Annotated in this window: 53 protein-coding genes and 1 pseudogene (2 of these 54 running past the window's edge); 32 read left to right on the top strand and 22 right to left on the bottom strand. The window is 73.6% G+C overall.

What is annotated here, in order from left to right; all coding sequences use genetic code 11:
• A protein-coding gene (locus tag ACIQBJ_RS21260; RefSeq protein ID WP_400712528.1) for a TetR/AcrR family transcriptional regulator crosses the window boundary here: on the bottom strand, positions 1-268 show its beginning. 365 nt of this gene lie to the left of the window's left edge; the window shows 268 of its 633 coding nt (coding positions 1-268); it begins with the start codon at positions 266-268; the stop codon falls past the left edge of the window.
• 109 nt (positions 269-377) lie between these two features.
• Between ACIQBJ_RS21260 and ACIQBJ_RS21255 the strand changes: the two genes are divergently transcribed.
• Positions 378-1,802, top strand: a complete 1,425-nt coding sequence (locus ACIQBJ_RS21255) for a purine-cytosine permease family protein (RefSeq protein WP_400712525.1) — start codon at positions 378-380, stop codon at positions 1,800-1,802.
• Positions 1,803-1,873: 71 nt separating this feature from the next.
• On the opposite strand, the gene ACIQBJ_RS21250 is transcribed toward ACIQBJ_RS21255, so the two are convergent.
• The 4 genes from ACIQBJ_RS21250 to coxB all read right to left on the bottom strand — a co-directional run bounded on the left by ACIQBJ_RS21250 (position 1,874) and on the right by coxB (position 6,346).
• Positions 1,874-3,139, bottom strand: a complete 1,266-nt coding sequence (locus tag ACIQBJ_RS21250; protein WP_400712522.1) for an Ig-like domain-containing protein — start codon at positions 3,137-3,139, stop codon at positions 1,874-1,876.
• Between the two features lie 161 nt (positions 3,140-3,300).
• Positions 3,301-3,717, bottom strand: coding sequence for a cytochrome c oxidase subunit 4 (locus ACIQBJ_RS21245; protein WP_400712520.1), 417 nt, complete (start codon positions 3,715-3,717; stop codon positions 3,301-3,303).
• Positions 3,714-5,492: a cytochrome c oxidase subunit I gene (gene ctaD / locus ACIQBJ_RS21240; RefSeq protein WP_400712517.1), complete on the bottom strand. Its 1,779-nt coding sequence runs from the start codon at positions 5,490-5,492 to the stop codon at positions 3,714-3,716. The genes ACIQBJ_RS21245 and ctaD overlap by 4 nt, the downstream gene beginning before the upstream one ends.
• Complete coding sequence (gene coxB, locus ACIQBJ_RS21235; protein ID WP_400712514.1) at positions 5,489-6,346, bottom strand: cytochrome c oxidase subunit II; 858 nt, start codon at positions 6,344-6,346, stop codon at positions 5,489-5,491. The genes ctaD and coxB overlap by 4 nt, the downstream gene beginning before the upstream one ends.
• Before the next feature lie 363 nt (positions 6,347-6,709).
• On the opposite strand from coxB, the gene ACIQBJ_RS21230 reads away from it, so the two are divergent.
• Complete coding sequence (locus tag ACIQBJ_RS21230; RefSeq protein WP_400712511.1) at positions 6,710-8,101, top strand: cysteine desulfurase/sulfurtransferase TusA family protein; 1,392 nt, start codon at positions 6,710-6,712, stop codon at positions 8,099-8,101.
• 266 nt (positions 8,102-8,367) lie between these two features.
• On the opposite strand, the gene ACIQBJ_RS21225 is transcribed toward ACIQBJ_RS21230, so the two are convergent.
• On the bottom strand, positions 8,368-9,339 hold the full coding sequence (locus ACIQBJ_RS21225; RefSeq protein WP_400712508.1) for a carbohydrate kinase family protein: 972 nt from the start codon (positions 9,337-9,339) through the stop codon (positions 8,368-8,370).
• A gap of 204 nt (positions 9,340-9,543) precedes the next feature.
• On the opposite strand from ACIQBJ_RS21225, the gene ACIQBJ_RS21220 reads away from it, so the two are divergent.
• Entirely contained in the window at positions 9,544-9,753 is a 210-nt protein-coding gene (locus ACIQBJ_RS21220) for a hypothetical protein (RefSeq protein ID WP_400712505.1), read from the top strand.
• A 95-nt stretch (positions 9,754-9,848) separates the two neighbouring features.
• Complete coding sequence (locus tag ACIQBJ_RS21215) at positions 9,849-10,460, top strand: hypothetical protein (RefSeq protein WP_400712502.1); 612 nt, start codon at positions 9,849-9,851, stop codon at positions 10,458-10,460.
• 70 nt (positions 10,461-10,530) lie between these two features.
• Here ACIQBJ_RS21215 and erpA read toward each other — a convergent pair whose 3' ends face one another.
• On the bottom strand, positions 10,531-10,887 hold the full coding sequence (erpA, locus tag ACIQBJ_RS21210; RefSeq protein ID WP_400712499.1) for an iron-sulfur cluster insertion protein ErpA: 357 nt from the start codon (positions 10,885-10,887) through the stop codon (positions 10,531-10,533).
• Positions 10,888-11,092: 205 nt separating this feature from the next.
• Here erpA and ACIQBJ_RS21205 point away from each other — a divergent pair, with 205 nt between their 5' ends.
• On the top strand, positions 11,093-11,974 hold the full coding sequence (locus ACIQBJ_RS21205) for a GNAT family N-acetyltransferase (protein WP_400712567.1): 882 nt from the start codon (positions 11,093-11,095) through the stop codon (positions 11,972-11,974).
• Between the two features lie 192 nt (positions 11,975-12,166).
• On the opposite strand, the gene ACIQBJ_RS21200 is transcribed toward ACIQBJ_RS21205, so the two are convergent.
• The 3 genes from ACIQBJ_RS21200 to ACIQBJ_RS21190 form a co-directional block, all read right to left on the bottom strand.
• Positions 12,167-13,534 (bottom strand): pyridoxal phosphate-dependent decarboxylase family protein, encoded by a 1,368-nt coding sequence (locus ACIQBJ_RS21200; protein WP_400712496.1) that lies wholly within the window; start codon positions 13,532-13,534, stop codon positions 12,167-12,169.
• A gap of 139 nt (positions 13,535-13,673) precedes the next feature.
• On the bottom strand, positions 13,674-14,132 hold the full coding sequence (locus tag ACIQBJ_RS21195; RefSeq protein WP_400712493.1) for an Lrp/AsnC family transcriptional regulator: 459 nt from the start codon (positions 14,130-14,132) through the stop codon (positions 13,674-13,676).
• A gap of 93 nt (positions 14,133-14,225) precedes the next feature.
• Complete coding sequence (locus ACIQBJ_RS21190) at positions 14,226-15,152, bottom strand: NADP-dependent oxidoreductase (RefSeq protein WP_400712490.1); 927 nt, start codon at positions 15,150-15,152, stop codon at positions 14,226-14,228.
• A gap of 186 nt (positions 15,153-15,338) precedes the next feature.
• Between ACIQBJ_RS21190 and nadA the strand changes: the two genes are divergently transcribed.
• On the top strand, positions 15,339-16,520 hold the full coding sequence (nadA, locus tag ACIQBJ_RS21185; protein ID WP_400712487.1) for a quinolinate synthase NadA: 1,182 nt from the start codon (positions 15,339-15,341) through the stop codon (positions 16,518-16,520).
• Between the two features lie 88 nt (positions 16,521-16,608).
• On the opposite strand, the gene ACIQBJ_RS21180 is transcribed toward nadA, so the two are convergent.
• Entirely contained in the window at positions 16,609-16,902 is a 294-nt protein-coding gene (locus ACIQBJ_RS21180) for a hypothetical protein (RefSeq protein WP_400712484.1), read from the bottom strand.
• A gap of 27 nt (positions 16,903-16,929) precedes the next feature.
• On the bottom strand, positions 16,930-17,718 hold the full coding sequence (locus ACIQBJ_RS21175) for a PspA/IM30 family protein (protein ID WP_084223439.1): 789 nt from the start codon (positions 17,716-17,718) through the stop codon (positions 16,930-16,932).
• A gap of 204 nt (positions 17,719-17,922) precedes the next feature.
• On the opposite strand from ACIQBJ_RS21175, the gene ACIQBJ_RS21170 reads away from it, so the two are divergent.
• Positions 17,923-18,522, top strand: coding sequence for a DUF3043 domain-containing protein (locus ACIQBJ_RS21170; RefSeq protein ID WP_400712480.1), 600 nt, complete (start codon positions 17,923-17,925; stop codon positions 18,520-18,522).
• A gap of 200 nt (positions 18,523-18,722) precedes the next feature.
• Entirely contained in the window at positions 18,723-19,418 is a 696-nt protein-coding gene (locus tag ACIQBJ_RS21165) for a class I SAM-dependent methyltransferase (protein WP_400712477.1), read from the top strand.
• A 39-nt stretch (positions 19,419-19,457) separates the two neighbouring features.
• Here ACIQBJ_RS21165 and ACIQBJ_RS21160 read toward each other — a convergent pair whose 3' ends face one another.
• Complete coding sequence (locus ACIQBJ_RS21160; RefSeq protein ID WP_400712474.1) at positions 19,458-19,658, bottom strand: hypothetical protein; 201 nt, start codon at positions 19,656-19,658, stop codon at positions 19,458-19,460.
• Between the two features lie 87 nt (positions 19,659-19,745).
• Here ACIQBJ_RS21160 and cobU point away from each other — a divergent pair.
• From cobU to ACIQBJ_RS21125, 7 genes and pseudogenes are all read left to right on the top strand, one after another.
• Positions 19,746-20,309, top strand: a pseudogene (cobU, locus tag ACIQBJ_RS21155) (bifunctional adenosylcobinamide kinase/adenosylcobinamide-phosphate guanylyltransferase); the annotation flags it as partial.
• A gap of 11 nt (positions 20,310-20,320) precedes the next feature.
• Entirely contained in the window at positions 20,321-21,439 is a 1,119-nt protein-coding gene (locus ACIQBJ_RS21150) for a nicotinate-nucleotide--dimethylbenzimidazole phosphoribosyltransferase (protein WP_400712471.1), read from the top strand.
• Position 21,440: 1 nt separating this feature from the next.
• Positions 21,441-22,199 carry an adenosylcobinamide-GDP ribazoletransferase gene (locus tag ACIQBJ_RS21145; RefSeq protein ID WP_400712468.1) on the top strand — a complete coding sequence of 253 codons (759 nt, stop codon included), beginning with the start codon at positions 21,441-21,443 and terminating at the stop codon, positions 22,197-22,199.
• A gap of 224 nt (positions 22,200-22,423) precedes the next feature.
• Positions 22,424-23,920, top strand: a complete 1,497-nt coding sequence (locus ACIQBJ_RS21140; RefSeq protein ID WP_400712465.1) for a leucyl aminopeptidase — start codon at positions 22,424-22,426, stop codon at positions 23,918-23,920.
• Positions 23,921-24,287: 367 nt separating this feature from the next.
• Positions 24,288-25,694, top strand: coding sequence for a dihydrolipoyl dehydrogenase (lpdA, locus tag ACIQBJ_RS21135; protein WP_400712462.1), 1,407 nt, complete (start codon positions 24,288-24,290; stop codon positions 25,692-25,694).
• Positions 25,695-25,751: 57 nt separating this feature from the next.
• Positions 25,752-27,539 carry a 2-oxoglutarate dehydrogenase, E2 component, dihydrolipoamide succinyltransferase gene (gene sucB / locus ACIQBJ_RS21130; protein ID WP_400712459.1) on the top strand — a complete coding sequence of 596 codons (1,788 nt, stop codon included), beginning with the start codon at positions 25,752-25,754 and terminating at the stop codon, positions 27,537-27,539.
• Between the two features lie 121 nt (positions 27,540-27,660).
• Positions 27,661-28,176 carry a DUF4240 domain-containing protein gene (locus ACIQBJ_RS21125; RefSeq protein ID WP_400712456.1) on the top strand — a complete coding sequence of 172 codons (516 nt, stop codon included), beginning with the start codon at positions 27,661-27,663 and terminating at the stop codon, positions 28,174-28,176.
• 106 nt (positions 28,177-28,282) lie between these two features.
• On the opposite strand, the gene ACIQBJ_RS21120 is transcribed toward ACIQBJ_RS21125, so the two are convergent.
• Both ACIQBJ_RS21120 and ACIQBJ_RS21115 read right to left on the bottom strand, forming a co-directional pair.
• A complete protein-coding gene (locus tag ACIQBJ_RS21120) occupies positions 28,283-29,182 on the bottom strand; it encodes a DUF2510 domain-containing protein (RefSeq protein WP_400712453.1) in 900 nt (299 codons plus the stop codon).
• A gap of 86 nt (positions 29,183-29,268) precedes the next feature.
• A complete protein-coding gene (locus tag ACIQBJ_RS21115; RefSeq protein ID WP_400712450.1) occupies positions 29,269-29,796 on the bottom strand; it encodes a GNAT family N-acetyltransferase in 528 nt (175 codons plus the stop codon).
• Between the two features lie 96 nt (positions 29,797-29,892).
• On the opposite strand from ACIQBJ_RS21115, the gene ACIQBJ_RS21110 reads away from it, so the two are divergent.
• Together ACIQBJ_RS21110 and ACIQBJ_RS21105 are read left to right on the top strand one after the other, a co-directional pair.
• Positions 29,893-30,813 (top strand): TIGR01777 family oxidoreductase, encoded by a 921-nt coding sequence (locus tag ACIQBJ_RS21110; protein ID WP_400712447.1) that lies wholly within the window; start codon positions 29,893-29,895, stop codon positions 30,811-30,813.
• Positions 30,814-31,164: 351 nt separating this feature from the next.
• Positions 31,165-32,478, top strand: coding sequence for an FAD-dependent oxidoreductase (locus ACIQBJ_RS21105; RefSeq protein ID WP_400712444.1), 1,314 nt, complete (start codon positions 31,165-31,167; stop codon positions 32,476-32,478).
• Positions 32,479-32,752: 274 nt separating this feature from the next.
• On the opposite strand, the gene ACIQBJ_RS21100 is transcribed toward ACIQBJ_RS21105, so the two are convergent.
• Both ACIQBJ_RS21100 and ACIQBJ_RS21095 read right to left on the bottom strand, forming a co-directional pair.
• Positions 32,753-33,193 (bottom strand): hypothetical protein, encoded by a 441-nt coding sequence (locus ACIQBJ_RS21100; protein WP_400712441.1) that lies wholly within the window; start codon positions 33,191-33,193, stop codon positions 32,753-32,755.
• A gap of 79 nt (positions 33,194-33,272) precedes the next feature.
• Positions 33,273-34,886 carry a regulator gene (locus tag ACIQBJ_RS21095; RefSeq protein WP_400712438.1) on the bottom strand — a complete coding sequence of 538 codons (1,614 nt, stop codon included), beginning with the start codon at positions 34,884-34,886 and terminating at the stop codon, positions 33,273-33,275.
• 298 nt (positions 34,887-35,184) lie between these two features.
• On the opposite strand from ACIQBJ_RS21095, the gene ACIQBJ_RS21090 reads away from it, so the two are divergent.
• The 7 genes from ACIQBJ_RS21090 to ACIQBJ_RS21060 all read left to right on the top strand — a co-directional run bounded on the left by ACIQBJ_RS21090 (position 35,185) and on the right by ACIQBJ_RS21060 (position 42,566).
• Positions 35,185-35,958, top strand: coding sequence for a 3-hydroxybutyrate dehydrogenase (locus ACIQBJ_RS21090; RefSeq protein ID WP_400712435.1), 774 nt, complete (start codon positions 35,185-35,187; stop codon positions 35,956-35,958).
• A gap of 61 nt (positions 35,959-36,019) precedes the next feature.
• Positions 36,020-37,375, top strand: coding sequence for an MFS transporter (locus ACIQBJ_RS21085; RefSeq protein ID WP_400712432.1), 1,356 nt, complete (start codon positions 36,020-36,022; stop codon positions 37,373-37,375).
• Positions 37,376-37,499: 124 nt separating this feature from the next.
• Complete coding sequence (locus ACIQBJ_RS21080) at positions 37,500-39,392, top strand: helix-turn-helix domain-containing protein (protein ID WP_400712429.1); 1,893 nt, start codon at positions 37,500-37,502, stop codon at positions 39,390-39,392.
• 117 nt (positions 39,393-39,509) lie between these two features.
• Complete coding sequence (gene lipB, locus ACIQBJ_RS21075) at positions 39,510-40,349, top strand: lipoyl(octanoyl) transferase LipB (RefSeq protein WP_400712426.1); 840 nt, start codon at positions 39,510-39,512, stop codon at positions 40,347-40,349.
• Between the two features lie 133 nt (positions 40,350-40,482).
• Entirely contained in the window at positions 40,483-41,439 is a 957-nt protein-coding gene (lipA, locus tag ACIQBJ_RS21070) for a lipoyl synthase (RefSeq protein ID WP_400712423.1), read from the top strand.
• Between the two features lie 166 nt (positions 41,440-41,605).
• A complete protein-coding gene (locus ACIQBJ_RS21065) occupies positions 41,606-41,770 on the top strand; it encodes a hypothetical protein (protein ID WP_400712420.1) in 165 nt (54 codons plus the stop codon).
• Between the two features lie 109 nt (positions 41,771-41,879).
• On the top strand, positions 41,880-42,566 hold the full coding sequence (locus ACIQBJ_RS21060) for a DUF4191 domain-containing protein (RefSeq protein ID WP_400712417.1): 687 nt from the start codon (positions 41,880-41,882) through the stop codon (positions 42,564-42,566).
• A 141-nt stretch (positions 42,567-42,707) separates the two neighbouring features.
• Here the strand turns inward: ACIQBJ_RS21060 and ACIQBJ_RS21055 are convergent, their stop codons facing one another.
• On the bottom strand, positions 42,708-43,175 hold the full coding sequence (locus ACIQBJ_RS21055; RefSeq protein ID WP_400712414.1) for an RDD family protein: 468 nt from the start codon (positions 43,173-43,175) through the stop codon (positions 42,708-42,710).
• Positions 43,176-43,518: 343 nt separating this feature from the next.
• Between ACIQBJ_RS21055 and glnA the strand changes: the two genes are divergently transcribed.
• Complete coding sequence (gene glnA, locus ACIQBJ_RS21050; protein ID WP_400712411.1) at positions 43,519-44,931, top strand: type I glutamate--ammonia ligase; 1,413 nt, start codon at positions 43,519-43,521, stop codon at positions 44,929-44,931.
• 157 nt (positions 44,932-45,088) lie between these two features.
• Positions 45,089-45,556, top strand: a complete 468-nt coding sequence (locus tag ACIQBJ_RS21045; RefSeq protein WP_400712408.1) for a hypothetical protein — start codon at positions 45,089-45,091, stop codon at positions 45,554-45,556.
• Between the two features lie 13 nt (positions 45,557-45,569).
• Here ACIQBJ_RS21045 and ACIQBJ_RS21040 read toward each other — a convergent pair whose 3' ends face one another.
• Positions 45,570-46,181, bottom strand: coding sequence for a Crp/Fnr family transcriptional regulator (locus ACIQBJ_RS21040; protein WP_400712405.1), 612 nt, complete (start codon positions 46,179-46,181; stop codon positions 45,570-45,572).
• Positions 46,182-46,543: 362 nt separating this feature from the next.
• On the opposite strand from ACIQBJ_RS21040, the gene ACIQBJ_RS21035 reads away from it, so the two are divergent.
• The 3 genes from ACIQBJ_RS21035 to ACIQBJ_RS21025 all read left to right on the top strand — a co-directional run bounded on the left by ACIQBJ_RS21035 (position 46,544) and on the right by ACIQBJ_RS21025 (position 49,809).
• Entirely contained in the window at positions 46,544-47,419 is an 876-nt protein-coding gene (locus ACIQBJ_RS21035) for a hypothetical protein (RefSeq protein ID WP_400712402.1), read from the top strand.
• Between the two features lie 109 nt (positions 47,420-47,528).
• The gene (locus ACIQBJ_RS21030; protein ID WP_400712399.1) at positions 47,529-48,707 is read left to right on the top strand and encodes a hypothetical protein; all 1,179 of its coding nucleotides are present in this window, start codon (positions 47,529-47,531) and stop codon (positions 48,705-48,707) included.
• 172 nt (positions 48,708-48,879) lie between these two features.
• Positions 48,880-49,809: a helix-turn-helix transcriptional regulator gene (locus tag ACIQBJ_RS21025; protein WP_400712396.1), complete on the top strand. Its 930-nt coding sequence runs from the start codon at positions 48,880-48,882 to the stop codon at positions 49,807-49,809.
• A gap of 23 nt (positions 49,810-49,832) precedes the next feature.
• On the opposite strand, the gene ACIQBJ_RS21020 is transcribed toward ACIQBJ_RS21025, so the two are convergent.
• Complete coding sequence (locus tag ACIQBJ_RS21020) at positions 49,833-50,501, bottom strand: response regulator (protein WP_400712393.1); 669 nt, start codon at positions 50,499-50,501, stop codon at positions 49,833-49,835.
• Positions 50,498-51,706 carry a sensor histidine kinase gene (locus ACIQBJ_RS21015; protein ID WP_400712390.1) on the bottom strand — a complete coding sequence of 403 codons (1,209 nt, stop codon included), beginning with the start codon at positions 51,704-51,706 and terminating at the stop codon, positions 50,498-50,500. The genes ACIQBJ_RS21020 and ACIQBJ_RS21015 overlap by 4 nt, the downstream gene beginning before the upstream one ends.
• A 294-nt stretch (positions 51,707-52,000) precedes the next feature.
• On the opposite strand from ACIQBJ_RS21015, the gene ACIQBJ_RS21010 reads away from it, so the two are divergent.
• A complete protein-coding gene (locus tag ACIQBJ_RS21010; RefSeq protein ID WP_400712387.1) occupies positions 52,001-54,226 on the top strand; it encodes an MMPL family transporter in 2,226 nt (741 codons plus the stop codon).
• A 134-nt stretch (positions 54,227-54,360) separates the two neighbouring features.
• Entirely contained in the window at positions 54,361-55,308 is a 948-nt protein-coding gene (locus ACIQBJ_RS21005) for a 5'-nucleotidase (protein ID WP_400712384.1), read from the top strand.
• Between the two features lie 7 nt (positions 55,309-55,315).
• On the opposite strand, the gene ACIQBJ_RS21000 is transcribed toward ACIQBJ_RS21005, so the two are convergent.
• Positions 55,316-55,765 carry a DoxX family protein gene (locus ACIQBJ_RS21000; protein WP_400712381.1) on the bottom strand — a complete coding sequence of 150 codons (450 nt, stop codon included), beginning with the start codon at positions 55,763-55,765 and terminating at the stop codon, positions 55,316-55,318.
• A 194-nt stretch (positions 55,766-55,959) separates the two neighbouring features.
• Here ACIQBJ_RS21000 and ACIQBJ_RS20995 point away from each other — a divergent pair, with 194 nt between their 5' ends.
• Positions 55,960-56,131 carry the start of an FBP domain-containing protein gene (locus ACIQBJ_RS20995; protein ID WP_400712378.1) on the top strand. It continues 332 nt past the right edge of the window, so only the first 172 of its 504 coding nucleotides appear in the window; its start codon is at positions 55,960-55,962; its stop codon lies beyond the right edge, outside the window.

Raw genomic sequence — 56,131 nt, 5'->3', positions numbered from 1 at the left:
CGGCGGGCAGTCCGGCCTCGGACTCCGGCAGCAGCTCGGCCAGTTCGCCGCCGGCCGCGGTGCCGAAGGCTTCGGCCACCAGCTCCTCGGCGACCGGGAAGTAATGGCTGATCAGGCCGGGACGGACGTCCAGTGCCTCGGCGACCCGGCGCATGGTGATGCACTCCAGGCCCTCGGCGAGGGCGATCGCGGCCGCGGTGGCCACGATCTCCGCCCGCCTGGCCTCGGGGTTCTTGCGGACCCGTTTCGGCTGGACGCTTGACGACATGCCCCGCACGCTATTGGATGTGCGACCAATAGACAAGCCGCCTTCCGGATCGGCCGCTCCCGCACCGCCGACCGCGCCGGCACCCGTACTCGAAACCTCGGAGGACTCCATGGAATCCACGATTCCAGACCCCCGCACGGAGCTCCCCGCGCCCCCGCACCCCGCCGACCGGCCCGGCCGGATCGAGGCCCACGGCATCGACCACATCCCCGACTCCGAACGGCACGGCCGGGCCCGCGACCTCTTCGCCGTCTGGGCCGCCCCCAACGTCAGCTACCTCAACCTGGTGGTCGGCGGCACCCTGGTCCTGATCGGCCTCGACCTGTGGCAGTCGCTCGCCGTCGTGGTGGCCGGCAACCTGCTCTGGGCCCTGGTCGGCCTGCTCGCCGTCAGCGGCCCGGCCGCCGGCGCGCCCAGCGAGGTCGTCATGCGCGCCATGTTCGGCGTCCGCGGCAACCGGGTGAACATCGCCGTCACCGGCTGGCTGGTGTCGGTCTGCTACCTCGCCCTGAACTGGGCCGCCGCCTCGCTCGCCGCCTTCGCGCTGGCCGAACGGGCCGGGATCACCCCCGGCACCCCGCTCAAGGTGCTGATCATCGTCCTGGTCGCCGCCGCCACCCTGGCCATCTCGGTCTACGGCCACGCCACCATCGTCCGCCTCTACGGGCCCTTCACGCTGGCCCTCACCGCGGTCTTCCTGCTCCTCACCGGCTACCTGCTGGCCGGGCACACCGACTGGCACTACCGCCCCGCCGAACCCCTGCACGGCACCGCCCTGCTGGCCGCGCTGGCCGGCGGCACCGCGCTGATCGCCTCCGCGCCGCTCTCCTACTCCACCAGCGCCGACTTCTCCCGCTACCTGCCCCGCACCACCTCCCCGCGCGCGGTGGCCGGCTGGACGGCGGTCGGCGCCTTCGTCCCCAGCGTCCTGTTCACCGCCCTGGGCACCCTCGCCGCCACCACCCTGGACATGACCGACCCGCAGTCCGCCCTGAGCGCCGTCCTCCCCGGCTGGGTCCGCCCGCTCTTCCTGCTCGCCGTCGTGCTCAGCGCCGTCGCCAACAACGCGATGACCGCCTACTCCTCCGGCCTCGCCCTGCAGGCCGTCGGCCTGCGCGTGCGCCGCTCCCGCAGCGTCGCCCTGGACGGCGCCCTCGGCATCGCGCTCACCCTCTACGCGCTGCTGGTCTCCAACTTCCTCGACACCGTCAACACCGTCCTGGAGCTGATGGTCGCCCTCACCGGCCCGGTGATGGCCGTCTACGCCACCGACATCCTGCTCCGCCGCAACCGCTACGACGGCCCCGCCCTCACCGACGAGACCCCCGCCTCCCCGCACTGGTACTGGCACGGCGTCAACCGCGCCGGTGCCCTCGCCCTCCTGCTCGGCACCGCGGCCGGCACCCTCTGCCTCGCCACCGACCTCTTCACCGGCCCGCTCGCCGCCGCCCTCGGCGGCATCGACCTCTCCCTCCCGGCCGGGATGCTCACCGCCGCCACGACCTACCGGCTGCTGGCCCGCCGCCCGGCCTGACCCCGCCTCCCGGGCCAACGACCGGGTCCGCCCGGGGAGCATCCCGCTCCCCGGGCGGACCCGGCGGCGCGTCACCGGTTCACGCTCGGCGGCGGCGTCGTGCTCGCGGCCGTCGGCGCGGCCGCCGTCGTCACCGGCTTCCCCAGGGCGCTGTGCTTCACGTAGTCGTCGAAGCCCAGGTTCCAGTCGCCGTAGCCGTTGCCGAACGGCTCCATCCCGTGGCCCTGGCTGTTCACCACCCGCACCACGTCCCCGACCCGGGTGTTGTCGAAGAACCACTTCGCGTCGTCGGTGCTCATCCCGGTGCAGCCGTGGCTCACGTTCTCCTTGCCCTGCGCCCAGGTCGACCACGGTGCCGCGTGCACGTACTCGCCGCTCCAGGTGACCCGGGTGGCCCACTTGACGTCCAGGTCGTAGGACTCGCTGCTGCCCTGCGGGATGCCGATGGTCTCGCCGCTCATCCGGACGTCGGACTCCTGCCCGAGCACCACCTTGGTGCCGTTGCGGGTGTCGAAGCCGGGCTTGCCGGTGGTGACCGGGATGGTCCGCACCACCTGCCCGTTGCGCTGGTACGTCAGCTGGTGGGTGCCCGCGTCGATCAGCGCCTCGACCCGGTCGCCGGTGCGCAGCGCCAGCGTCCGCTGCTCGCCGCCGTAGACGCCGTCGGATATCCGGACGCCCGGCAGGTCGTAGGCGAGCTTGACGGTGGTGTTGGCGGGCCAGTACTCCTGCGGCCGGAAGTGCAGGTTCCGGTCGTCCACCCAGTACCAGGCGCCGGTGACGGCGGGCTGCGAGGTGACGGTCAGTCCGCGTTCGACCTGCTGCCGGGCGGCCGGGTCGGCGACCGGCTCGGAGAGTTCGACGGTGAGCGGCTGGCCGACGCCGTAGACCCCGCTGCCCGAGCTGTCGGGGCCGAGTTCGGCGGTGACCACGTGCTGTGCGGCGGCGGTGCTGAAGGCGGAGTCGCTCTCGCCGTGGCCGCCCTTGCCGTCCTCGGCCGCGACCTTGACGGTGTAGGCCGCGCCGGCCCGGAGCGGGTCGGTGGTCTGCCAGTGCTGCCGGTCGGCGGCGAGCTGCCCGGCGACCGGCTGCCCGTCGGGGCCGGTGACGGTGACGGTGCCGAGCTTCGCGGCGCCGTCCGTGGTGATGCTGAACGCCTTCGCGGGGTCGGCGCCCGCCCCGGTGGCCGAGGTGTGGACCAGGGGGGCCACGTCGACCTGACGGTTCGTCTCCTGCTGTTGCGACGAGTGCCCGGCGGAGCAGGCCGCCGCCGGTGCCAGGACCAGCACGGCGGCCAGCGCGGTCCGGGTGCTGCCGACTATCCGAGAGCCCTTCAACGGAACCTCCCAGGGGTATGAACCTGCCTCAGAGCGTAGGAAGGCGTCACCCGCCCGGCATGCCGGGTAACCCGGTCGGGGGAAAAGCCCGGGAACGCCGACGGGCCGGGCGCCCCCGTGGGGGTGCCCGGCCCGCTGTGCGACCGAGGGGGTTCCGGAACCTACTGGTTCTGGTTCTCGCCGCGGTAGAACTCGAAGACCCAGCCGAACAGGCCGATCAGGATGATCGGGATCGACCAGAACAGCAGCCACCAGCCGAAGATGACGCCCAGGAAGGCGAGCGCGCCACCGATGGCCAGCGAGAGCGGCTGCCAGCTGTGCGGGGCGAAGAAGCCCACCTCGCCGGCGTCGTCCGCGACCTCGGCCTCGGGGTTGTCGCCCGCGCCGGTGTCCACCCGCTTGGCGGTGAACGCCAGGTAGAAGCCGATGAAGGCGCACAGGCCGAAGGCCAGGAACAGTGCGGTGGTGCCGGCGGCCTCCAGGCCGTGGTCCGACTTACCGGTCCACACCATGTAGGTGATGGCGATCGCCAGGATGAAGAGGGCGAAGCCCGCGAAAATCTTGCCCTGTTCCTTCATCGGGCGTCACCCTCGTTCTTTCCCTTGCCCAGCGACGGACGGTCGTACTGCGCGGGGGTCACACCGTCGAAGTGCTTCGCCGGCTCGCCGTGGTTCTCGAGGTAGTCGAGGGCCGCGATCTCCGGGTGGTGCAGGTCGAACGCCGGGGATTCGGAGCGGATCCGCGGCAGGGTGGTGAAGTTGTGCCGCGGCGGCGGGCAGGAGGTCGCCCACTCCAGCGAACGGCCGTAGCCCCACGGGTCGTCGACCTCGACCTTCTCGCCGTACTTGGCCGTCTTCCAGACGTTGTAGAGGAACGGCAGGATCGACAGGCCGAGCAGGAAGGAGCTGATCGTCGAGATGGTGTTCAGCGTGGTGAAGCCGTCCGAGGCCAGGTAGTCCGCGTAACGACGCGGCATGCCCTCGGCGCCCAGCCAGTGCTGCACCAGGAAGGTGCCGTGGAAGCCGATGAACAGCGTCCAGAAGGTGATCTTGCCGAGGCGCTCGTCCAGCATCTTGCCGGTCATCTTCGGCCACCAGAAGTGGAAGCCGGCGAACATCGCGAAGACGACGGTGCCGAAGACCACGTAGTGGAAGTGCGCGACGACGAAGTACGAGTCCGAGACGTGGAAGTCGATCGGCGGGGAGGCCAGCAGGACGCCGGTCAGACCGCCGAACAGGAAGGTGACCAGGAAGCCGATCGTCCAGAGCATCGGGGTCTCGAAGCTCAGCGAGCCCTTCCACATGGTGCCGACCCAGTTGAAGAACTTCACACCGGTCGGGACCGCGATCAGGAAGGTCATGAACGAGAAGAACGGCAGCAGGACCTGGCCGGTCACGTACATGTGGTGCGCCCACACCGTCACCGAGAGGCCGGCGATGGCGATGGTCGCGGCGATCAGGCCGGAGTAGCCGAACATCGGCTTGCGGCTGAACACCGGGATGATCTCGGAGACGATGCCGAAGAACGGCAGCGCGATGATGTAGACCTCGGGGTGGCCGAAGAACCAGAACAGGTGCTGCCAGAGCAGCGCGCCGCCGTTCGTCGGGTCGAAGACGTGCGCCCCGAACTTCCGGTCCGCCTCCAGGGCGAACAGCGCGGCCGCGAGGACCGGGAAGGCCAGCAGGACCAGCACGGCGGTCAGCAGGACGTTCCAGACGAAGATCGACATCCGGAACATCGTCATGCCGGGGGCGCGCATGCAGATGATCGTGGTGATGAAGTTGACCGCGCCGAGGATCGTGCCGAAGCCGGAGAAGGCCAGACCCATGATCCACATGTCGGCGCCGATGCCCGGCGAGCGGACCGCGTCCGACAGCGGCGAGTAGGCGAACCAGCCGAAGTCGGCCGCGCCCTGCGGGGTCAGGAAGCCCGCCACCGCGATGATCGAGCCGAACAGGTACAGCCAGTAGGCGAACATGTTCAGGCGCGGGAACGCGACGTCGGGCGCGCCGATCTGGAGCGGCATGATCCAGTTCGCGAAGCCGGCGAACAGCGGGGTGGCGAACATCAGCAGCATGATCGTGCCATGCATGGTGAACGCCTGGTTGAACTGCTCGTTCGACAGGATCTGGGTGCCCGGGCGGGCCAGCTCGGCACGCATGACCAGGGCGAGGACGCCGCCGATCAGGAAGAAGGCGAACGAGGTCGCCAGGTACATCGTGCCGATCGTCTTGTGGTCGGTGGTGGTGAGCCACTTGATGATCGCGTTGCCCGGCTTGCGCACCCGCGGAGTCCCCGAGGTGACGGCCCCGGCTCCCCCACCGGCCGCGGCGGGCTCGTTGAGGATGGTCACTTCTCTTCACTACTTCCCGTGGGGAGGATGCCTGCGGGAACCGCGCCGGCCTGGCCCTTGTCGCGAAGGTCCTTCAGGTGCTGCGCGTACTCGTCGGCCGAGACGACCTTGACGTTGAACAGCATCCGCGAGTGGTCGACGCCGCAGAGCTCGGCGCACTTGCCGCGGTAGGTGCCGAGCGCGGTCGGGGTGACCTGGAACTCGTTGACCACACCGGGGACCACGTCCATCTTCATCATGAAGTTGACGGGCCAGAAGTCGTGGATGACGTCGTTGGAGGTCAGCCGGAACTTCACGGTCTCGTTGATCGGCAGGTAGAGCGTCGGAGGCTCCTTGGTGCTGCCGACCTCGTACGCGGCGGTGGTGCTCGCCGGGTCCGGGATCTCGGAGTTCTCGTAGTTGAACGCCCAACTCCACTGGAAGCCCACCACGTTGATGGTGTGCTGGGGCTTGGCGTCGACCTTCGTCAGGGTGGCCTCGTCGCGAGCGACGAAGTAGAAGAGCACCGAGACGATGACGAGGGGGACCGCGGTGTACAGCGCCTCGATGGGCACGTTGTACCGGGTCTGAGCGGGGATCTCCACCTTGGTGCGGCTGCGCCGGTGGAAGAACACGCTCCAGAGGATCAGACCCCACATCAGTGCGCCAACAATCAGAGCCGCGATCCACGAGCCCTGCCACATGTGAAGGACCAGCGGGCCTTCCTTGGTGACGGGACTGGGGAGGCCAAGCCTGGGCAGGTCGTTGGCCGAGCAGCCGGTGGCGGTCGCGATGACGAGGCCCAGTGCCAGCGCCTGAGGCAGCTTCCGCCGCATCGTGCGCCGCGGCGAGCGGTCGGAGCCGTTGGGACTCACGTAGCGCCTTCCCGAAGTCTCGCCCGCGAACGCGCCACCGGGAGGAGCCTGTCACCAGGTCCCCTCGGCGGCCCGGTCACGGGCACGGTTTGAATGCTTATGCGGGCCAAACGCTACTCCATCCTTATGCGGCACTCACGGGCAGCCCCCGCTAACGCGCCGCCCGGCTACCCGATCAGCCCCCGTGGAGTGAAGCCCCCGAACGGGACGGACGGAGTCGCAGGTCATGGCGGACATTCGAGCCTCCCACGACCGAACGGGCGACCGTACTGCGACACGCGGGTGACGGACCGTCGGCCGCCCCGCGGGCCGGGAGGAATCACCCCGTAAGGGGCGTCGTCCGGCGTCGTCTACGGTGGCCCCGTGCCCTATTTCGACGCCGCCTCCACCGCTCCGCTGCACCCCGTCGCCCGGCAGGCGCTGCTCGCCGCCCTCGACGAGGGCTGGGCCGACCCGGCCCGCCTGTACCGCTCCGGCCGGCAGGCCCGGATGCTGCTGGACGCCGCCCGGGAGACCGTCGCCGAGGTGCTCGGGGCCCGCCCCGACGAGGTCTCCTTCACCTCTTCCGGCACCCAGGCCGTCCAGTTGGGCGTCCTCGGCGCGCTGCGCGGCCGCCGCCGGCACGGCGCCCACCTGCTGCACTCCGCCGTCGAGCACTCCGCCGTCCTGCACACCGCCGAGCGCTGGGAGGCCGACGGCGGCACCGCCACCGCCGTCCCGGTCGACCGTCACGGCCGGGTCTCCGCCGGGGAGTTCGCCGCCGCGGTCCGCCCCGACACCGCGCTCGCCGTCCTGCAGTCCGCCAACCACGAGGTCGGCACCCTGCAGCCGGTCGCCGACACCGCCGCGCTGCTCGGCGACGTCCCGCTGCTGGTCGACGCCGCGCAGAGCGCCGGGCGGCTGCCCGTCCCCGCGGGCTGGTCCCTGCTCACCGCGAGCGCCCACAAGTGGGGCGGCCCGGCCGGCGTCGGCGTGCTCGTCGTCCGCAAGGGCGTCCGGTACTCCTCGCCGCTGCCCGCCGACGAGCGGGAGGGCGGCCGGGTGCCCGGGTTCGCCAACCTGCCCGCGATCGTCGCCGCGGCGGCCGCGCTGCGCGCCGTCCGGGACGGGGCCGAGGCCGAGAACGCGCGGCTGCGCGCCCTGGTCGACCTGATCCGCCGTCGGGTCCCGCAGCTCGTCCCCGCCGTCGAGGTGGTCGGCCACCCCGAGGAACGGCTCCCCCACCTGGTGACCTTCTCCTGCCTGTACGTCGACGGCGAGGTCCTGCTCACCGCCCTCGACCGGGCCGGCTTCGCGGTCAGCTCCGGCTCCTCCTGCACCTCCAGCACCCTGACGCCCAGTCACGTGCTGGCCGCGATGGGCGTCCTCACCGAGGGCAACGTGCGGGTCTCCCTCCCCGCCGGCACCACCGCCGCCGAGGTCGACGCCTTCCTCGACGTCCTCCCCCGCGCGGTCGCCGGCATCCGCGCCCCGCTCGGCCTCGACCTCCCGCCCGCCGCCGCGGACGCCACCGCCGGGACGCTGGTCCTGGACACCCTGGGCAAGCGCTGCCCGATCCCCGTCATCGAACTCGCCAAGCACATCGGCGAGGTCGCCCCCGGCGGCCGCCTCGCCGTCCTCTCCGACGACGAGGCGGCCCGCCACGACATCCCCGCCTGGTGCGGGATGTGCGGCCACACCTACACGGGCGAGGCCCCGGCCACCGCCTACGGCGCCGACCGGGGCACGGCCTACCTGGTGCAGCGCAACGCCTAGCAATCAGGGACCGGAGAACTTTTGGCAGGCGGTACGGGAACAATCAGGGGCCCGGGGAACGGCGGGGCCGAGAGGCTGAACGCCGGAACCCATCTGGGCGCCCCGGGGCGTCGGCCAAGGACCTTCGACCCGAAACGGGGTAGCGCCCAGCGGCCTGTCGGACGCCCGCCTCTCGGCACCGCCGTTCCCCGGGCCCCTGGAGCTTCGCTCCCCGGACCCAGGACGGAGCTTCGCTCCCAGCGGGCTCGGAAGACCCGAGCGTGTGCCTACAGGTTGGCGCGGAGTTCGTTCGCCGCCTCGGCGCCGTACGCGGCCTCGAAGCGCTGGACGAAGTGTCCGCTGCGGAGCTCGTACTCCTGGGTGCCCACGGTCTCGATGACCAGGGTGGCGAGCATGCAGCCGATCTGGGCGGCGCGCTCCAGGCCGAGGTTCCAGGAGAGGCCGGCCAGGAAGCCCGCGCGGAAGCCGTCGCCGACGCCGGTGGGGTCGGCCTTGCGCTCCTCGGCGGGGCAGCCGACCAGGATGTCGGGCTCGCCCGCGCGCTGGATGCGGACGCCCTTGGGGCCGAGGGTGGTGATCCGGGTGCCGACCCGGCCGAGGATCTCCTCCGCCGACCAGCCGGTCTTCGACTCGATCAGCGCGGCCTCGTACTCGTTGGTGAAGAGGTAGGCCGCGCCGTCCACGATCTCCCGGATGTCCTCGCCGTCGAGGCGGGCCAGCTGCTGGGAGGGGTCGGCGGCGAAGGCGTAGCCGCGGGTCCGGCACTCCTGGGTGTGCCGGACCATCGCCGCCGGGTCGTCCGCGCCGATCAGCACCAGGTCGAGGCCGCCGACCCGGTCGGCGATCGGCTGGAGCTCGATGCTGCGGGCCTCGGCCATCGCGCCGGTGTAGAAGGACGCGATCTGGTTGTGGTCCTCGTCGGTGGTGCACATGAACCGGGCGGTGTGCCGGGTCTCGGAGATGTGCACGGAGTGGGTGTCGACGCCGTGGCGCTCCAGCCAGCTGCGGTACTCGGCGAAGTCCGCGCCGGCCGCGCCGACCAGGACCGGCCGCAGGCCGAGGACGCCCATGCCGAAGGCGATGTTCGGGCCGACGCCGCCGCGGCGGATGTCCAGGGTGTCGACCAGGAAGGACAGCGAGACCGTGTGCAGCTGCTCGGGCACCAGCTGGTCGGAGAAGCGTCCGGGGAAGGTCATCAGGTGGTCGGTGGCGATCGAGCCGGCGACGGCGATGCGCACGGGGGTCTCCTCGGGCGGCCCGGCCTGGGCCGGAGCGGGGGCAACAACCCGCCTACGGTACCCGTCCGAACCGGTACTACCGATTGGTAGGGGTGTCGCGGGGGCCGCGGTCGGCCTAGGGTCGCAGACACGGGGGCCGGTGCACGGCCCCTTTGTCAGTCCGCGGCGGAGCGGCCGCGGCGCGGCGATCGGAGCTGGTACCGCATGGTGATCGAGCACTCCCCCGGGCGAGCGTCGAACAGGTTCGCGGAGGTCGAGTCGCTGGCCGAACTCCTGGACTCCTCGCGCCGGTTGGGCCGGTTCTGGCCGGCGGCGGGCCCGCACCGGGCGGTCGCCGCCCCGGTCGTGCTGGGCGTGCGGGTGCCGCCGGCGGCCCGCCGGGTGGTCGCGGGGATGCCGGAGTTCGGCGAGTAGCCCGGGGCGCGGGAACCGGTTTCCTCCCGGGCACGTCAAATCCGCGCGGCGCCGTTACCGGCGGCACCGCAGGACCCTCGGGAGGAACGCGAATCATGGACGACAGCACCGCAGCCGTCTCCGCCAAGGCCACCACCGTCCGCCGGGCCGCCACCGGACTCGCCGCCGCGGCCCTCGCGGCGGGCCTGCTGACCGCGTGCGGCGGTTCCGGCCCGTCCACCACCTCGGCCTCCGCAAGCGCGAGCGGCAGCCCGTCCGCCGCGGCCTCGCCGTCCGCCTCCGCGCCGACCGCCCCGGCCGCGTCGAGCCCGACCGCGGGCACCGGCACCGCACCCTCGGCCGCGCCGACCACGACCGGGCCGACCACGCCCGGGATCGCGGTCGGCGAGCGCCCGCCGACCGCGGTCAAGATCCCGGCGACCGGCTACCGGCAGGACAGCCCCACCCAGCTGACGGTGTTCTTCGTCGCCGGGGTGTGCGACCGGTACGGCGTGAAGGTCGAGGAGGACAACCCGCCGCTGGTCCGGCTCCGGGTGGTGGTCACCCAGACCGCCGAGCCCGGCAAGGCCTGCCCGATGGTGATGAAGGAGCAGGAGGCCACCGTCAAGCTGTCCAAGCCGATGACGACCGGCGGCGCGGTGGTCGACACCGCGACCGAGCAGCAGGTCCCCCCGCAGAACGGCGTCACGGGCGGCGACCCGCGCTGACCCGCCGCCGAACGCCGCGAGGGCGGTTCCCCGTCTCCGGGGAACCGCCCTCGCCGTGCGTGTTCAGGGATTAGCTGAACGAGTCGCCGCAGGCGCAGGAGCCCGTGGCGTTCGGGTTGTCGATGGTGAAGCCCTGCTTCTCGATGGTGTCCACGAAGTCGACGGTGGCGCCGCCCAGGTACGGGGCGCTCATCCGGTCGGTGACGACCTTGACACCGTTGAAGTCCTTGACGACGTCGCCGTCCAGCGAACGCTCGTCGAAGAACAGCTGGTAGCGCAGGCCCGAGCAACCGCCCGGCTGCACGGCGACGCGCAGCGCGAGGTCGTCGCGGCCTTCCTGCTCCAGCAGGCCCTTGACCTTCCCCGCGGCGGCGTCGGTGAGGAGGATGCCACTCTCGACGGTGGTCTTCTCGTCCTGGACGGTCATGCTTACTCCCGGTCGGTGACGACTGTGATCCGCCAGTGCCAACCGGCGGCCCCCCGGATTCATTTCCGGGAGGTGGTGCGTTCGGGGGACATTTTTCGTCGCCCACTCCCCCACGCACCCCATGCTCGCACACCGCGCCGCGGTGGTCACCGCCCACTTCGGCAAACCGCTACCGCCCGCGGCCGGGGCGCAGCAGGATGTGACGGTGATCATTCGCCAGCTCAGGAACACCGCCGCCGACGCCGAGGCCGTCCACCGGATCTCCCGGGCCGCGTTCCGCGACCTGGACGGCCGACCGCAGGACGACCCCGACCGGCCCGGCGACGAGGCCCACCGGGTGCGGGCGCTGGCCCGGGCCCGGCACCTCGCGGCGACCGACCCGGACGGGTGCTGGATCGCCGAGCGGGACGGCGAGCCGGTCGGGGTGGCGCTGTCGCTGCGCCGGGAGGGCGTCTGGGTGCTCCCGCTGTTCGTCGTGCTGCCCGCGGCGCAGGGGCAGGGGGTGGGCCGGCTGCTGCTGGAGCGGGCCACCGCGTACGGGCGGGGCTGCCTGCGCGGGATGCTCTGCGCCTCCCCGTCGCCGGCCGCGGCCCGCCGCTACCGGGCGGCCGGGTTCACGCTGCACCCCGCGATGCGGCTGGCCGGCCCGGTCGACCGGGACCGGCTGCTCGACCCGGGCGACATCCCGGTGCACCCCGGCAACGCGACGCACCTGCACCTGCTCGACTCGGTCGACCGCCGCCTGCGCGGCGCGGCGCACGGCCCCGACCACCCGTTCATGCTGGCCCACTTCGAGGAACTGCTGATCGCCGACACCCTGGCCGGCACCGGCTACTGCTACCGCGAGGGCGGGACGGTGCAGCTGCTGGCCGCGACCTCGAAGCGGATCGCCGCCCGCCTGCTGCGCGAGGCCCTGGCCCGGGTCCCGGCGGGCCGGGAGGCCACGGTCTCGTTCCTGACCGCCGAACAGGAATGGGCCCTGGACGTCGGCCTCGACCTGGGCCTCTCCGTCACCAACCGCGGCTACCTGGCCCTCCGCGGCATGCGGCCCCCGACCCCGTACATCCCGAACGGCGGCTACCTGTAACGGTTTTCCGGGCCCGGGGAGCGAAGCTCCAGGGGCCCGGAACGGCGGTGCCGAGAGGCTGGTGACCAGCGGGCTGCGGGGCGCCACCCCGTTTCGGGCCTGAGGTCTTCGGCCGACGCCCCGTAGCGCCCCACTGTGCTCGGCGCATCGCCCCTCGGCACCGCCGTTCCCCGGGCCCCTGCTTCCCTCTGCTCAGCTCATCGTGGCAAGGATCTCCTCGACCATCTCCATCGTGGTGCCGGGGTGCAGGAAGGCGAAGCGGGCGACGGTCTCGCCGTCCCAGCCGGTGGGGGTGACGAAGCCGATCTGGTCGGCGAGGAGGCGGCGGGACCAGCGGTAGTAGTCGTCGTGGGTCCAGCCCTTGCGGCGGAAGCAGACGGCGGAGAGCTGCGGGTCGTGGAGGAGTTCGAGGTGCTCGGTGTCGCGGATCAGCTGCGCGGTGTCCCGGGCCAGGCGGAGGCCGGCCTCGATGGCGTCGGTGTAGGCCTGGACGCCGTGGACGGCGAGCGAGAACCAGAGCGGGAGGCCGCGGGCGCGGCGGGTGAGGTGGTAGGCGTAGTCGGTGGGGTTCCACTCGTCGCCCTCGGTGTGCAGGACGTCGAGGTAGGAGGCGTCCTGGGTGTGCACGGCGCGGGCGAGGCGCGGCTCGCGGTAGAGGAGCGCGGCGCAGTCGAAGGGCGCGAAGAGCCACTTGTGCGGGTCGACGACGAAGCTGTCGGCGTGCTCGATGCCGTTGTAGCGCTCGCGGACGGAGGGGGCGAAGAGTCCGGCGCCGCCGTACGCGCCGTCGACGTGGAACCAGAGGTCGTGCTCGCGGGCGACCTCGGCGATGCCGGCCAGGTCGTCGACGATTCCCTCGTTGGTGGTACCGGCGGTGCCGACGACGGCGATCACCGTCCCGGGGTCCGGGTCGGCGGCGAGCGCGGCGCGCAGCGCGGGGCCGGTGAGGCGGCGGTCGACGGCGGGGACCAGGAAGGGCTCGACGCCGATGATGTTGAAGGTGTTCTTGACCGAGGAGTGCACCTGGTCGGCGACGGCGATCCGCAGCCGGGCCTCCGGCCCGACGCCCAAGCGGCGGCGGGCGGTGTCGCGGGCGACGACCAGCGCGGAGAGGTTGCCGGCCGAGCCGCCGGAGACGAAGGTGCCGCCGGCGCTCGCGGGGAGGCCGGCCCGGTCCGCTATCAGGCGCAGGACCTGGTTCTCGGCGGCGATCGCGCCGGCCGCCTCCAACCAGGAGATGCCCTGCAGGGAGGCGCAGGAGACCACCATGTCGAAGAGCAGGGCGGCCTTGGTGGGGGCGCAGGGGATGAAGGAGAGGTAGCGCGGGCTGTCGGCGGAGATGACGGCGCGGGACAGCTCGTGGTCGTAGAGCTTGAGGACGTCGGCGGGGTTGTTGCCGTGGTCGTTCAGCAGGCCGGAGAGCGCCTCGCGGAGGTGGGTGCCGTCGCCGGGGTGGTCGAGCGGGACGGGGTCGTACTGCAGCCGTTCGCGCATGTACTCGAAGACCAGGTCGACCAGGTCGTTGTCCGGCTTGTGCATGCGGTCGGGGGCTGCGTACACGGTGGTCCTCTTCGCTGCGGGCGGCGGTGCGGGGGTCGTGATCAGCGTAGGCAGCGGGGGTGGGCGGGCGCGCGTCGGAACGGGGCCGTCCGGGACCGGTTTCCTGCGTGTTCGGGTGGGGCGGCGCAGCTTTCCTGCGTCAGATGAGCTGGGAGAGGACGACGGAGGAGCGGCTGCGCTGGACGCCGGGTTCCTTGCGGATGCGTTCGATGACGGCTTCCAGGTGGCGGGTGTCGGTGGCGCGCAGGTGGACGAGGGCGTCGGGGTCGCCGGTGACGGTCCAGGCGGCGGCGACCTCGGGGAACTGGCGGAGCGAGGCGAGCAACTCCTCGGGCGAGGTGCGGGGGCGGCAGTAGACCTCGACGAAGGCCTCGGTGTGCCAGCCGAGCAGGCCGGGGTCGAGGACGACGGTGAAGCCGCGGACCACGCCGCGCGCCCGCAGCCGGTCGATCCGGCGGCGGACGGCGGTGGCGGAGAGGTTGGTGAGCAGTCCGATCTCGGCGTAGGAGGCGCGGCCGTCGCGGCCGAGGTGTTCGAGCAGCAGGCGGTCGGTGTCGTCGAGGGCCGACCCGAGCCCGGGCGGCCGGTGGGTACTCATGCGGCGGGGCTCCACGGGTGGTGCGGGTGAGGGTGGCGAGCCGTGGGAGAAACGACTCTGCGGGGCCCATTCTCGCGGACGGCGGGAGTCCGGTCAGTCCACCAGCAGGACGATCTTGCCCCGGGTGCGGCCCTCGGCGTTCAGGGCCTGGGCGGAGGCGGCCTGGGCGAGCGGGAAGGTGGAGGCGACGGGGACGGTGAGCAGGCCCTCGTCGGCGAGCCGGGCGACGGCGGCGAGGTCCTCGGGGTCGGGGCGGGTGAAGACGTAGCGGCCGCCGCGGGCGGTGACGGCCGGGTCGACCGCGGAGGCGATCCGGGTGGGGTCCTTGAGCAGGCCGAGGGAGACCTCGACGGCGTCGCCGCCGATCAGGTCGAGGGCGGCGTCGACGCCGTCGGGGGCCAGCGCGCGGACCCGGTCGGCCAGGCCGGGGCCGTACGGGACGGGTTCGACGCCGAGGCCGCGCAGGAAGGTGTGGTTGTGCTCGCCGGCGGTGCCGATGACCCGGGCGCCGAGGGCGGTGGCGACCTGGACGGCGATCGAGCCGACGCCGCCGGCCGCGGCGTGGATCAGCACGGTCTCGCCGCGGCGCAGCCCGAGCGCCCCGACCAGGGCCTGCCGGGAGGTGAGCCCGGCGAGCGGGAGGCCGCCGGCCTGGGCCCAGTCGAGGGCGGCGGGCCTGCGGGCCAGGGTGCGGACGGGGGCGGCGACGAGTTCGGCGTAGGTGCCGTGCTGGAGGACGTCCTTGCGGACGTAGCCGATCACCTCGTCGCCGGGGGCGTACTCGGTGACGGCGGGGCCGACGGCCCGGACCGTGCCGGCCAGGTCGAAGCCCATGATCAGCGGGAAGTGGGTGTCCACGACGCCGTCCAGGAGCCCCTCGCGGATCTTCCGGTCGACGGGGCTGACGCCGACGGCCCGGGTCCGGACCAGTACCGTGTCGGGGCCGACCACGGGGTCGGGGACCTCGGCGTACTCGATCACGTCGGGGCCGCCGTAGCGGTTGATCACGATTGCCTTCATGGGCCCCAGCCAACCGGACGGCACGGCGGGTCCTCGCGTCGGAAGCGTCCATCCCGGTGAGCGGTTCTCGTCACATCGACAGAACGGCCATCGTCAGGCTGACGACAACGGGTTATCATAGATAGCGTCAGATAGACGAGAAGGCTGGTAGGGAACGATCCGGCCGCACCAGGAGGGCACCCGCCCGTGACCACCACCACCGAGCCCTACGGCACCGACCCCGCCCCCTCGCCGCTCGCCCTGCTGCTGCTCGGCCGCGAGGCCGACCCCAACAGCGAGCGCGGCGTGGAGTGCCCCGGCGACCTGCCCGCCGCCTCCGACCCCGACCTGGTGGCCCGCGCCCGCGCGGCCAAGGAGAAGCTCGGCGACCGGGTCTTCGTCCTGGGCCACCACTACCAGCGCGACGAGGTCATCGAGTTCGCCGACGTCACCGGCGACTCCTTCAAGCTGGCCCGGGACGCCGCGGCCCGCCCCGAGGCCGAGTACATCGTGTTCTGCGGCGTGCACTTCATGGCCGAGTCCGCGGACATCCTCACCTCCGAGCGCCAGCGGGTCGTCCTGCCGGACCTGGCCGCCGGCTGCTCGATGGCCGACATGGCCACCGCCGAGCAGGTCGCCGAGTGCTGGGACGTGCTGACCGACGCCGGGATCGCGGACGCCACCGTGCCGGTGTCGTACATGAACTCCTCGGCCGACATCAAGGCGTTCACCGGTCGGCACGGCGGCACCATCTGCACCTCCTCCAACGCCAAGCGGGCCCTGGAGTGGGCCTTCGAGCAGGGCGAGAAGGTGCTGTTCCTGCCGGACCAGCACCTGGGGCGCAACACCGCGGTGCTGGAGATGGGCATCTCCCTCGACGAGTGCGTGCTCTACAACCCGCACAAGCCGAACGGCGGCCTGACCGCCGAGCAGCTGCGCGACGCGAAGATGATCCTGTGGCGCGGGCACTGCTCGGTGCACGGCCGGTTCAGCGTGCAGTCGGTGGACGAGGTCCGCGAGCGCATCCCGGGCGTGACCGTGCTGGTGCACCCGGAGTGCAAGCACGAGGTGGTCACCGCCGCCGACATGGTGGGCTCGACCGAGTACATCATCAAGGCGCTGGACGCCGCCGAGCCCGGCTCGAAGTGGGCGATCGGCACCGAGCTGAACCTGGTCCGCCGGCTGGCCGGGGCGCACCCGGACAAGGAGGTCGTCTTCCTCGACCGCACGGTGTGCTTCTGCTCGACCATGAACCGGATCGACCTGCCGCACCTGGTCTGGGCGCTGGAGTCGCTGGTCGAGGGCCGGGTGCCGAACGTGATCACGGTGGACGCGGAGACCGAGAAGTACGCCAAGGCGGCGCTGGACCGGATGCTGGCCCTGCCGTAACGATTCGCCGCTCCGGCGGCGACGCCGAGGACGCTGAAGGGCGGGCACCCCGTGGGGTGCCCGCCCTTCGTCACGTACCGCGCCCGAACTACTCGGGGATGCCGGGGATCAGGCCGTCGCCCTCGTCCCGCAGCAGCTCGCGCACCTGGTCCAGGGACGCCTCGGCGTCCGGCAGGATCAGGTCCGAGGGCTCCAAGGACTCCGGCGGCAGCGGCGTGCCGACCTCACGGACCGCCGCGAGCAGGCTCCCGAGCGCGGCCCGGAAGGCCGCCTCGTCGCCCGCCTCGACGGCCTGGAGCAGCTCGTCGTCCAGCTGGTTCAGCCGGTTCAGGTCGCTCTCGGCGACCTCGAACTGCCCCTCACCCAAGACCCGCATGATCATGCTGGTGCTTCTCCCCTGCTCCCGGGACTACTTCTGGTAGTTGATGGTGGGCGGCGGGGTGTCGTTCTTCCCCTGCTCGATGGCCTGCGGCTGGGAGGCGGGGGTGCCGCCCGTCAGCTCGGCCTTCATCCGGGCCAGCTCCAGCTCGACGTCGCTGCCGCCGGCCACCCGCTCCAGCTCGGCCTCGATGTCGTCCTTGCGGCCGAGGCCGCTGGCGTCGTCGAGCGCGCCGGAGGCGAGCAGTTCGTCGATCGCGCCCGCGCGGGCCTGCATCTGCGCGGTCTTGTCCTCCGCGCGCTGGATCGCCAGGCCGACGTCGCCCATCTCCTCGGAGATGCCGGAGAAGGACTCGGCGATCCGGGTCTGCGCCTGGGCGGCGGTGTAGGTGGCCTTGATGGTCTCCTTCTTGGTGCGGAAGGCGTCCACCTTGGCCTGGAGCCGCTGGGAGGCGAGCGTGAGCTTCTCCTCCTCGGCCTGCAGGGCCTGGTACTGCGTCTCCAGGTCGGTGATCTGGGACTGCAGGTTGGCCTTGCGGCTGAGCGCCTCGCGGGCCAGGTCCTCGCGGCCGAGCGACAGCGCCTTGCGGCCCTGGTCCTCGTACTTGGAGGACTGCTGCTGGAGCTGGGTCAGCTGGAGCTCCAGGCGCTTGCGGGAGGTGGCCACGTCGGCGACGCCCCTGCGCACCTTCTGCAGCAGTTCCAGCTGCTTCTGGTAGGAGTAGTCGAGCGTTTCGCGCGGGTCCTCCGCCCGGTCCAAGGCCTTGTTCGCCTTGGAGCGGAAGATCAGCCCCATACGCTTCATGATTCCGTCGCTCATGGGCCTCGATAGCCCCCTTCTTCGGGCCTGGGTCTGCGTCTCGTGACAGGTCGAGTGTATGCGCGCCGGGGTCTCCGGCGCAGTGCACCGACCTGCAACAAGCCTGCTACAACAGGGCGGTCCCCGGCATCGTCCTCACGATCGATATCGGTTCGCGGCCGAGGTCACGGCGGAATGCCGCCGGTCAACCCGTACGCTGGAGGGGTGTTCCGACGCCGCTCTGATGAATCCGCCGCCGCCTCCACCGTCACCATGACCAAGGAGGACGCGCCGCAGCCCCGCGACCCGCAGGCCCCGAAGGGCCGGCCCACGCCCAAGCGCAGTGAGGCCGAGGCCCACCGGAAGACCCGGGTCACCGTCCCCAAGGACCGCAAGGAGGCCGCCAAGCAGGCCCGCGAGCGGGTCCGCGCCGAGCGGGAGAAGCAGCGCACCGCGCTGCTGGAGGGCGACGAGCGCGCCCTGCCGCCGCGCGACAAGGGGCCGGTGCGGCGCTACGTCCGCGACTTCATCGACTCCCGGTGGGCCGCGGCCGAGTTCTTCCTGCCGTACGCCGTCGTGGTGCTGGTGCTCAGCATCACCAAGGTGAACACCCTGCAGCTGCTCTCCACGCTGCTGTTCATGGTGTTCTTCGTGGTGGTGATCCTGGACTTCGTCCGGATCGGCTTCGTGCTGCGCAAGGGCCTCGCCGAGCGCTTCCCCGACCAGGACACCCGCGGTGCCGTGATGTACGGCCTGATGCGCACCCTGCAGATGCGCCGGCTGCGGCTGCCCAAGCCGATGGTCAAGCGGGGCGAGCGGCCCTGACCGCGGAGGCCGTTCCGCCGTACTGGGCCCCGCCGGCGCAGCAGCCGGTCGGGGCCTTCGGCGCGCCCGGGGTCCCCGCGCAGCACGGGCCGCCGACCGGTCGGCACGGGCGGCTGCCGGCCCGCGGCGGGCCGTACCACAGCGGGGCCGGCGAGTGGCTGGAGCGGCACGGCGGCCTGCACAACCTGGTCCGCCAGGAGATGGTGACCCGTCAGCTCGCCGAGCAGCTGACCCGGGGCACCGCCCTGCGGGTGCTGGACGTGGGCTGCGCCGAGGGCGTCCAGGCGCTGCGGCTGGCCCGGGCCGGGCACTTCGTCACCGGGATCGACCCGGACCAGCACAGCCTCGGCGAGGCCCAGCGGGCGCTGGCCGCCGAGCCGCCGGAGGTCCGCGACCGGGTCCAGCTGCTGGTCGGCGACGGCCACCAGGTGGGGCGCTGGTTCGGGCCGCGCAGCTTCGACCTGGTGCTCTGCCACGGCACCCTGATGTACCTGCCCGACCCGGACCCGATGCTGGCCTCGGTGGCCCGCATCCTGGCCCCGGGCGGGCTGCTCTCGCTGCTGGTCCGCAACGGCGACGCGCTGGCCATGCGGGCCGGGCTGACCGGCGACTGGCGGGCCTGCCAGGAGGCCTTCGACTCGACCCGGTACACCAACCGGCTCGGCCTGCCGGCCCGGGCCGACCGCTTCGACGAGCTGTCCGACACCCTGGCCGGGTTCTCCGTCCCGGTCCGGCACTGGTACGGCGTGCGGGTGTTCACCGACACCATGCCGGACGAGGCCGCCCCGGTGGACGGCCGACAGCTCGGCCAGCTGCTGGACGCCGAGGAGCGGGCCGGCAAGCAGGACCCGTACCGGCGGGTGGCCGCGCTGCTGCACGTGTTCGCCCGGAAGTGAGCGGGGGCGGGCGGCGGTCCGCCCGCCGGTGACGGACCGTCAGGACTCGTGCAGGCTCATCGGGTAGACGTCGCGGCCGTCCTCGACCAGCACCACCCGGTCGACGCCGTCCTCCAGCAGGGTCTTCCACTCCTCGCCGATCCAGGACTCGGCGTCGCCCTGGCTGGGGAACTCCTCGACGCCGCCGGCCGGGGCCACCGCGGTGCCGTCGTTCTTCTCGTAGCGCCAGGTCCACACCATGCGGGGCTCCTCCGTGGGTCGTGCCGGTGGTCGTGCCGGTAAGCGTGCCCATCCGGCGGGCGGGCAATGCCCGTCCGGCAGGATGATCGCATGCCTCTTCCCCGCACCCTGCTGCTCGGCGGCGCCCGCTCCGGCAAGTCCACGCACGCCGAGCGGCTGCTGGCCGCCCACGACGACGTGCTGTACGTGGCCACCTCCGGGGCCCGGGACGGCGACGCCGACTGGGCGCACCGGGTCGGCCTGCACCGGGAGCGCCGCCCGGCGGGCTGGCGGACCGCCGAGACCTGCGCGCTGGAGGAGGTGCTGGCGGACGCCGCCGACCCGGCGCCGGTGCTGGTCGACTGCCTGGCGCTCTGGCTGACGGCGGTGATGGACGAGCACCGGGCCTGGACGGACGGGGTGTGGGAGGACGGCGGCCGGGAGGCGGTGGAGGCCCGCTGCGCGGCGCTGGCCGCGGCCTGGGCGGGCACCCGGCGGACCGCGGTCGCGGTCTCCAACGAGGTCGGCCTGGGCGTGGTCCCCGCGACCGCCGCCGGGCGGCGGTTCCGGGACACCCTGGGACGGCTCAACATGGCCGTCGCGGACGCCTCCGAACAGGTGCTGCTGGTGGTCGCCGGACAGGTGCTGACCATCAAAGCGGCGGCCGTGTAGATTGCCGAGCGATGGACACCACCGTGGATCTCGACACTTTCTCCTCGCTCGTCGAACGGCCCGACGAGGGTGCGCGGCGCGGCGCCGAGGAGCGCTGGCAGCAGTTGGCCGTGCCGCGCGGCGGCCTGGGCCGGCTCCAGGAGCTGGGGGCCTGGCTGGCGTCCGTGCAGGGTGAGGCTCCGGTCCGTCCGCTGACCGGGGCCCGGGTGCTGCTGTTCGCCGCCGACCACGGCATCGCCGCGCTCGGCGTCTCCACCCTCGACGCCCGCGGCGGCACCGCCGACCGGGTCCGCGCGGTGCTGGACGGCACCGCCCCGGTCGCCGTGCTGGCCCGCCGCTACGGCGCCGACGTCCGGGTGGTCGACGTCGCGGTGGACGCCGACCCCGCCGAGTTCCCGGAGGAGGTCGTCCGGCACCGGGTGCGGCGCGGCTCCGGCCGGATCGACGTCGAGGACGCGCTGGGTGCCGAGGAGGCCGCGCGGGCCTTCCGGGCCGGCATGGCCGTCGCCGACGAGGAGGCCGACGCCGGGACCGACCTGGTGCTGCTCGGCGACCTCGGGGTGGGCTCGACCACGGTGGCCGCGGTCCTGATCGGCGCGCTGTGCGGCACCGACGCCGCCGCCGTCACCGGGCGCGGCTCCGGCGTCGACGACCGGGTCTGGATGGTCAAGTGCGCGGCGATCCGGGACTCGCTGCGCCGGGCCCGCCCGGTGCTCGGCGACCAGCTCGCGCTGCTCGCCGCGACGGGCGGCGCCGACTTCGCCGCGATCACCGGGTTCCTGCTGCAGGCCGCGGTCCGCAAGCTGCCGGTGGTGCTGGACGGCGTGGTCTCGGCGGCCTGCGCGCTGGTCGCGCAGCGGATCGCGTTCCGCGCCCCGGAGTGGTGGCGGGCCGCCGCCCTCACCGGCGAGCCGGCCCAGGCCAAGGCGTACGACCGGCTGACCCTGACGCCGCTCCAGGAGAACGGCGTGACCATGGGTGAGGGCGTCGCCGCGGTGCTGGCGCTGCCGCTGCTGCAGGCCGCCACCGACACCCTGGCCGAGCCGGTCGCGGTGCCCCGCGCCAAGCCGCTGCCGCCCCGCGCCCCGGCGAAGCTGCCGACGGCCTCGGAGCTGCTGGGCCGCTACTGAGGTGGGCTCGCGGCAGGTGGTGCCGGACGGACTGCGGTTCGCCTTCGGCACGTTGACGGTGTTCCGGGTCCGGGTGGACCGCTGGGACCGGACGGCGGGCGGGGCCGCGATGGTGCTGGCGCCGGTGGTCGGGCTGGTCGTCGGGGCGGTCGCGGGCGCGGTCGGCGCGCTGGCCGCCTGGCGCGGCGGGTCCCTGCTGGGGGCGGTCGCCGCGGTGGCCGCGGGCGCGCTGCTGACCCGTGGCCTGCACCTGGACGGGGTGGCGGACGTCGCGGACGGGCTGGGCAGCGGGAAGCCCGCCGAGGACGCGCTGCGGATCATGAAGCAGTCGGACATCGGCCCGTTCGGCGTACTGACCCTGCTGCTGCTGATGCTGGCTCAGGTCGCCGCGCTGGCCGGGCAGTTCGCGGTCTCGCCGGGGCGCGGGGCACTGGCCGCCTGCGTGGCGGCGGTGGCCGGGCGGACGGCGCTGGCCTGGGGCTGCCTGCGGTCGGTGCCGGCGGCCCGGCCCGGCGGGCTGGGCGCGATGGTGGCGGCCACGGTGCCGCCGGCCGCGGCGGTCGCGGTGACGGTGCTGGCGGCGGGCGCAGCGGGCGCGGCCCGCTGGCAGTGCGGGGCGGCGGTGCTGGTCGGGGTGGCGGCGGCGGCGCTGCTGCTGCGCCGGTGCGTGCGGCGGTTCGGCGGGGTGACCGGCGACGTGCTGGGCGCGCTGGTGGAGACGGCGGCGACCGCGGCCCTGGTGGCCGTGGCGCTGGGGTGAGCGGCCGTCGGCGTCCCTCCGGTGCACGAACTCACGCACCGTCACGCTTCGCGGCGGTTCGTGCACCCGGGCAGGCGGGGCGGCGCGATCCCACCATGCGGACTACCATGCGGTGAGCACCCTGGCCCTGCGCCCCGTTTCGCCGCGGAGTCTGCCTGGGTTTCGCCGGGCGGCAACGGAGCCGTCGCCGGCCGTGGACCGCGAAAGAACAGGACGCATTTGTCGTGACTGCACTGTCTGTGAGCACCTCCTCCGCCGTGAGCCTGCGCGCGGATGCCTTGGTGATCGGCGTGGCGAAGGGCCCGAAGGGCCTGGTCGTGGCGTCCGGTGCCGAGGCGGTCGTCGAGGCGTTCGAGGGCAAGCTGGCCGAGGTCCTCACCACCCTGGGCGCCAGCGGTGCCGAGGGTGAGGCGGTCAAGCTTCCCGCGCCGGCCGGGGCGAAGGCGCCGCTGGTGCTGGCCGTCGGCCTGGGCGAGGCCGTCGACGGCCCGTACGGCGCCGAGGAGCTGCGGAAGGCCGCCGGTGTCGCCGCCCGCACCCTGGCCGGGTCGAAGAAGGTCGTGCTGGCGCTGCCGGCCGGCTCCGCCGACGAGGCCGAGGCGGTCGCGCTGGGCGGCCTGCTCGGCTCGTACGTGTTCGGCGCCTACAAGGGCGAGGCGGGCAAGGCCCCGGTCGCCGAGCTGGTCGTGGCGGTCGAGCGCAAGGGCTCGAAGGAGGCCAAGGCCGCCGTGGAGCGCGCCGCCGCGATCGGCGAGGAGATGAACCGGGCCCGTGACCTGGTCAACACCGCGCCGAACGACCTGAACCCGAAGTCCTTCGCGGCGATCGCGCAGGCGGCGGGCAAGGAGCACGGCCTCAAGGTCGAGGTGCTGGACGAGAAGGCGCTGGCCAAGGGCGGCTTCGGCGGCATCCTGGGCGTCGGCGTCGGCTCGGCGAACCCGCCCCGGCTGGTGAAGGTGGCCTACACCCACCCGAAGGCGAAGGCGTCGCTGGCCTTCGTCGGCAAGGGCATCACCTACGACTCGGGCGGCATCTCGCTGAAGCCGGCCGGCCACAACGAGACCATGAAGTGCGACATGGCCGGCGCGGCCGCCGTGTTCGCCGCCGTGGTCGCCGCCAAGCGGCTGGGCCTGCAGGTCAACGTGACGGCGTGGATGGCGCTGGCGGAGAACATGCCGTCCGGTTCGGCGACCCGTCCGGGCGACGTGCTGCGGATGTACGGCGGCAAGACCGTCGAGGTGCTGAACACCGACGCCGAGGGCCGCCTGGTGCTGGCCGACGCGATCGTGAAGGCCGGCGAGGAGAAGCCGGACGTGATCGTCGACGTGGCGACCCTGACCGGCGCGATGGTGCTGGCGCTGGGCAACCGCACCTTCGGCGTGATGGCCAACGACGACGCGCTGCGCACCCGTCTGCACGAGACCGCGGGCGCGGTGGGCGAGCAGTCCTGGCCGATGCCGCTGCCGGCCGACCTGCGCAAGGGCATGGTCGAGTCGACCGTCGCCGACATGGCGAACATGGGCGAGCGGATGGGCGGCGGCCTGGTGGCCGGCCTGTTCCTGCAGGAGTTCGTCGCCGAGGGCACCGCCTGGGCGCACATCGACATCGCCGGCCCGGCGTTCAACGAGGGCGGCGCGTCCGGCTACACCCCGAAGGGCGGCACCGCGAGCGCGGTGCGCACCCTGGTCCGCTTCGCGGAGGACACCGCCGCGGGCAAGTGATCCGATCCCGCGTGGGGCCCGGCACCGTACGGTGCCGGGCCCCACGCGCATTACCAGCCGGTAGCCCCCCACGCCAGTTCGACGACGTGTTCGCCTCCGGCGAAACTTGATTCCGCAGAGCGGAACCGGGCCGGTGAAGACCCCCGGACGGAGCACCTCCGCTTGCCACTTTCCGGGCTGTGAGCTGCGACGATACCTCCGAGAACGGGTCATACCGCCGCTGTGCGGGTCGCCCCCGGCGCACCTCGGGGCACCCGCCGACGCCACCCGCCGCCAACAAGTGCAAAGATGTATTTCCGGCACGACTGGGCGCTCTTACAAGGGCACTCACCCACCGGACCGCGACCGGCCCGGCGATCCGCACCTTTTGCATGGAGGACGTGACGTGGCGAACGACGCCAGCACCGTTTTCGACGTAGTCATTCTCGGAGGCGGAAGCGGCGGTTACGCCGCGGCGCTCCGTGCCGCACAGCTGGGGCTGAGCGTCGCGCTGATCGAGAAGGGCGAGCTGGGCGGCACCTGCCTGCACCGCGGCTGCATCCCGACCAAGGCGCTGCTGCACGCCGCCGAGGTCGCGGACGAGACCCGCGAGGCCGGCGAGTTCGGTGTCCTCGCCACCTTCCAGGGCATCGACATCAACGGCGTCCACAAGTACAAGGACGACGTCGTCGCAGGCCTGTACAAGGGCCTGCAGGGCCTGGTCGCCTCCCGCAAGGTCACCTTCATCCAGGGCGAGGGCAGGCTCTCCTCGCAGACCTCGGTGGACGTGAACGGCCAGCGCGTCGAGGGCCGCCACATCGTCCTGGCGACCGGCTCCGTGCCGCGGTCGATCCCGGGCCTGGACATCGACGGCAACCGGATCATCTCCTCCGACCACGCGCTGAAGCTCGACTACATCCCGAAGTCGGCGATCATCCTCGGCGGCGGCGTCATCGGCTGCGAGTTCGCCTCGGTCTGGAAGTCCTTCGGCGTCGAGGTCACCATCGTCGAGGGCCTGCCGCACCTGGTCCCGCTGGAGGACGAGAACTCCTCCAAGCTGCTGGAGCGCGCGTTCCGCAAGCGCGGCATCAAGTTCGAGCTGAAGTCCCGCTTCTCCGGCGTGGAGTACACCGAGAACGGCGTCCGGGTCTCCACCGAGAACGGCAAGTCGATCGAGGCCGACGTGCTGCTCGTCGCGATCGGCCGCGGCCCGGTCTCGGCCGGCCTGGGCTACGAGGAGCAGGGCGTCGCGATGGACCGCGGCTACGTCCTGGTCGACGAGTACCTGCGCACCAACGTGCCGACCATCTCCGCCGTCGGCGACCTGGTCCCGACCCTGCAGCTGGCCCACGTCGGCTTCGCCGAGGGCATCCTGGTGGCCGAGCGGATCGCCGGCCTGAAGGTCGTCCCGATCGACTACGACGGCATCCCGCGCGTGACCTACTCCAACCCGGAGGTCGCGTCCGTCGGCCTGACCGAGGCCAAGGCCGTCGAGCAGTACGGCAAGGAGAAGGTCGTCACCCTCAAGTACAACCTGGCCGGCAACGGCAAGAGCAAGATCCTCAAGACCGCCGGCGAGATCAAGCTCGTCCAGGTCAAGGACGGCGCCGTCGTGGGTGTCCACATGGTCGGCGCCCGCATGGGCGAGCAGGTCGGCGAAGCCCAGTTGATCTACAACTGGGAGGCCCTGCCCGCCGAGGTCGCGCAGCTCATCCACGCGCACCCGAGCCAGTCCGAGGCCCTCGGCGAGGCCCACCTCGCGCTGGCCGGCAAGCCGCTGCACGCGCACGACTGATCGCGCCCCGTCCCCGTTCATTCCTGTACGCAAGACTTGATAGGAGTCGCTGGAACCATGGCGGTCTCAGTAACACTGCCCGCGCTGGGCGAGAGCGTGACCGAAGGCACCGTCACCCGTTGGCTCAAGGCCGAGGGTGAGCGCGTGGAGATCGACGAGCCGCTGCTCGAGGTCTCCACCGACAAGGTCGACACCGAGATCCCGGCGCCGGCCTCCGGCATCCTGGCCTCGATCAAGGTCGGCGAGGACGAGACCGTCGAGGTGGGCGCCGAGCTGGCGATCATCGACGACGGCTCCGGCGCCCCCGCCGCCGCCCCGGCCCCCGCGGCCGAGGCCGCTCCGGCCGCCGCCCCGGCCGCCCCGGTGGCGGAGGCCCCCGCCGCCCCCGCGCCGGTCGCCGAGGCTGCCCCGGCCGCCGCTCCGGCCGCCGCCGCTCCGGCGGGCGACGCCACCCCGGTGCTGCTGCCCGCGCTGGGCGAGTCGGTCACCGAGGGCACCGTCACCCGCTGGCTGAAGGCCGAGGGCGACACCGTCGAGGTCGACGAGCCGCTGCTGGAGGTCTCCACCGACAAGGTCGACACCGAGATCCCCTCCCCCGTGGCGGGCACCCTGGTGAAGATCCTGGTCGGCGAGGACGAGACCGCCGAGGTCGGCGCCCAGCTCGCGCTGATCGGCGCCGCGGGCGCGGCTCCGGCCGCTGCCGCCCCGGCCCCGGTGGCCGCTCCGGCTCCCGCTGCCCCGGCCGCTCCCGCTGCCCCGGCCGCTCCGGCCGCTCCGGCTCCGGTCGCCGCCCCGGCGCCGGCCCCCGTGGCCGCCGCCCCGGCTGCCCCCGTCGCCCCGGCCGCTCCGGCCGCGCCGGCCGCGCCGGCCCCGGTGGCTGCTCCGGCCGCCCCGGTCGCCGCCGCTCCGGTCGCGGACTCGGGTGACGCCTACGTCACCCCGCTGGTGCGCAAGCTCGCCGCCGAGCACGGTGTCGCGCTCGCCTCCGTCGCCGGCACCGGCGTCGGCGGCCGCATCCGCAAGCAGGACGTCATCGCCGCCGCCGAGGCCGCCAAGGCCGCGCCGGCCCCGGTCGCCGCCGCTCCGGCCGCCGCCCCCGCGAAGGCGGCCGCCGCGCCGTCCGAGCTGCGCGGCCAGACCGTCAAGATGACCCGGATGCGCAAGGTCATCGGCGACAACATGCTGAAGGCCCTGCACGAGCAGGCCCAGCTGACCAGCGTGGTCGAGGTGGACGTCACCAAGATCATGGCGCTGCGCGGACGGGCGAAGGACTCCTTCCTGGCCCGCGAGGGCGTGAAGCTGTCCCCGATGCCGTTCTTCGTGAAGGCCGCCGCCCAGGCGCTGAAGGCCCACGCGGTCGTCAACGCCCGGATCAACGAGGCCGAGGGCACCATCACCTACTTCGACACCGAGAACATCGGTATCGCGGTGGACTCCGAGAAGGGTCTGATGACCCCGGTCATCAAGGGTGCGGGCGACCTCAACCTGGCCGGCATCTCGAAGAAGACCGCGGAGCTGGCCTCGAAGGTCCGCACCAACAAGATCACCCCGGACGAGCTGTCCGGCGCGACCTTCACCATCTCCAACACCGGTTCGCGCGGTGCGCTGTTCGACACCGTCATCGTCCCGCCGAACCAGGTCGCGATCCTGGGCATCGGCGCGACCGTGAAGCGCCCGGTGGTCATCGAGGCCGACGGCGGCACCGCCATCGGCATCCGCGACATGACCTACCTGTCGCTCTCCTACGACCACCGCCTGGTGGACGGCGCGGACGCCGCCCGCTACCTGGTCGCGGTCAAGGAGATCCTGGAGGCCGGCGAGTTCGAGGTCGAGCTCGGCCTCTGACGGTCCGTCACCGGGAGCCCCGCACCGTCCCCGACGGTGCGGGGCTCCCGTGTGTCGGCGTGTGCCGACCGGGGTCCGCGCGGGTGCGCGGGCGGCGGCGATTGTGGATGCTGGAGCGGTGATGGACGAGACGGCATTCTGGCAGTTGGTCGACGACACCCGGGACACGGCCGCGGGCGACCCGGACGAGCAGGCGGAGGCGCTGGTCGAGCGCCTGCTGCGGCTCACCCCGGACGAGGTGCTGGACTTCGCCCGGCAGTTCGAGGCGCGGTTCCAGCGGGCCTACACGGTGGAGCTGTGGGGCGCCGCGCACCTGCTGCTCGGCGGGGCCTCCGAGGACTCCTTCGACTACTTCCGCTGCTGGCTGATCGGCCAGGGCCGGGAGGTCTTCGAGGGCGCCGTGCACGACCCGGACGCGCTGGCCGGGCTGGTCCCGGACTTCGACGACGAGGAGGACGGCGACGCCGAGGAGCTGGGCTACGCCGCCGACGAGGCGTACGAGCGGCTCACCGGGCTGCCGCTGCCGGACCTCGGGGTGCGGCAGCCGCCGGTCGCGCAGGGCGTCTCCTTCGACTTCGCGGACGACGCGGCGATGGCCTTCCGCTACCCGCGGCTGTGGGAGCTGTACGGGGCCTGACGGCCCGCCGCGCCGTCAGGCCCGCCGTCGCCCCGCCGCCGCCCCGTCGGCCGTCCGGGTGGCGGCCGTCCGGGTGGCGGCCGTCCGGGTGCCCGGCGGCGTCCGCTCAGGACGCCTTGCGGACGCCCTGGACGATGTCGTCGAGGACGGAGGCGTCCGGGGCCTTCGGGTCGTCGTCGACGCCGCCGTGCAGGATCACGAAGCCGTCGTCGACCGGGGCCGCCGCGACCACCACGTAGCCCCCGGGGCCGCTCTTGGGCTCGACGTACCAGCGGATCGCCCAGCCCTTGGCGTCCGCGATGGTGAGCGTGCCGGCCGACTCCTCGCGGTGCGACTTCAGCTCGCCGAAGATGCTCGGCGCGAAGGTCGCCATCTCCTGCTCGGCGGCGGTCTTCGCGTCGGCGGCCCGGACCGGGGCGGTGACCACCGCGAACTGACCGCGCACGCACAGGTCCTGGGATTGGCTGCAGGCGTACTGGCCGTAGATCTCGACCACCGAGGACTTGTCGTTGGCGGACTCGGCGGTCCAGCCGTCCGCCAGCGGGACGCCCCAGCCGTGCGCCTTGTCGGCCAGCGTCACGCCGGCGTCCGGGGCGCTGCTCCGGCTCGGGGTCGGCGAGGGCGCCGGGCGGGCCGAGCGGCTGGGGCTCGCGCTCGGGACGGGGCTGGAGACCGCGACGGTCAGCGTCGGCGCCGGGTCGGCCTTCTTGCCGCCGGTGGGCTGCAGGGCCCACACCGCGGCGGCGACCGCGCCGATCACCACCACCGCGACGGCGGCGGTGGCGCCGAGCACCAGGCCGCGACCGCTGCCGCCGGAGGGGGGCCCGGGCACCGGTCCGGGCGCGGGCTCGGGCGAGCGCAGCGGGGTGCTGTCCCAGGCCTGGGTGACGGCGTCGTTGAGCCGGCCCGCGGGGCGGTACGAGTCCGTCCAGGCGGTGCCGTTCCACCAGCGTTCCTGCCCGGTGCCGGGAACGGGGTACCAGCCGGGCGGCGTCGGGGTGCTCACCGCGCTACCGTACCGCTCCGCGGGGCGGCCCCGGGAGCCGCCCGGTGGTCACGAATCGGCCGCCCCGTCGGTGTGTTGACGAACCTTCACCGGGCGTCCGGGGCGGGCGGGCCGTCGAGGGAGCGGCCCATCCAGACGTCGTCCACGTAGCGGCCCGCCAGCAGGAAGTGCTCGGGCAGCACCCCGAGCACCTGGAAGCCGTTGCGCTCGTAGAGGCGGCGGGCCGGGGTGTTGTGGCCCAGCACCCGGAGGGTCAGCCGGCGGGCCCCGTCCGCGCGGGCGGCCGCGCAGAGCGCGGTGAGCAGCGCGTCGCCGACGCCCAGGCCGCGGGCCTCCGGCAGCACGCCGAGGCCCTGGATCTGCCGGACGTGCGCGTTGGACTCCAGCGGGATCTCCCGGACCAGCCGGCCGTACCCCAGCACCCGGCCGCCGGACTCCGCCAGCAGGTACTGCTCGGGGGTGTGCCGCGGGTCGAAGACCGGGGCGTCCGCGGGCCCGCGCGGGCTCACGTCGCTGAGCGGCGACCAGACGGCGTGGTCGATCGCCCGGATCACCCGCTCGTCGCGGACGGACGCCGGACGGATGATCAGATCGATGAGCGGCATGGCGGTCATGGTAGGCGTTCCTCCGCCGGGCGGAGCCGCAATGTCGCGGGGGCGGGCCGAACTGCCGGGCGGGGCGCGGGCGGTACGGGTGTGAGGACTGCGAGGATGGCCGGTATGCGAATCGCGGTGACAGGCTCCACGGGTTTGATCGGGTCCGCGCTGGTGGACTCCCTGCTGGCGGACGGGCACCAGGTGGTGCGGCTGGTGCGGCAGCGGTCGCGGACCGGTCCGCGGCCGGACGGGACGGTCGGGGTCGGCTGGAACCCGTCCCTGATGCAGATCGACGCCGCCGGGCTGGAGGGTGTCGAGGCGGTGGTCCACCTGGCGGGCGCGGGCGTCGCCGAGCGGCGCTGGAGCGACGCCTACCGGCGGGAGATCCGGGACAGCCGGGTGCTCGGCACCGAGACGCTGGCCGCCGCGCTGGCCCGGCTGGCCGAGCCGCCGCGGGTGCTGGTGAGCGCCTCCGCGATCGGCTACTACGGGCAGACCGGGGACCGGCCGATCGACGAGGGCGACCCGGCGGGCGACGACTTCCTGGCCGAGGTCTGCGTGGAGTGGGAGGCCGCGGCCCGGCCCGCCGAGGCGGCCGGCATCCGCGTGGTGCACCCGCGCACCGGCCTGGTGCTCGACGCCGCGGGCGGCGCCGGGGCCCGGCTGCTGCCGCTGTTCCGGCTCGGGCTCGGCGGCCGGCTCGGCGGGGGCGGGCAGTACTGGAGCCTGATCTCGCTGGCCGACGAGGTCGCCGCGCTGCGCTTCCTGATCGACCACCCGGTGAGCGGCCCGGTCAACCTGACCGGCCCCGAACCGGTCACCAACCGGGAGTTGACCGCGGAGCTGTCCCGGCAGCTGGGCCGGCCCGCCGCGTTCGCGGTCCCGGAGTGGGCGCTGCGCACGGTGCTCGGCGACATGGCGGTGGAGGTGGTGGGCAGCCACCGGGTCCGGCCGCGGGCCCTGCTGGACGCCGGGTTCGCCTTCCGCGACCCGGACGTGTCGGCGATCGTCGCGGCGGCGCTCGGCGAGCGGTAGCGGCACCGGGGCCGCCGCGGGCGGCCGTTGACGGGACGTCAGGGGGCGCACGGGTGCACCGGGGCGGCGCGCGGGGCGCGGGTCGTCACGGTGCGCGCCCGTTCCGCCCGCGCGTGCCCCGACCGGGGCACGCTGGGTGACTGATCCGCACCACTGCGTTGCCACTTCCGCCGGATCGGCCGATTGGGCGTCACCCGCCGGTCTGGAGCGCCGGGTGACGGGGCATCACCAGTGCGGACCATGACCTGGGCCCCCGCTGCCCGCCCCCGGCACCCGCCCGCCCGCACCCGGGCCCGGCACCGCCGCGCGCGGCGGCCGCGGAGGGCTCCACCAGGGAGGGAGCACCCACTCGTGCCTGCACACGACCTGACCGGCCGCGCCCGTACCGCCCACCCCGACGCGGTGGTCGTCGGCGCCGGCGTCGCCGGGCTGACCGCCGCCGCCGCGCTCACCGCCCAGGGCCTGGACGTCCAGGTCCTGGAGGCCACCGAGCGCGTCGGCGGCCGGATGGCCACCCGGGAACTCGACGGCTTCCGGCTCGACCACGGCGGCCACCTGCTCAACACCGCCTACCCCGAACTGGGCCGCCGCCTCGACCTCGACCGGCTGGAGCTGCGCCCGCTCTCCCCCGGCGTCCTGGTACACAGCGGCGGCCGCACCTACCGGGCGGGCGACCCGCAGCTCACCCCGGCCCGGCAGGCCGCCACCCGCGGCCCGCTCGGCACCCCCCTCGACAAGGCGCGGCTCGCCTCCGCGCTGTCCCGGATCGCCGCCACCCCCGCGCACCGGCTGCTGGCCCGCCCCGAGACCACCGCCGCCCGGGCGCTCGCCGACCGCGGCCTGCCCGCCCGCACCGTCGACGGCTTCCTGCGGCCGCTGCTCGCCGCGCTGCTCGCCGACCCGGCCCTCGGCACCTCCAGCCGGGTCGCCGACCTGGTGCTGCGGTCCTACGCGCTCGGCCGGCTCTGTCTGCCGGCGGCCGGCATCGGGGCGGTCCCCGCCCAGCTGGCCGCCCGCCTCCCCGAGGGCACCGTGCGGTTCGGCGTCGAGGTCACCTCGGTCGGCACCGACGGCGTGGAGACCGCCGCGCACGGCCGGGTCCGGGCCCGCGCGGTGGTGGTCGCCACCGACGCCGCGACCGCCTCCACCCTGGTCCCCGGCCTCCGGCAGCCCGGGTTCCACCCCGTCACCACCTACTACCACGCCGCCGGGAGCTCCCCGCTGGGCGAGGCCGTCCTGCTCCTGGACGCCGAACGCGGCGGCGTCTCGCACTCGCTCGTCCTCAGCGACGCCGACCCCTCCTACGCCGCCGACGGCCGCGCCCTGATCGCCACCACCGTCCTCGGCCGCCGCGCCTTCGACTCCGGCGGGCCGGCCGGCGACGAGCCCGCCGTCCGGCGACGGCTGGCCGAGCTGTACGGGACCGACACCTCCGGGTGGGAGTTCCTGACGGTCCGCCACGTCTCCGACGCGGTGGTCGCGATGCCGCCCCCGCACCACTTCCGCCGCTCGGTCCGGCTGCTCGCCGGGCTGTACGTCTGCGGCGACCACCGGGACACCGGGACGGTGCAGGGCGCACTCGTCTCGGGCCGACGGGCCGCGACGGCGGTCCTCAAGGACCTCGGCCTGCGCGCCGTACCGGGGGTGGCGGAAGCCGCGGCGTGAGCAGTCCGGCTTTCGGGGCCCGGGGAATTCTCGGGCGGACGAGGGTGCGACATCAGGGGCCCGGGGAACGGCGGGGCCGAGAGGCGATGCGCCGGGACACAGCGGGGCGCGACGGGGCTTTCGCCGAGGACCTTCGGCCCGAAACGGGGTGGCGCACAGCGGCCCGTCGGTCACCCGCCCCTCGGCACCGCCGTTCCCCGGGCCCCTGGAGCTTCGCTCCCCGGGCCCAGGACGGAGCTTCGCAGGCCCGGCGGAGCCCTGCCCCGGCGGAGCCCTAGGCGTCGCGGCGGAGGTGGGAGCGGAGGCCCCAGTGGGCGGCGAGGGCGAGGAGGAGGGCGGCGGAGAGCGGGAGGGCGGCTGCGCGGCCGGTGAGGAGGGAGAGGGTGCCCTCGTCGGCGCAGTCGCCCGCGCAGACCGTCGTCACGGTCGTGACCAGGCAGGCCGCTCCGGCGACGGCACTGTAGAAGGGGCAGAGCCAGGGGTTGGTGGCGACCCTGCGGGGCAGCAGGACGACCGGGACGGTGATCAGGCCCGCCAGGGCGGTCATGAAGAAGCCGCCCAGGACCGGGCCGATCGTCGGGACGGGGCTGCCCGTGATCGTCATCTCGGCCGCGGCGCCCCAGAGGAGGCCGCCGACGCCGGTCGCCGCGACCACCCGGACGTACATCATGATCCGCCAGGAATGGTCCGTGGCAGGGCTGTTGTCCGAACGCACGCTGTGCTCTCCCCCAGTGTGCGGAAGGAGACTGTACCCGGAGGACCGGTGGGCCCTCCGGGGTGCGGCGGGGTCGGGGTCAGATCACTCCGGCCTGGCGGGTGGCCTCCTCGAAGGCGCGGGCGGCGGGGGTGGTGCGGTAGGGGGCGAGGCGGCGGTGGAAGTCGCGGAGGTACTCGACGGTGCGCGCGGAGCGCATCTCGCCGGCGGCCCGGAGGCCGTCGGTGGCCATCGAGCAGGCCTCGTCCACGTCGCCCATGCCGAGGCGGGCGGAGGCGAGCACCAGGCGGCAGAGGATGCGGCTGCGGGCGTACGCGGGGGCCCGGAGCCGGAGCGACTTCTCGGCGTGCTGGGCGGCGGGCCGCCACTGCTGGAGGTCGCGGTAGCAGTGGGCGAACTCGTCGGCGAGCTGGGCGTCGTCGAAGTAGCGGGCCCAGGACGGGACTTCGTCGGCGGGGCGGGCGGTGGCGAGGGCCCGTTCGCAGCGGACCAGGGCGGTGGTGCAGGCCCGGACGTCGCCGGCCAGGGCGTGGCCGCGGGCCTCGGCGGCGTGCATCAGGGCCTGGACGACGGGGACGGCGGTGGTGCCGACGCCCTGCTGGGCGACCCGGGCGAGCTGGATGGCCTCGCGGGCGTGGCCGAGGTGGACGGCCTGCTGGCTCATGGTGGTGAGGACGAAGCCGCCGAGGACCCGGTCCCCGGCCGCCTGGGAGAGCCGCAGGGCCTGCACGAAGTAGCGCTGGGCGAGGCCGTGCGCGGAGATGTCGAAGGACGTCCAGCCGGCCAGCCGGGTGAGGTCGGCGACGGCGCCGAACAGGGCCCGGCCGATCTGCTCGCCGTACCGGCCGCGGAGCATGGGTTCGGCCTCGCTCTCCAGGTAGCGGACCAGGGCCTGCCGGGCGTGGCCGCCGCCGTAGGCGTGGTCGAGGGCGCGGAACAGGTCGCCGACGGCGCGGATCGCGGCGATGTCGCCGCGGCCGACCCGGACGGGGGGCCGGCTCTCCCGGGCCTCGGGGGCGGGTTCCGCACCGGTGGGGGCGGCGTGCCGGCGCGGGGCCTGCGGGGGGACCCGGGCGCCCGCGGGGGCGGCGCGCAGCTCCTCCGGGGGGAGGGTGCTGCCGTCCCGGGCGACGCGTTCGTCGGTGCGGCCGATCAGCCAGTCCCGGCTGGGGACGACGAGTCCGGCCGGGGTGAAGGCGATCTTGCGGAGTTCGGCGTAGGGGCCGTTGTCCTTGCGCCACATGGAGGCGACGATGTCGACGGCCTCCTGCGGGGTCTCGGCGAACTCCAGCCCGGCGTAGACCGGGGCGCAGGCGTCGAGGCCGACGTCCTGGGCGGTGAGGCGGCGGCCGAGCCGGCGGGTGAACACCTCGGCGATCAGCGCGGGGGTCGCGCCGCGCGGCTGCTGGCCGCGCAGCCAGCGGGTGACCGAGGTCTTGTCGTAGCGCAGGTCGAGGCCGTGCTCCAGGCCGAGTTGGTCGACCCGGCGGGCGAGACCGGCGTGCGAGAAGCCGGACTCCTCGATGAGCGCGGCGAGTTGGGGGTTCTGGGCACGCCCGCTGGGGGCGGTGGAGCCGGTCGGCCCGGTGGCGTGCGGAGGGGTCTCGGCCGCTCCGGTCGGGTGCGGGTCGAGCGGGTCGTGCGGGTCGAGCGATCGGTACGCCGGGCTGTCCATGACGGGCCGTTGGGGCATAGCAGTCCACACCTCTCAGGCGCCGTTCCGGCCCCTCCTGCCCGGGACGGCGCCCCCTGATCGGGAATCGGCGCGAATGTAGCGAGCATTGGGACGCTATGGGTGGATTCGGACCCTCCGTCCACCGAACGGGTGAACCAGCCCCGCCCGTTGTGAGGAAGCACGGGCCCGGCGTGTTTGGCTTCGGGAGCCGCTGCCCGCGTTCCGGGGGCATGGTGGGCGGCACCACTCGTGGGCGGGATGCTGTGGTGCCCGCCCACATCGTTGGCGGGGCCGTGAATTCCTACCGTTCTCGGCCATGGACACCTCTTCTGCCCCGCTCCCCCAGCTCTCGCTGCACGGCCGGACCGCGCTGGTCACCGGGGCCGCCTCCGGCATCGGCCGGGCCTGCGCGGAGGCGTTCGCCGCGGCGGGCGCCCGCGTGTACGTGGTCGACCTGGCGGCCGGTCCCGCCGAGGAGCTGGCGGAGCGGATCGGCGGGGTCGCGCACGTCGCGGACCTGTCCGACCCGGACGCGGTGGAGGCGCTGCCGACCGACGCCGACATCGTGGTCAACAACGCGGGCCTGCAGCACGTCGCGCCGGTGCACGAGTTCCCGGTGGAGCGGTTCACGCTGATCCAGCGGGTGATGGTGGAGGCCCCGTTCCGCATCCTGCGCCGTACCCTGCCGCACATGTACGAGCAGGACTGGGGCCGGGTGGTCAACGTGTCCTCGGTGCACGGCCTGCGGGCCAGCCCCTTCAAGTCGGCGTACGTGACCGCCAAGCACGCCCTGGAGGGCCTGAGCAAGACGGTGGCCCTGGAGGGCGCCCCGTACGGGGTGACCAGCAACTGCATCAACCCGGCCTACGTGCGCACCGCCCTGGTGGAGCGTCAGATCGCCGCGCAGGCGCTGGCGCACGGCATCCACGAGGACGAGGTGGTGGAGCGGATCATGCTCGACCGCACCGCCGTGAAGCGGCTGATCGAGCCGTCGGAGGTGGCGCAGCTCGCCGTCTGGCTGTGCTCGCCGGGTGCCTCGTACATCACCGGCGCGAGCCTGCCCGTGGACGGCGGCTGGACCGCCCACTGACCGTCCGTCCGCCCCGTACCGCCCCCTACGCCCCGCCCCTACGTCCGCAAGGGATTCCCCCATGGCTGCCTCCCCCGACGTCGCGAGAACCGGCTCCCTGCCCAGGGTGGTCGCCGCCTCGCTGATCGGCACCACCGTCGAGTGGTACGACTACTTCCTCTACGGATCGGCCGCGGCGCTGGTCTTCGGGCACGTGTTCTTCCCGAAGGCCGATCCGCTGACCGGCACCCTGCTGTCCTTCCTGACCTACGCCATCGGGTTCGCCGCCCGGCCGCTGGGCGCGCTGGTGTTCGGGCACTTCGGCGACCGGATCGGCCGCAAGCGGCTGCTGGTGCTGAGCCTGCTGCTGATGGGCGGGGCCACCACGCTGATCGGCTGCCTGCCGACGTACGACCAGGCCGGGGTGGCCGCCCCGGTGATGCTGACGGCGCTGCGGCTGGTGCAGGGCTTCGCGCTGGGCGGCGAGTGGGGCGGGGCGGTGCTGCTGGTCTCCGAGCACGGCGACCCGAAGCGGCGCGGCTTCTGGGCGTCCTGGCCGCAGGGCGGCGCGCCGGCCGGGAACCTGCTGGCGGCGGGCGTGCTGTCGCTGATGACGACCGTCCAGTCGGACGCCGCGTTCCTGGACTGGGGCTGGCGGGTGCCGTTCCTGCTGTCCGCGGTGCTGGTGGGGGTCGGCCTGTGGATCCGGCTCGCGGTGGACGAGTCGCCGCTGTTCAAGGCGGCGCTGGCGGCGGCCGAGCGGCAGGGCGGGAAGGAGACCCCACCGCTGCTGGCGGTGCTGCGGGACAGCTGGCGGGACGTGCTGGTGGCGATGGGCGCCCGGATGGCGGAGAACATCTCGTACTACGTGATGACCACCTTCGTGCTGGCGTACGCCGTCGGCCACGCCCACCTGCCCAAGCAGACCGCGCTGAACGCGGTGCTGATCGGCTCGGCGGTCCAGTTCGCGCTGATACCGGTGTTCGGGGCGCTCTCCGACCGGGTCGGCCGGAAGCCGGTCTACCTGGTGGGCGCGGTCGGGGTCGGCGTCTGGGCGTTCGTCTTCTTCGGCATGGTCGACACGAAGGACTTCACCGCGCTGGTCGCCGCGATCACCGTCGGACTGGTCTTCCACAGCATGATGTACGCCCCGCAGGCGGCGTTCTTCTCCGAGCTGTTCGCCACCAGGACCCGCTACTCCGGGGCCTCGATCGGCGCCCAGTTCTCCTCGGTCGCGGCCGGCGCGCCCGCCCCGCTGATCGCCACCGCGCTGCTCAAGGACTACGGCAGCGCCACCCCGATCGCCGTGTACGTGGCGATCGCCGCCGTGATCACCGTGTTCGCGGTGCTCTGCGGCCGGGAGACCCGCGGCGCCGACCTGGCCGGGCCGGAGGCCGGCCCCGGGGTGGACTCCGTGAAGGCGGCCACCGCGGCCTGAGCACTTCCGGCAGGATCGGGGCCGCGCCACCGGGCATCCGTCCGGCGGCGCGGCCCCGGCCCGTTCGTGCGGCGGGCCGGGGCGCACGGGGGGCAACGGGGGCACGAGCGACAGGGAAGACCGAATGGACCGCCACACCACCGCCGCGCCGGCGCTGCGCAGACTGCTGGACCTGCTGGCCACCGGCGCCGCCACCGAGGACTTCGGCGAGGTGCTCGCCGACGCCCGCCGCCGCGGCGCGCCCGCCGAGGTGCTGGGCGAGATCGACGACGCCACCTGGCAGGCCCTGCGGGTGCACCGGACGATGCGTCAGCACCGCAGGCGGGAGGCCGAGTTGACCGCCCTGTTCGACACCGCGGGCGACCTGGCCGCCTCCCGCGACCTGGACGCCGTGCTGCAGGCCATCGTCCGCCGGGCCCGGATGCTGCTCGGCACCGACACCGCGTACCTGACGCTCCCCGACGAGCGGGCCGGCGACACCTACATGCGGGTCACCGACGGCTCGGTGTCACCGCTCTTCCAGACCCTGCGGCTCAGCCTCGGCGACGGCCTCGGCGGCCTGGTCGCGCAGACCGCCCGCCCCTACGCCACCCACGACTACCGGGTCGACGAGCGCTTCCGGCACACCGGCCAGATCGACGCGGGCGTGCTGGACGAGGGCCTGGTCGCGATCATCGGGGTGCCGCTGCTGCTCGGCGGCACCGTGATCGGCGTGCTGTTCGCCGCCGACCGCTCGCCGCGGGCCTTCTCCCCCGACGAGGTCGCGCTGCTGTGCACGCTGGCCGCGCACGCCGCGATCGCCCTGGACACCGCCAAGTCGCTGGCCGACACCCGGGCCGCGCTGGCCGAACTGGCCGCCGCCAACGGCGTCATCCGGGCCCACTCGGCGGCCGTGCAGCGCGCCGAGCAGGCCCACGACCGGCTCACCGACCTGGTGCTGCGCGGCGCGGAGGTCGCCGACGTGGCCGCCGAGGTGGCCGCGCTGCTGGACGGCGCCGCCTCCGTCCACGACGCCGAGGGCGGCCCGCTGACCGGCCCCGGCGCCGTCCCCGACGGCCTGGCGGAGGCGGTCGCCGCCTCCCGCGCCCAGGGCCACGCGGTCCGGCACGGCGCGGAGTGGGTGTGCGCGGTGCTCGCCGGGCAGGAGCTGCTGGGCGCCCTGGTGCTGCACGGGCGGCCCGAACTGGACGACGCCGACCGGCGGGTGTTCGAGCGGGCGAGCGTGGTGACGGCGCTGCTCCTGCTGCTGCGGCGCTCGGTCGCGGAGACCGAGAACCGGGTCCGCGGCGAGCTGCTCGCCGACCTGCTGACCGCGCCGGACCGCGACCCGGCGGGCCTGACCGCGCGCGGGCGGCGGCTGGGCGTCGACCTGAACCGGCCGCACCTGGTGCTGGTCGCCGCGGTCGCCGACCCCGCCGCCCGGGAGCGGCTGGCCGGGGCCGCGGCCCGCTACCTGTTCGGCTCGCGCGGCATCAGCGCCGAGTTCGGCGACGGCGTGGTGCTGCTCGTCCCGCACGACGGCGCCGGGGACGGCGAGGCGGCCGCCGCGGCCGCCGAGCGGCTGGCCCGGCTGGTCGGCGCGCCCGTCACGGTCGGCGCCGGGCGGGCCGCGGGCGGGCCGGTGGCGCTGGCCGCCGCCTGGGCGGAGGGCGTGCGCTGCGTGCGGGCGCTGCGGGTGCTCGGCCGGGAGGGCGACGGGGCGTGCGCCGCCGACCTGGGGTTCCTCGGCGTGCTGCTCGGCGACGGCCACGACGTGGACGGCTTCGTCCGGAGCGTGCTCGGCCCGCTGCTGGACTACGACGCCAAGCGCGGCACCGAGCTGGTCCGCACCCTGCGCGCCTACTTCGACTGCGGCGGCAGCCTGACCCGGGCCAAGGACCAGCTGCACGTCCACGTCAACACGGTGGTGCAGCGCCTCGACCGGGTCGAGGTGCTGCTCGGCCGGGACTGGGGCCGTCCGGAGCGGGCGCTGGAGCTGCAACTGGCGCTGCGCCTGCTGCTGCTGGCGGGCGGCTAGGCGGGCGGCCGGGCGCTCGGAAGGGTGCCGGACGGGCGGCCGGGCGGGGCCGCCGGGAGGTTCGGCCACTCGGCGTACAGTGGCGAGGTTGGGCCAGTGGGCGGCGGCAGGGAGCGTGTGGTGAGCGAGAACGTGCGGTTCGTGCGGATGGGGATCGGCGAGCGGACCGTCCCCTACCAGGAGGCGTGGGCGGAGCAGCAGCGGCTGCACGCGCTGCGGGTCGCGGACGAGATACCGGACACCGTGCTGCTGCTGGAGCACGACCCGGTGTACACGATGGGCAAGCGCACCAACCCGGCGGACCTGCCGCTGGACGGCACCCCGGTGGTGGAGGTCAACCGGGGCGGCGAGATCACCTGGCACGGGCCGGGCCAGCTGGTCGGCTACCCGATCGTGAAGCTGCCGGACCCGATCGACGTGGTGGCGTACGTGCGCCGGCTGGAGGAGGCGCTGATCCGGGCCTGCGCCGGGTTCGGGGTGGACACCACCCGGGTCGAGGGCCGCAGCGGGGTGTGGAAGCTGGGCGCGGAGATCCCCGGCGCGGTGGTGGACCCGTCCCAGGTGGTGGAGATCGGCAAGCTGACCCTGCGGATGGGCCTGCCGCTGGGCATCGACCCGCGGCTGGCCGGGCCCGAGTACGCGCCGTCCAACGCGGGCCAGCGCGGCGACGACCGCAAGCTGGCGGCGATCGGCGTCCGGGTCGCCCGCGGCGTCACCATGCACGGCTTCGCGCTGAACTGCGACCCCGACATGACGTCCTTCGACAAGATCGTGCCGTGCGGCATCCGGGACGCCGGGGTGGCCTCGCTGGCCGGCGAGCTGGGCCGTCCGTTCCCGGTCGCCGAGGCCGTCGGGCCGGTGGAGCGGGCGCTGGCCGGGGTGTTCGCCGAGCTGCCGGAGCCCGCCGCGCAGCCCGCCGCCGCGCAGCCCGCCGCCGCGCAGCCCGCGGCCGGTTGACCGGACCGCCCGGTCACGGAATCGGGGCGGCGCGCCCGGTGTTGCCTTCCGAACGAAGGCCCGGCCCGGGACGAAGGCCGTTGAAGCACAGGCGTACCCTGAGTGGTACCCCGTCTAGTTCTAGGAGTCGCACGTGTCCGCTGTCGCACCCGACGGCAGGAAGCTCCTCCGCCTGGAGGTCCGCAACAGCGAGACCCCCATCGAGCGGAAGCCGGAGTGGATCAAGACCAGGGCGAAGATGGGGCCGGAGTACAACGCCCTGCATTCGCTGGTGAAGAAGGAGGGGCTGCACACGGTCTGCCAGGAGGCGGGCTGCCCCAACATCTTCGAGTGCTGGGAGGACCGCGAGGCGACCTTCCTGATCGGCGGCGACCAGTGCACCCGCCGCTGCGACTTCTGCCAGATCGACACCGGCAAGCCCGCCGAGTTCGACCGGGACGAGCCGCGCCGGGTCGCCGAGTCCATCGTCACGATGGACCTGAACTACGCCACCATCACCGGTGTCGCCCGTGACGACCTGGCCGACGGCGGCTCCTGGCTGTACGCCGAGACGGTCCGCCAGGTGCACGCGCTGACGGCCGCCCGCGAGGCCGGCCGCACCGGCGTCGAGCTGCTGATCCCGGACTTCAACGCCGTCCCCGAGCAGCTCGCCGAGGTCTTCTCCTCCCGTCCCGAGGTGCTGGCGCACAACGTCGAGACGGTGCCGCGGATCTTCAAGCGGATCCGTCCGGCGTTCCGCTACGAGCGCTCGCTGGACGTCATCACCCAGGCCCGGGCGGCCGGGCTGGTCACCAAGTCCAACCTGATCCTCGGCATGGGCGAGACCCGCGAGGAGGTCAGCGAGGCGCTGTCCGACCTGGTCGACGCCGGCTGCGAGCTGATCACCATCACCCAGTACCTGCGGCCCTCGCTGCGCCACCACCCGGTGGAGCGCTGGGTGAAGCCGCAGGAGTTCGTCGAGCTCCAGGAGGAGGCCGAGGAGCTGGGCTTCGCCGGTGTCATGTCGGGCCCGCTGGTGCGCTCCTCGTACCGGGCCGGCCGGCTGTACCGCCAGGCGCTGGAGCGCCGCGAGCAGCAGGCCGCGGTCTGAGCCGTCCGGTCCGCGGGGGTGGGTCCGAACGGGCCCGCCCCCGCCGCACGTCCGGGGCAATGAACGCCCGCCCCGGACGTTTCACGTGGCATTGACGGGCGGGTCACCGTACGGTAACGGGCGTCCGGGACGCTGGAGCGGTACCCGGGTCGAGGAGTTGGTGGTCATGCGTACGGGAATCCGGACCGCGCTGCGGCGGGCCGAGCACGTGTTGTTGATCCGGGGGGCGCGGCGGAACGCCTGGGCCGCGGTCTGCGAGAACCGCCGGCTGGCGGGCGAGCGCGAACCGGCCGGGCCGGTGGCCGGCGGGGTGTCCGGGCGCAGCGCCTGAACCGTGCCGCGGCGGCGGGTGCGCGTCCGGCCGGGCTCGGGGAAAGACCAGGGTCACGAACCGGCACCGCCTTGAATGATCGCGGGGGCCGCCACGTACCATGAGCGGTATGGCGAGGCAAAAATCCGATACCCCTGGGCGGCTCGCACAGATCCGCCAGGCATATGTCATGACCAAGAAGGCCGATCCCAAGATCGGCCTGATCATCGCCGGCGTCGGCCTGCTGACCTTCGGCGTGTTCCTCGCCATCGGCTTCGCGCTGGACCACCCGGTCTACCTGGGCATCCTCGGTTTCGTGGTGGCGGTGCTGGCGGTCGCGATCGTGTTCGGCCGCCGGGCCGAGCGGGCCGCGTTCGGGCAGATGGAGGGCCAGCCGGGCGCGGTCGCCGCGGTGCTGGGCAACATCCGCCGCGGCTGGAGCTCGAACCAGACCCCGGTCGCGGTCACCCGCAACCAGGACGCGGTCTACCGGGCGGTCGGCCGGGCCGGCATCGCGCTGATCGGCGAGGGCAACCCGAACCGGGTCCGGCCGCTGCTGGCGTCCGAGAAGAAGAAGATGTCCCGCGTGGTCGGCGACATCCCGGTGCACGACATCATGGTGGGCACCGGCGAGGGCGAGATCCCGCTGAAGAAGCTGCAGATCCACCTGATGCGCCTGCCCCGCTCGATCACCGCCGCCCAGGTCACCGAGACCAACGACCGGCTGCGCGCGCTGGGCGACCTGCTGTCCAAGGCGCCGATCCCCAAGGGCCCGATGCCGAAGGGCGCCCGGATGCCCAAGGGCGGCGCCCGCTAGTCCCGCCCCTCCCCGTACGACACCACGGCCCCGCCGGCGGAGACCACTCTCCGCGGGCGGGGCCGTTCGACTCTCCGCGGGCGGGGCGGTTCGGCGTCCGGCCCGATCGGGGCGGTTCGGCGTCCGGCCCGGTCCGGGTCGTCAGATCCGGACCTCGACGGTGCCGACGGCCTTGTCGTGCAGGCCGCGGGAGTCGCGGTCCCAGACGACGGCCGGGACGACCAGGCAGAGCAGCAGGGTGCGCAGCAGCACCTGCGGGATGGTGGCGCGGCGGCCGTCCAGCCGGACCACCCGCATGCCGAACAGGCGCTTGCCGACGGTGGTGCCGGTGGTGGCCAGGAAGAGCGCCGTGACGGCGTAGAACAGCGGGAGGCTCCACATGTTGGCGGAGCCCACGTCGCCGGCCGCGATCAGGCCGTAGGCGACCAGGTTGACCAGCCAGCCGTCGACGAACAGCGCGCCGAGGCGGCGGCCGGGGCCGGCCATCGAGCCGGGCCCGGTGCGCGGGAGGCCGAGGCGCTCGCCGCGGTGGCCGAAGTCGGCGCCCATCTTCTCGGCGGCCGCCTTCGGGCCGTCGATCCACGATCCGAGTGCTTCTCTGGTGTCCACGAATCCACCCTAACCGGGCTTACGGGCCCGGCCGGTGGCGGCCCCGCCGCCACGGCCCGGCGGGCTTGGCCGCGGCGCGCCGGGGTAACAGCCCTTCGGGGTGAACCGGGTGCGGCCGACTGCGCCAAGTGGTCTGGACCACTTGGCCGCCAGGGGTGCGGCGGGGGCGGGGATTTGCCCCGAACCGTACCGCTATGCCGCCCGCCGGAGCAGCCCGGTTAACATGTGGGAAACAAGCGAGTCACGAACCGGAAACGGGCCGTTCCTATCGTGAGCCCCCTGCGCCGGGGCTCCCGTCGCCCCTGACGGAGACTCAGACCGCGCACGCCGAGGAGGAGTACGGATGTTCACCAACGCCGACGAGGTGAAGCAGTACATCGCGGACAACGACATCAAGTTCGTCGACGTCCGGTTCTGCGACCTGCCGGGCGTGCTGCAGCACTTCTCGGTCCCGGCCGCGACCTTCGACCCGACCGAGACGCTGATGTTCGACGGCTCCTCGATCCGCGGCTTCCAGGCCATCCACGAGTCCGACATGGCCCTGGTGCCCGACCTGGCCACCGCCCGGCTGGACCCGTTCCGCACCGAGAAGCACCTCAACATCAACTTCTTCATCCAGGACCCGATCACCGGCGAGGCGTACAGCCGCGACCCGCGCAACGTCGCCCGCAAGGCCGAGGCGTACCTGGCCTCCTCCGGCATCGCCGACACCGCCTACTTCGGGCCCGAGGCCGAGTTCTACGTCTTCGACTCGGTGCGCTTCGACACCTCCGCCAACGCGTCCTACTACCACATCGACTCGGTGGCCGGCGCCTGGAACAGCGGCTCCGCGGAGGGCGACGCCCGCGGCTACAAGGTCAAGTACAAGGGCGGCTACTTCCCCGTCCCGCCGGTCGACCACTTCGCCGACCTGCGCGCCGAGATGTCCCTCGAACTCGCCAAGGCCGGGCTGGAGGTGGAGCGCCAGCACCACGAGGTCGGCACCGCCGGACAGGCCGAGATCAACTACAAGTTCAACACCCTGCTGCACGCCGCCGACGACCTGATGCTCTTCAAGTACATCATCAAGAACGTCGCCTGGCGGGCCGGCAAGACCGCGACCTTCATGCCCAAGCCGATCTTCGGCGACAACGGCTCCGGCATGCACGTCCACCAGTCGCTGTGGACGGCCGGCTCCCCGCTGTTCTACGACGAGCAGGGCTACGCGGGCCTCTCCGACACCGCCCGCTACTACATCGGCGGCATCCTCAAGCACGCCCCCTCGCTGCTCGCCTTCACCAACCCCTCGGTGAACTCCTACCACCGCCTGGTGCCCGGCTTCGAGGCGCCCGTCAACCTGGTCTACTCGCAGCGCAACCGGTCCGCCGCGATCCGCATCCCGATCACCGGCTCCAACGCCAAGGCCAAGCGCATCGAGTTCCGCGCCCCCGACCCGGCCTCCAACCCCTACCTGGCCTTCTCCGCCATGCTGATGGCCGGCCTCGACGGCATCAAGAACAAGATCGAACCTCTTGAGCCCGTCGACAAGGACCTCTACGAACTCGCCCCCGACGAGCACGCCGCCGTCCCCCAGGTCCCCGCCTCCCTCGGCGCCGTCCTCGACGCCCTGGAGGCCGACCACGAGTACCTCCTCGCCGGCGGCGTCTTCACCACCGACCTGATCGAGACCTGGATCGACTACAAGCGCACCGCCGAGATCGCCCCCATCGCCCTCCGGCCCCACCCGCACGAGTTCGAGCTCTACTACGACCTGTAGGAAGCCCGCGGCCCGCGGGCCGGGAGCACCTCCGAAGGCCGTCGCCCCGTGCGGGGCGACGGCCTTCCCCGTGTGCGGATCTCCGGGCAGCAGTGGTGTCCACCCCCTGTCCCGGACCGCCGGTTGCCGAGACGACAATCGAACACCTGGAGCGCCCGTGAACACGAACGCCGCCCATGCCGCCCATCGGGCCACCCGGTTCGCCACCGTCTACGCGTTGCTCAGAGCTTCGGCGGACGTGGCCGACCACTGGATACAGACCGATCACCAGGCTGCCACCAAAGGCCAGCAGGACGGCGTCGCCGGGCAGTCCGCGGCGGCCGGCCGCCGGGCCTGCGCGGCCCACGTGGCGTCCTACACCGCCGTGCAGGGCACTGCCCTGCTGCTCGCGAACCGGGCCTTCGAGCTCGGACTGCGGCCCTCCCGCATCGCGGCCGCGCTCCTCCTCTCGGCCGCCACCCACTTCGTGGCGGACCGCCGCGAACTGCTGCGCAGACTGGCCCACGCCACCAGGGGCGGGCGCTTCGTCGACCTCGCGGACGGCGGGTTGAACGGCGCCTACCTGATGGACCAGGCCTGGCACCACGGTTTCGAGGCGTGCGCCGCCTTCGTCGCTTCCGGCTGACCGGCACGAGGTGTCAGCCGCACAGTCCGGACACCCGCTCCGCCCATCGTTCCAGGTCGATCGTCAGCATCCCCTTGCGGTCGAAGCGCCCGATCCGGAGGTCGTCCAGCAGGAGCCGCGCCCTGCGGTGCCCCAGTTGGAGGGCTTGGGCCAGGTGGTCCCGGCTGACCTTCAGCACCACCTCACCGGTACGGCTGCCGGACCTGCGGAGTTCGTCGCGGACGAGCGGCCGCACCAGGGTGGCCAGGCGGACCTCGGCGTCCCCGCTCCCCCGGACCACCGACATCTCGTGCGCCCGGTGGGCGAGATAAGTGGTCAGCAGCCGCTCGGCCCGCTTGGACGTCAGGAAGCGGTTGAGGCGTTCGGCCTGTCCGATCAGCACCACCGCCCGCGTGTGCGCGACGACCTGGGCCGTCCTCGGTGCCGCCGGCTCGATCATGGGCGTCTCCCCCACCAGGTCGTCGACGGCCCGGAACGCCAGCACGGTCGGCTCGTCGAGGTGCTTCTCCCATCGCTCGACCCTGAGGGCACCGGTCACCACCACGAAGACCTGGCCCGACCGGGAGTCCTGACGGATCAACAGCTCGCCCGGTTCGAGTTCCCTGGAGCGCCAGCCGTCGATCATTTCCTCCCACCAACCATGCATCAAGAATCGAAAAGTCGTGCCCTCCGGAAGGGCACCGCGGCCGAGTGAGCTTTCACGCATGAGCAGCAAGATAGGGCACTCATTCCCATGTCCGGCCGGTCCGGCGGGAATTGGCATCACCCCGGGCCGGTTCCACTCCCCTCCGCCGTTCTCCCCGGATATTTCTGAAAAATCTTCGGCCCCTTTCCCACCGCGCGCGCGTAGCACAGTTCGGCCCTCCGTGGTGCTACCGATGGCAGCATGCCGCCGCCCCTCCCCGCTCCACACTCGTGAAGGACGAAAACGGACGGCCGGACCGGTAATCCGCTGCCGGTCGGGACAGCACGCGCCCAGGAGGCTCGATGACCAACCCTGCCCACGGCAACCACACGTTCCTGGGCACTCCACTGCCCGAGCACTGCGGCGTCGTTGTTCTGGACCAGGTGGCTTTCACCCAGCAGCCGGGCTCGGTCCAGGCCGAATTCGCTTCTCTGATCGGTCGGTTGACCGACGAGGCGCTCTCCCGCGCCGGTCTCGACGCGGTCCGGGAGAACAAGCTGTTCCTCCGCGACAGGGGCGACGGGTTCGCCTTCGGGTGCTCGCCCAAGCACCTCCCCGAGCTGCTGGACCAGTTCCTCCCCGAACTCCAGGCCGTCCTCGCCCACCACAACGTCCAGCACGGCAGTCGGCAGTTGCGGCTGCGGGCCGCCATCACCTGCGGCCCACTGCCCGCCGAGGGCCTGTCGAGCGACGGTTACGGCACGGCTCGCAACGAGGCCCACCGACTGGTGGATGCCGCCGCACTCAAGTGGGCCATGGCCCAGGCGAGTCCGAACGCGACGCACCTGGGCGTGATCGTCTCGGACCGCGTCTACCAGGACGTCGTGGTCGACCGGTACTGCACGCTCCACCCGGACCAGTTCGTCAGGATCACCGCCACCGTCCCGGGCAAAACCTTCCGGGCGGTGGCGTGGATCCACGTCCCCGCCCCGTCCGGCGGCCTCCTCACCGTGCCGTCGGCCCCTCCCTGCGGGCCGCCCGAGGCGGCGGGCCGGGTGCCCGCCGCGCCCGGGGCCCCGGTGCGCTCCTGCGAGCACCGCACCTCCCACGCCGCGCACGAACTCGTCCTCAGCCTGCAGAACTTCATTCACGTGCTGCGCACGCAGCGGCGGCGGCTGACCGGTCCGATCGACCCCGGCACCGCGCCGCCCGATCCCTCCGAAGAAGCCGTCTCCTGAAGGCGGTCCCGCGATCCCGGCGCCACCCCCCGGTGGCGCCGGCCCGGGCCGCGGATCTCCCGAGCCGCCACGACCACGGCTCGCTCCCGAACCCATCGAAGGGCTCCTCATGACCATCGACACTTCCTCGGCCCTCGCACTCGCCCGGCCGGCCGGACCCGAGCCCGGACCCGAGCCCGGGAGCCGCACGGCGCGACAGCCGCAGAACTGCGCCGTCATCGGCCCGATCGAGGAACCGCGCCCCGAGGCCGCCCCGCCCGACCGGCCGGCCCTCCCGGAGGTCCTGTCGGCCTTCGAGCTGATCGTCGAGCCGGCCTGCGCCCGGCTCGGCATCGAACCAATGCGGTCGGACCGGATCTTCCGATCCGACGAGATCACCGCGCAGGCCTGCGAGGAGCTGCTGGCAGCCGATCTGCTGATCGTCGATGTGAGCGGCGGCAGCCCGGACGTCATGTACGGACTGGGCCTGTGGCGGGCCACCGGCAAACCGGTTGTCCACATCGGGGAGACCGGCCAACTGCCTTTCGATATCGTGCCGTTCCCCACGATCGTCTTCAGGTGCTCACCCGTCGGAATGGCCGAGGCCAGGAACGAGCTGGCCGAAGCGCTCTCCCGGGTGCTGCGCGGGGGAGTCGACCGGCCGGCCCGCGCCCGGGTCCTCCACCCCCCGACCGGGCCCGGCGGCCACGGGTCGGCGGCCCGCGGCCCGGGCGGGGGTTCGGACTCCCCGGAGGGAAGTCCCTCCGGCCTGGTGGAGCAGTTCACCGAGTTGGCCCCGGGGCTGACAGCGACATCCGACCACATCTCCGAGATCATCACGCTGGTCACCGATGTCGCCGCGGCAGCCGAGGAGTTCGGCCCCGGCGTGCGGCGGGCGGCTCGGTCCGGAAGCCCGATGAGCGTCCAACTCGCCTTCACCGAAAGGCTTTCGGCCGCGCTCTCCGAACCTGCCTCCGAACTGCGGAAGTCGGCCCGGCGACTCGCCGTACAGATGGCCGGCATCGACACCTCGGTGCAGGCCGCGCTCGACCTCTTCGAGCGGGTCCCACCGGCCCACTGGAGCGCCGAGGACCGGGAGTTCCTGGGGCAACTGGTCGACATCTCCACCGCCGCCCGCCACGGCGCCGAGACGCTGACCCTGTTCCGGGCCGTCATGGACGTGATGATCGCCGTGCATCACGAACTCCGGGGCCCGGCCCGGGACATCGCCACCGCAGTGGCAGAACTCGGCGGGTCGATGGCGGTGCTGGAGGCGTGGGACCGACGGGCCGGACGACTGACGGCCTGATGACGGCAGCGGCGGTCCTCTTCACCCTTCTCATGAACCAGACCGGCTGTCCGGGAACGGAACTCCGCTTCCGGACACGGACAGATCAAAAGATCGAGGCGGCAACATGTCGGGCATTTTCCATCAGATCGAGGCGAGCGTCCGGAAGGTTTTCGGTGACGAACCGTTCTGCGTGCACGTGGGAAACGTCAAGGATTGCGACATCAAACGACACCCCACATATCCGAATTTCCGCGCCGAGGCGATCCGGTCCGGCGTCCTCTCCGCTCCGACCTCGCGGCTCTGGGAGTCGCTGATCGCCATGGGCCGGCTGGGCGACCTGGCCGGGGACGACACCTGGCGACTGGTCGTCCTGGACTGCATCGTGCCGTGCTTCCGCTCGCTCTCCGTCCAGGTCGCCCGGGAGTTCCGGGTGGAACTGGAGGAGATCCGTTCGGCGATGGTGGTGACCGCGCTGGAGGTCTGGGCGGCCACCGCTTCGGGCGTCTCGCCCCGTCTCGTGCGGGACCGCATGGTGAAGGCCGCGTTCGACGTCGCCTTCCGACGGGGGAGGACCGGCACGCCGGAGTACACGACGGACCGGCTCGACATCTTCGTTCCGCCCGAGGCGCCCGATGCCGGCCGCTCGCTGCGGGCCTCGTCGATCATCGACGTCGGACAGGTCCGGGACGCGGAGGTCGCGGAGCAGATCAGGGGGGAACGGCTCGGGGCGCTCCTGCACGGGCTGGGCTGCTTCGAAGCGGTGCAGGGCTTCCACGAGGAGATGCGGGCCGGGCGCCGGTCCGGGTCGATCAGTCCTGCGGTGAAGACCTCCGGCCTGGCCCGGTCGCGGTTCTCCAACAACAACCTGTACTACTACGCCTCGGACCTGTACCCGTCGTTCATCGGGCTCCGGGAGGCCGCCCACGTGATCGGGCTCCCGGAGTCCACCGCGTACCGGTTGATCCAGGCCGGGGAGTTCCCCGTCCCGGTGGCACGGGCCGGCAACAGCTACAAGGTCTCCGTCCGGGCCCTCATGCACTTCACCGACATCCCGGACGCCATCGTCCACGCCGACGACATCGAGAACGGCGCCCGCCACGCGAGGGGCGCCACGCGTTGAGGCCGGCGGACCCCGCAGACCCGTCAGGGGCGCGGGGTGACGAGGGCGGATTCGTAGGCGGCGATGACGGCTTGGGCGCGGTCGCGGACGTCGAGTTTGGCGAAGAGGTTGGTGATGTGGTTCTTGACGGTGGAGTGGCTGATGTCCATGGCGGCGGCGATGGCGGCGTTGTCGAGGCCGGTGGCGATCAGGCGCCAGACCTCGGTCTCGCGGGGGGTGAGGTCCGGGGCCGGGGCGGGCGGGGGCGGGGTGGTGGTGGGGGCGGGGGTGCGGATGTAGGTGGAGAGGAGGCGGGTGAGGAGGCGGGGGGCGACGACGGCTTCGCCGGTGTGGACGGTGCGGACGGCCGTGGCGAGTTCTTCCGGGGAGACGTCCTTGGGGAGGAAGCCGTGGGCGCCGGCCCGGAGTGCGGCGACCACGTACTCGTCGAGGTCGAAGGTGGAGAGGGCGAGCACCCGGCAGTCGGGGAGGGTGCGGGCGAGTTCGCGGGTGGCTTCGACGCCGTCGAGGCGGGGCATCCGGATGTCCATCACGACCACGTCGGGCCGCAGGCGGTGGGCGAGTTCGACGGCCTGGGCGCCGTCCTCGGCCTCGCCGACCACCTCGAAGGACGGGTCCGGGGAGAGGATCAGGGTGAGGCCGCGGCGGACCAGGGGCTGGTCGTCGGCGACCAGGATGCGGATGGGTGTCATGGCTGGGCCGCTTCCTCGGGGGTCAGGGGGAGTTCGGCGCGGACGGTGAAGCCGCCGCCCGGGCGGGGCCCGGTGTGCAGGGTGCCGCCGTGGACGGCGACGCGTTCGCGCATGCCGATCAGGCCGTGCCCGCCCCCGGTGGCGGCCGGGGAGGGGGCGCCGCCCGGGCCGTCGTCCTGGACGGTGAGCAGCAAGTGGTCCTGGCGGTAGGCCAGTTCGACGGTGGCCCGGGCGTCGGGGCCGGCGTACTTGCGGGCGTTGGTGAGGGCTTCCTGGACGATCCGGTACACCGTCAGGCCGAGGGTGGGCGGCAGTGCGCGCCGGTCCCCGGTGACGGTGAGCCCGGTGGGGAGGCCGGCCCGCCGGGAGTCCTCGACCAGCCGGTCGAGGTCGTCGGCGCCGGGCTGCGGGGCGGGCGGCGCGGTGTCGGGTTCGTCGCCGGCCCGCAGGACGTCCAGGAGTTGGCGCATCTCGCGGAGCGCGAGGCGGCCGGAGGACTCCAGGGTGACCAGGGCCTCGCGGACCACCTCGGGGTTCGCCAGGTTGGCCCGGGCGCCGCCCGCCATCAGCTGCATGGTGGTGATGTGGTGGGCCACGATGTCGTGCAACTCCCGTGCGATGCGCCGCCGTTCCTCGGCGACGGCGCGGTCCGCGAGCAGGCTGCGGTTGGCCGCGACCTCGCGCTGCCAGCGGCCGAAGGCGTACCCGGCGCAGGCCACCATCAGCGCGGAGAACGGCGCGGACAGCAGCACCTCCCAGGACGGTGCCCGGAAGTGGCTCTGGGCGACCACCGCGGTCAGCGCCGTCGCGGCGGCGGCACCCGCCGTCACCCCGACGCTGCCGGCCCGGGCCACCGCGTAGAGGGCGACCGCCAGGACGGCGCCGAAGTGCGGGGTGCCGGGACCGAGCAGGTCGGCGCCGCCCTGCAGGACCAGGACGACGGCGAGCGCCCGGAGCGGGGCGCGGCGGCGGGCGAGCAGCGGCAGCGCGGACAGCACCAGGAGCAGGAAGCCGGCCAGGCTGGTGGTGCCCTCGCCGCCCATCGCGTCGAGGAGCAGGAAGCCGAGTACGTCCAGCAGGGCGGCCCCGACGGCGATCATGGCGTCGGTCTGGGTCCAGAGCACCGCGGTCCGGCCGGCCCGCGGTGGGCCCGCGCTCGGCGGGTCGGCGACCGCGACGGCGCCCCGTTCGACTCCGGTGTCCATCCGCGTCCGCCCCTCGCCCGTCGGCCCGCCCCTGCCGACCAGCCCCGATGCGTCCATTCTGGCACCGGCGCCGGGGTCGGTCGTGCACCGCGGGGGCGAGGCGGGGAGGGCGGACCCGGGAGCACGGTCCCAGGCGGGGGCGGGAGGAGGAGCGCGGGCCCCGGTGCGGATCGTCCCTCGCCCCGACGTCCGGGGCGGGGGTCGGCTGATGGGCTTGTCCCCGGGTCGGAGCACCGGCCCACGGGCCGGGAACCCCCGGCCCACGGACCGCACCACAGCCGGAGGGCATCCACCGTGATCCGCGCACTGACTCGCTTCGCCACCAGACACGCCTGGAAAGTGATCGCCGTGTGGGCGGTGGCGGGCGTGGCGCTGGCCGGGCTCGCCCCGGCGCTGTTCGCCCGCGTCACCGGGTCCGGGACGGCGGACTTCCTGCCCGCCCGGTACGACTCGGCGGCGGCGCTGCGGATCGCCGAGGACCACTTCGGCGTCCGCTCGGACGCCTCCACCGTGACGGTGCTGGTGGCCCGCGCCGACGGGGCGCCGCTGTCCCCCGCCGACCACAGGAAGGTCGAGCAGCGGGCGGCCGAACTCGGCAAGCACCGGGTGGTCATGCCGCGGCTGAAGGACGAGCCGGACTTCCTGCTGCCGGACCGCTCGCAGACCCCGAAGGTCTCCCCGGTGACGACCGCGCCGGACGGCGGCTTCGAGCTGCTGGCGGTGGAGCTGACCGGCAACCCGGGCGAGACCGGCGTGCAGGACGTGTACCGGGCGTTCCGGGACTCCGCCCGGGAGCGGTTCGCCGAGGACGGGATGCGCACCGGCTTCACCGGCGGCCTGGCCGGCACCGTCGACGGCCTGGACGAGAACCGGACCGCCACCGTGGTCGGCGGGGCGCTGATCATGGGGTTGATCGTGCTGCTGAACGTGCTGGTGTTCCGCAGCGTGCTGGCGGCGGTGCTGCCGCTGCTGGCGGTGGCGCTGATCGGCGGCGTGGCGGGCGGCGCGGTGGCGGCCGCGGCCTCGCTGACCGGCCTGGAGCTGGACGCCTCGACGCCGGGCCTGATCTCGGTGGTGCTGCTCGGCATCGGCATCGACTACCTGCTGTTCCTGCTGTTCCGGTTCCGCGAGCACCTGCGGGCCCGGCCCGGGCAGCCCGCCCGGGAGGCCGCCGCCGAGGTGTCCGCACGGGTCGGCACCGCGATCGCCTCGGCCGCGCTGACCATCGTCGCCGCCTTCGCCACCCTGGGCGTGGCCACCTTCGGGCAGTTCCGCTCGCTCGGCCCGGCGATCGCGGTCGCCGTCCTGGTGATGCTGCTGGGCAGCCTGACCCTGATGCCGGCGCTGCTGGCGGTCTGCGGCCGCCGGATGTTCTGGCCGTCCAAGGCGCTGCTGCGCACGCCCCGTCCGGGGGTGGCGGCCCGCTGGGGCGCGCTGGTGGCGCGGCGGCCGGCCGCGGTGGCGGCGGCGTCGGTGGCGCTGCTGGGCGCGCTGGCGGCGGGGGCCGTCGGGGTGCGGATGGACTACGGGATCGGCGGGGACACCACGACCGCCTCGGCGGCGACCGCCGCGGAGATCGCCCGGGCGCTGCCGGCCGGCGTCTCGGACCCGACCAGCGTGTACGTGGCCGCGGCGGACGGCGGCCGGGTGGAGCCGGGCCGGGCCGAGGACCTGTCCCGGGCGCTGGCCGGGGTGGCCGGGGTCGGGCAGGTCGCGCCGACGGTGGCGAGCCCGGACGGGCGGGCGCTGCGGATCGACGTCTACCCGGTGGCGGACGCGCAGAGCGAGCAGGCCCGGGCGCTGGTCTCCGGCCCGCTGCGGGCGGCCGTGGCCGCGCACACCCCGGCCGGGACGAGCGCGCACGTCGGCGGGACGGCCGCGGTCTTCGCGGACATCTCGACGGCGGTGGACCACGACCTGACGGTGGTGTTCCCGGTCGCGGCGGCGCTGATCGCGCTGATCCTGCTGTTGCTCCTGCGCAGCCTGCTGGCCCCGGCGGTGCTGCTGCTGGCGGTCGGGCTGGGCTTCGCGGCCACGCTGGGCGCGGCGGCCCTGCTGTTCCAGCACGTGCTGGACAAGCCCGGGGTGTCGTTCACCCTGCCGCTGGTGCTGTTCCTGTTCGTGGTGGCGCTGGGCACCGACTACAACATCCTGATCACCGACCGGGTCCGCGAGGAGATGCGCCGTCCGGGCCCGGCCCGGGCCGCGGTGGCCCGCGCCCTGCGGCACACCACGCCGACGATCGCCACGGCCGGCCTGGTGCTGGCGGGCTCCTTCGCCACCCTGGCGGCGACGCCGGGCAGCGAGCAGATCGCCTTCTCGCTGACCCTGGGCATCCTGCTCTCCGCGGTGGTGCTGTCGCTGGCCCTGGTCCCGGCCCTGGCGGCGCTGCTCGGCCGGAGCCTGTGGTGGCCGCTGCGCCCGACGGCCGCGCCCGAGCCCGCCCCGGAGCCCGCCGCGGCCCGGACCGTCCCGGCCCCGGAGCCCGCCCCCGAGCCGCGGCAGCACTACTACACCTGACGTCCGACCGGCCCCGCGTCGGAGCGGCGTCGGAGCACCGTCGAGCGCCGGTCGGCCTGCGGGTCGACCGGCGCTCGAACGCGCGGTGCGACAATGCGACGGTCGGAATGATGTCCTCCGGAAGGGGCCGTGCGGTGCCGTACGAGTTGGCCGGACGGCTGGTGGTCGGGATCGCCTCCAGCGCGCTGTTCGACCTGGCGGAGTCCGACCGGGTGTTCCGCGAGGACGGCGAGGAGGCCTACCGGGCCTACCAGGAACGGAACGTGGACATCACGCTCGCGCCCGGGACGGCGTTCCCGTTCGTCAAGCGGCTGCTGTCGCTGAACGACCTGGCGGCGGCGGACGACCCGCTGGTCGAGGTGATCGTGCTGTCCCGCAACGACCCGGACACCGGGCTGCGGGTGATGCGCTCGATCCGGGCGCACAAGCTGCCGATCTCCCGGGCGATCTTCCAGCAGGGCCGGGCCCCGTACGCGTACATCCCGGCGCTGAACATGTCGCTGTTCCTGTCGGCGAACGAGGGCGACGTCCGGGAGGCGGTGGCGGCGGGGCTGCCGGCCGGGCGGGTGCTGGGGCCGCTCGGGGCGGCGGACGACGAGGGCGACCCGGACCTGCGGATCGCCTTCGACTTCGACGGGGTGCTGGCCAGCGACGCCGCCGAGCAGGTGTACCAGCGGGAGGGCATCGAGAAGTTCCGCGACCACGAGGTGGCGCACGCCGACGTCCCGCACGACGCGGGCCCGCTGAAGGAGTTCCTGGCCGGGGTGAACCGCATCCAGCGGCGCGAGGAGGAGGAGCGCCGCCGCAACGCCGGCTACCGGCTGCGGGTGCACGTCTCGATCGTCACCGCCCGCAACTCCCCCGCCGAGGAGCGCGCGGTGCGCAGCCTCAAGCGCTGGGGGGTGCGGGTCAACGACGCGTTCTTCCTGGGCGGGATCGACAAGGGCACCATCATGGCGGTGCTCCGGCCGCACATCTTCTTCGACGACCAGCAGGTGCACCTGGACAGCACCGCCCGCACCACGCCGAGCGTGCACATCCCGATCGGCCGGCTCAACGAGCTTCCGCAGCAGTCGGGCTGACGGTCCGTCAGGCGGCGACCGGTTCGACGGCGGCGGGGGCGGGCGCGCGGCGGACCAGCAGGCCGTCCAGGGCGAGGGCGCCCGGGCCGGTGACGGCCAGCACCAGGAAGGCCCAGCAGAACAGCGCGGACGCCTCGCCGCCGTTCTGGATCGGGAACAGTCCCGCGGCCTGGTGCACGGTGAAGTACGCGTAGGCCATCGAGCCGGAGCAGACGACCGCGGCGGCGCGGGTGCCCAGGCCGACCAGCACCAGGACGCCGCCGACCAGCTGGATCACCGCCGCGTACCAGCCGGGCCAGGCGAGCGCCGGGATCGTGCCGCCGCCGTGGGCGCCGCCCAGCACGCCGAACAGCGAGGCCGCCCCGTGGCAGGCGAACAGCAGACCGATCGCGGCGCGGGACAGGCCGACCAGCCAGGGGCGGGCGGCGTCGAGGGTCTCGCGGGCGGCGAGGGGCATGGGGAACCTCCGGTCGGGGCGTGGACACAACAAGCAGGAACTTAGGGAAGCCTTGCCTACTTTTAGTTGAAGGCGCAACAGTCGCCACCGACTCTTCACAACCGGACGCCCGGCAAACCGCTTGGCGGCCCGGCATGCCTAGGATAATTTGGGGATCGCCTAGGAGTCCTAGGCAAGAGAGTGAGGAGAACCCCATGCAGGCGCTGACCGACCCGGAGATCCGGGCGTCCTTCGTCAACTGCACCAAGGGCGAGGCCGGACGGGCCGCGCTCCCCCGTGATCTGGCCGAACTCCCCTGGGACGACCTGGACTTCCTCGGCTGGCGGGACCGCGGCGCGCCGGAGCGCGGCTACCTGGTGGCCGAGC

The organism is Kitasatospora sp. NPDC088391, from assembly GCF_044753345.1.
GTDB lineage: Bacteria > Actinomycetota > Actinomycetes > Streptomycetales > Streptomycetaceae > Kitasatospora.
This window is presented reverse-complemented; position numbering and strand designations above follow the sequence as displayed.

Coding starts and splice junctions, on each gene's coding strand:
- ACIQBJ_RS21255 (WP_400712525.1), top strand. CDS start 378: ATGGAATCCACGATTCCAGACCCCCGCACGGAGCTCCCCGCGCCCCCG.
- ACIQBJ_RS21245 (WP_400712520.1), bottom strand. CDS start 3,717: ATGAAGGAACAGGGCAAGATTTTCGCGGGCTTCGCCCTCTTCATCCTG.
- ACIQBJ_RS21220 (WP_400712505.1), top strand. CDS start 9,544: ATGGTGATCGAGCACTCCCCCGGGCGAGCGTCGAACAGGTTCGCGGAG.
- ACIQBJ_RS21215 (WP_400712502.1), top strand. CDS start 9,849: ATGGACGACAGCACCGCAGCCGTCTCCGCCAAGGCCACCACCGTCCGC.
- erpA (WP_400712499.1), bottom strand. CDS start 10,887: ATGACCGTCCAGGACGAGAAGACCACCGTCGAGAGTGGCATCCTCCTC.
- ACIQBJ_RS21195 (WP_400712493.1), bottom strand. CDS start 14,132: ATGAGTACCCACCGGCCGCCCGGGCTCGGGTCGGCCCTCGACGACACC.
- ACIQBJ_RS21190 (WP_400712490.1), bottom strand. CDS start 15,152: ATGAAGGCAATCGTGATCAACCGCTACGGCGGCCCCGACGTGATCGAG.
- ACIQBJ_RS21180 (WP_400712484.1), bottom strand. CDS start 16,902: ATGATCATGCGGGTCTTGGGTGAGGGGCAGTTCGAGGTCGCCGAGAGC.
- ACIQBJ_RS21175 (WP_084223439.1), bottom strand. CDS start 17,718: ATGAGCGACGGAATCATGAAGCGTATGGGGCTGATCTTCCGCTCCAAG.
- ACIQBJ_RS21165 (WP_400712477.1), top strand. CDS start 18,723: ATGGTGACCCGTCAGCTCGCCGAGCAGCTGACCCGGGGCACCGCCCTG.
- ACIQBJ_RS21160 (WP_400712474.1), bottom strand. CDS start 19,658: ATGGTGTGGACCTGGCGCTACGAGAAGAACGACGGCACCGCGGTGGCC.
- ACIQBJ_RS21150 (WP_400712471.1), top strand. CDS start 20,321: ATGGACACCACCGTGGATCTCGACACTTTCTCCTCGCTCGTCGAACGG.
- sucB (WP_400712459.1), top strand. CDS start 25,752: ATGGCGGTCTCAGTAACACTGCCCGCGCTGGGCGAGAGCGTGACCGAA.
- ACIQBJ_RS21125 (WP_400712456.1), top strand. CDS start 27,661: ATGGACGAGACGGCATTCTGGCAGTTGGTCGACGACACCCGGGACACG.
- ACIQBJ_RS21115 (WP_400712450.1), bottom strand. CDS start 29,796: ATGACCGCCATGCCGCTCATCGATCTGATCATCCGTCCGGCGTCCGTC.
- ACIQBJ_RS21110 (WP_400712447.1), top strand. CDS start 29,893: ATGGCCGGTATGCGAATCGCGGTGACAGGCTCCACGGGTTTGATCGGG.
- ACIQBJ_RS21095 (WP_400712438.1), bottom strand. CDS start 34,886: ATGCCCCAACGGCCCGTCATGGACAGCCCGGCGTACCGATCGCTCGAC.
- ACIQBJ_RS21090 (WP_400712435.1), top strand. CDS start 35,185: ATGGACACCTCTTCTGCCCCGCTCCCCCAGCTCTCGCTGCACGGCCGG.
- ACIQBJ_RS21085 (WP_400712432.1), top strand. CDS start 36,020: ATGGCTGCCTCCCCCGACGTCGCGAGAACCGGCTCCCTGCCCAGGGTG.
- ACIQBJ_RS21080 (WP_400712429.1), top strand. CDS start 37,500: ATGGACCGCCACACCACCGCCGCGCCGGCGCTGCGCAGACTGCTGGAC.
- ACIQBJ_RS21065 (WP_400712420.1), top strand. CDS start 41,606: ATGCGTACGGGAATCCGGACCGCGCTGCGGCGGGCCGAGCACGTGTTG.
- ACIQBJ_RS21060 (WP_400712417.1), top strand. CDS start 41,880: ATGGCGAGGCAAAAATCCGATACCCCTGGGCGGCTCGCACAGATCCGC.
- glnA (WP_400712411.1), top strand. CDS start 43,519: ATGTTCACCAACGCCGACGAGGTGAAGCAGTACATCGCGGACAACGAC.
- ACIQBJ_RS21040 (WP_400712405.1), bottom strand. CDS start 46,181: ATGATCGACGGCTGGCGCTCCAGGGAACTCGAACCGGGCGAGCTGTTG.
- ACIQBJ_RS21035 (WP_400712402.1), top strand. CDS start 46,544: ATGACCAACCCTGCCCACGGCAACCACACGTTCCTGGGCACTCCACTG.
- ACIQBJ_RS21030 (WP_400712399.1), top strand. CDS start 47,529: ATGACCATCGACACTTCCTCGGCCCTCGCACTCGCCCGGCCGGCCGGA.
- ACIQBJ_RS21020 (WP_400712393.1), bottom strand. CDS start 50,501: ATGACACCCATCCGCATCCTGGTCGCCGACGACCAGCCCCTGGTCCGC.
- ACIQBJ_RS21015 (WP_400712390.1), bottom strand. CDS start 51,706: ATGGACACCGGAGTCGAACGGGGCGCCGTCGCGGTCGCCGACCCGCCG.
- ACIQBJ_RS21000 (WP_400712381.1), bottom strand. CDS start 55,765: ATGCCCCTCGCCGCCCGCGAGACCCTCGACGCCGCCCGCCCCTGGCTG.